53 protein-coding genes, 1 other RNA gene and 1 riboswitch (1 of these 55 running past the window's edge) are annotated in these 57671 nt (G+C 48.1%); of the genes, 41 read left to right on the forward strand and 13 right to left on the reverse strand.

All coding sequences use genetic code 11. From position 1 onward, the window contains the following. The first annotated feature begins 737 nt into the window (after positions 1-737). The 3 genes from AC5W2J_RS04130 to AC5W2J_RS04140 all read left to right on the forward strand — a co-directional run bounded on the left by AC5W2J_RS04130 (position 738) and on the right by AC5W2J_RS04140 (position 4069). Entirely contained in the window at positions 738-1823 is a 1086-nt protein-coding gene (locus AC5W2J_RS04130) for an alpha/beta hydrolase (protein WP_496058226.1), read from the forward strand. A gap of 15 nt (positions 1824-1838) precedes the next feature. Further along, positions 1839-2609: an alpha/beta fold hydrolase gene (locus tag AC5W2J_RS04135; RefSeq protein ID WP_496058227.1), complete on the forward strand. Its 771-nt coding sequence runs from the start codon at positions 1839-1841 to the stop codon at positions 2607-2609. A gap of 320 nt (positions 2610-2929) precedes the next feature. Beyond that, positions 2930-4069: a zinc-dependent alcohol dehydrogenase gene (locus AC5W2J_RS04140; RefSeq protein ID WP_496058228.1), complete on the forward strand. Its 1140-nt coding sequence runs from the start codon at positions 2930-2932 to the stop codon at positions 4067-4069. A 298-nt stretch (positions 4070-4367) separates the two neighbouring features. Here AC5W2J_RS04140 and AC5W2J_RS04145 read toward each other — a convergent pair whose 3' ends face one another. The 4 genes from AC5W2J_RS04145 to AC5W2J_RS04160 form a co-directional block, all read right to left on the reverse strand. Beyond that, positions 4368-4745: a DUF2512 family protein gene (locus AC5W2J_RS04145; protein ID WP_496058229.1), complete on the reverse strand. Its 378-nt coding sequence runs from the start codon at positions 4743-4745 to the stop codon at positions 4368-4370. A 124-nt stretch (positions 4746-4869) separates the two neighbouring features. Then, the gene (gene cypC / locus AC5W2J_RS04150) at positions 4870-6168 is read right to left on the reverse strand and encodes a CYP152 family fatty-acid peroxygenase CypC (protein ID WP_496058230.1); all 1299 of its coding nucleotides are present in this window, start codon (positions 6166-6168) and stop codon (positions 4870-4872) included. A gap of 219 nt (positions 6169-6387) precedes the next feature. Then, positions 6388-6846 (reverse strand): Hsp20 family protein, encoded by a 459-nt coding sequence (locus tag AC5W2J_RS04155; protein WP_496058231.1) that lies wholly within the window; start codon positions 6844-6846, stop codon positions 6388-6390. A gap of 224 nt (positions 6847-7070) precedes the next feature. Beyond that, positions 7071-8018 carry a bile acid:sodium symporter family protein gene (locus AC5W2J_RS04160; protein WP_496058232.1) on the reverse strand — a complete coding sequence of 316 codons (948 nt, stop codon included), beginning with the start codon at positions 8016-8018 and terminating at the stop codon, positions 7071-7073. 188 nt (positions 8019-8206) lie between these two features. Here AC5W2J_RS04160 and AC5W2J_RS04165 point away from each other — a divergent pair, with 188 nt between their 5' ends. The 3 genes from AC5W2J_RS04165 to AC5W2J_RS04175 all read left to right on the forward strand — a co-directional run bounded on the left by AC5W2J_RS04165 (position 8207) and on the right by AC5W2J_RS04175 (position 12970). Then, positions 8207-10345 carry a glycoside hydrolase family 3 protein gene (locus AC5W2J_RS04165; RefSeq protein WP_496058233.1) on the forward strand — a complete coding sequence of 713 codons (2139 nt, stop codon included), beginning with the start codon at positions 8207-8209 and terminating at the stop codon, positions 10343-10345. 39 nt (positions 10346-10384) lie between these two features. Further along, the gene (nagE, locus tag AC5W2J_RS04170; RefSeq protein WP_496058234.1) at positions 10385-11839 is read left to right on the forward strand and encodes an N-acetylglucosamine-specific PTS transporter subunit IIBC; all 1455 of its coding nucleotides are present in this window, start codon (positions 10385-10387) and stop codon (positions 11837-11839) included. 141 nt (positions 11840-11980) lie between these two features. After that, positions 11981-12970 carry a class F sortase gene (locus AC5W2J_RS04175; protein ID WP_496058235.1) on the forward strand — a complete coding sequence of 330 codons (990 nt, stop codon included), beginning with the start codon at positions 11981-11983 and terminating at the stop codon, positions 12968-12970. 52 nt (positions 12971-13022) lie between these two features. On the opposite strand, the gene AC5W2J_RS04180 is transcribed toward AC5W2J_RS04175, so the two are convergent. Then, positions 13023-13733: a GntR family transcriptional regulator gene (locus AC5W2J_RS04180; RefSeq protein WP_496058236.1), complete on the reverse strand. Its 711-nt coding sequence runs from the start codon at positions 13731-13733 to the stop codon at positions 13023-13025. 174 nt (positions 13734-13907) lie between these two features. Here AC5W2J_RS04180 and AC5W2J_RS04185 point away from each other — a divergent pair, with 174 nt between their 5' ends. Both AC5W2J_RS04185 and bglA read left to right on the forward strand, forming a co-directional pair. Continuing rightward, on the forward strand, positions 13908-15815 hold the full coding sequence (locus AC5W2J_RS04185; RefSeq protein ID WP_496058237.1) for a beta-glucoside-specific PTS transporter subunit IIABC: 1908 nt from the start codon (positions 13908-13910) through the stop codon (positions 15813-15815). A gap of 13 nt (positions 15816-15828) precedes the next feature. Continuing rightward, positions 15829-17268 carry a 6-phospho-beta-glucosidase BglA gene (bglA, locus tag AC5W2J_RS04190; protein ID WP_496058238.1) on the forward strand — a complete coding sequence of 480 codons (1440 nt, stop codon included), beginning with the start codon at positions 15829-15831 and terminating at the stop codon, positions 17266-17268. 45 nt (positions 17269-17313) lie between these two features. Here bglA and mobV read toward each other — a convergent pair whose 3' ends face one another. Then, positions 17314-18528 carry a MobV family relaxase gene (gene mobV, locus AC5W2J_RS04195; protein ID WP_496058239.1) on the reverse strand — a complete coding sequence of 405 codons (1215 nt, stop codon included), beginning with the start codon at positions 18526-18528 and terminating at the stop codon, positions 17314-17316. Positions 18529-18779: 251 nt separating this feature from the next. Between mobV and AC5W2J_RS04200 the strand changes: the two genes are divergently transcribed. The 3 genes from AC5W2J_RS04200 to AC5W2J_RS04210 all read left to right on the forward strand — a co-directional run bounded on the left by AC5W2J_RS04200 (position 18780) and on the right by AC5W2J_RS04210 (position 20423). Continuing rightward, positions 18780-19532: a sugar phosphate isomerase/epimerase family protein gene (locus tag AC5W2J_RS04200; protein ID WP_496058240.1), complete on the forward strand. Its 753-nt coding sequence runs from the start codon at positions 18780-18782 to the stop codon at positions 19530-19532. Positions 19533-19552: 20 nt separating this feature from the next. Continuing rightward, the gene (locus AC5W2J_RS04205; protein ID WP_496058241.1) at positions 19553-20125 is read left to right on the forward strand and encodes a thioredoxin family protein; all 573 of its coding nucleotides are present in this window, start codon (positions 19553-19555) and stop codon (positions 20123-20125) included. 79 nt (positions 20126-20204) lie between these two features. Further along, the gene (locus tag AC5W2J_RS04210) at positions 20205-20423 is read left to right on the forward strand and encodes a WYL domain-containing protein (RefSeq protein WP_496058242.1); all 219 of its coding nucleotides are present in this window, start codon (positions 20205-20207) and stop codon (positions 20421-20423) included. A 23-nt stretch (positions 20424-20446) separates the two neighbouring features. On the opposite strand, the gene AC5W2J_RS04215 is transcribed toward AC5W2J_RS04210, so the two are convergent. From AC5W2J_RS04215 to AC5W2J_RS04225, 3 genes are all read right to left on the reverse strand, one after another. Beyond that, a complete protein-coding gene (locus tag AC5W2J_RS04215) occupies positions 20447-21316 on the reverse strand; it encodes an SDR family oxidoreductase (RefSeq protein ID WP_496058243.1) in 870 nt (289 codons plus the stop codon). A 113-nt stretch (positions 21317-21429) separates the two neighbouring features. Then, positions 21430-22950 (reverse strand): NCS2 family permease, encoded by a 1521-nt coding sequence (locus tag AC5W2J_RS04220; protein ID WP_496058927.1) that lies wholly within the window; start codon positions 22948-22950, stop codon positions 21430-21432. A 23-nt stretch (positions 22951-22973) separates the two neighbouring features. Beyond that, on the reverse strand, positions 22974-23564 hold the full coding sequence (locus AC5W2J_RS04225) for a xanthine phosphoribosyltransferase (protein WP_496058244.1): 591 nt from the start codon (positions 23562-23564) through the stop codon (positions 22974-22976). 93 nt (positions 23565-23657) lie between these two features. Continuing rightward, positions 23658-23759, reverse strand: a riboswitch (purine riboswitch). 144 nt (positions 23760-23903) lie between these two features. On the opposite strand from AC5W2J_RS04225, the gene AC5W2J_RS04230 reads away from it, so the two are divergent. From AC5W2J_RS04230 to AC5W2J_RS04255, 6 genes are all read left to right on the forward strand, one after another. Continuing rightward, entirely contained in the window at positions 23904-24326 is a 423-nt protein-coding gene (locus AC5W2J_RS04230) for a hypothetical protein (protein ID WP_496058245.1), read from the forward strand. A gap of 65 nt (positions 24327-24391) precedes the next feature. Further along, positions 24392-25198, forward strand: coding sequence for an ABC transporter ATP-binding protein (locus AC5W2J_RS04235; protein WP_496058246.1), 807 nt, complete (start codon positions 24392-24394; stop codon positions 25196-25198). Positions 25199-25296: 98 nt separating this feature from the next. Next, entirely contained in the window at positions 25297-26082 is a 786-nt protein-coding gene (locus tag AC5W2J_RS04240; protein ID WP_496058247.1) for a SurA N-terminal domain-containing protein, read from the forward strand. A gap of 138 nt (positions 26083-26220) precedes the next feature. Then, positions 26221-27108: a chemotaxis protein CheV gene (locus AC5W2J_RS04245; protein ID WP_496058248.1), complete on the forward strand. Its 888-nt coding sequence runs from the start codon at positions 26221-26223 to the stop codon at positions 27106-27108. Positions 27109-27150: 42 nt separating this feature from the next. Further along, positions 27151-29454: an EAL domain-containing protein gene (locus AC5W2J_RS04250; RefSeq protein ID WP_496058249.1), complete on the forward strand. Its 2304-nt coding sequence runs from the start codon at positions 27151-27153 to the stop codon at positions 29452-29454. A gap of 86 nt (positions 29455-29540) precedes the next feature. Beyond that, complete coding sequence (locus AC5W2J_RS04255; RefSeq protein ID WP_496058250.1) at positions 29541-30365, forward strand: MBL fold metallo-hydrolase; 825 nt, start codon at positions 29541-29543, stop codon at positions 30363-30365. 48 nt (positions 30366-30413) lie between these two features. On the opposite strand, the gene AC5W2J_RS04260 is transcribed toward AC5W2J_RS04255, so the two are convergent. Further along, positions 30414-30716 carry a rhodanese-like domain-containing protein gene (locus AC5W2J_RS04260; protein ID WP_496058251.1) on the reverse strand — a complete coding sequence of 101 codons (303 nt, stop codon included), beginning with the start codon at positions 30714-30716 and terminating at the stop codon, positions 30414-30416. Between the two features lie 17 nt (positions 30717-30733). After that, a complete protein-coding gene (locus AC5W2J_RS04265; RefSeq protein ID WP_496058252.1) occupies positions 30734-31117 on the reverse strand; it encodes a DUF302 domain-containing protein in 384 nt (127 codons plus the stop codon). 159 nt (positions 31118-31276) lie between these two features. On the opposite strand from AC5W2J_RS04265, the gene AC5W2J_RS04270 reads away from it, so the two are divergent. From AC5W2J_RS04270 to AC5W2J_RS04315, 10 genes are all read left to right on the forward strand, one after another. After that, a complete protein-coding gene (locus AC5W2J_RS04270) occupies positions 31277-32503 on the forward strand; it encodes an acyl-CoA dehydrogenase family protein (RefSeq protein ID WP_496058253.1) in 1227 nt (408 codons plus the stop codon). Next, positions 32500-33273 (forward strand): SDR family oxidoreductase, encoded by a 774-nt coding sequence (locus tag AC5W2J_RS04275; protein WP_496058254.1) that lies wholly within the window; start codon positions 32500-32502, stop codon positions 33271-33273. Before AC5W2J_RS04270 ends, AC5W2J_RS04275 begins: the two co-directional genes overlap by 4 nt. Before the next feature lie 13 nt (positions 33274-33286). Next, entirely contained in the window at positions 33287-34150 is an 864-nt protein-coding gene (locus AC5W2J_RS04280) for a 3-hydroxyacyl-CoA dehydrogenase family protein (RefSeq protein WP_496058928.1), read from the forward strand. A gap of 10 nt (positions 34151-34160) precedes the next feature. After that, positions 34161-35225 (forward strand): phosphotransferase family protein, encoded by a 1065-nt coding sequence (locus tag AC5W2J_RS04285; RefSeq protein WP_496058255.1) that lies wholly within the window; start codon positions 34161-34163, stop codon positions 35223-35225. Next, positions 35222-35950, forward strand: coding sequence for a 2-phosphosulfolactate phosphatase (locus tag AC5W2J_RS04290; RefSeq protein ID WP_496058256.1), 729 nt, complete (start codon positions 35222-35224; stop codon positions 35948-35950). Before AC5W2J_RS04285 ends, AC5W2J_RS04290 begins: the two co-directional genes overlap by 4 nt. An 11-nt stretch (positions 35951-35961) precedes the next feature. Beyond that, entirely contained in the window at positions 35962-37737 is a 1776-nt protein-coding gene (locus AC5W2J_RS04295) for an acyl-CoA dehydrogenase FadE (protein WP_496058257.1), read from the forward strand. A 13-nt stretch (positions 37738-37750) separates the two neighbouring features. Beyond that, positions 37751-38509 (forward strand): SDR family NAD(P)-dependent oxidoreductase, encoded by a 759-nt coding sequence (locus AC5W2J_RS04300; RefSeq protein ID WP_496058258.1) that lies wholly within the window; start codon positions 37751-37753, stop codon positions 38507-38509. Positions 38510-38528: 19 nt separating this feature from the next. Further along, complete coding sequence (locus tag AC5W2J_RS04305) at positions 38529-39503, forward strand: quinone oxidoreductase family protein (protein WP_496058259.1); 975 nt, start codon at positions 38529-38531, stop codon at positions 39501-39503. Between the two features lie 101 nt (positions 39504-39604). After that, positions 39605-40945, forward strand: a complete 1341-nt coding sequence (locus AC5W2J_RS04310; RefSeq protein WP_496058260.1) for a permease family protein — start codon at positions 39605-39607, stop codon at positions 40943-40945. 115 nt (positions 40946-41060) lie between these two features. Continuing rightward, positions 41061-41633: a TetR/AcrR family transcriptional regulator gene (locus AC5W2J_RS04315; protein ID WP_496058261.1), complete on the forward strand. Its 573-nt coding sequence runs from the start codon at positions 41061-41063 to the stop codon at positions 41631-41633. Positions 41634-41857: 224 nt separating this feature from the next. On the opposite strand, the gene AC5W2J_RS04320 is transcribed toward AC5W2J_RS04315, so the two are convergent. After that, positions 41858-42040, reverse strand: coding sequence for a hypothetical protein (locus tag AC5W2J_RS04320; RefSeq protein ID WP_496058262.1), 183 nt, complete (start codon positions 42038-42040; stop codon positions 41858-41860). A 137-nt stretch (positions 42041-42177) separates the two neighbouring features. Between AC5W2J_RS04320 and AC5W2J_RS04325 the strand changes: the two genes are divergently transcribed. The 12 genes from AC5W2J_RS04325 (at position 42178) to AC5W2J_RS04380 (ending at position 54723) form a co-directional block, all read left to right on the forward strand. Then, positions 42178-42270 (forward strand): hypothetical protein, encoded by a 93-nt coding sequence (locus tag AC5W2J_RS04325; RefSeq protein WP_496058263.1) that lies wholly within the window; start codon positions 42178-42180, stop codon positions 42268-42270. Positions 42271-42511: 241 nt separating this feature from the next. Then, positions 42512-44236, forward strand: a complete 1725-nt coding sequence (locus AC5W2J_RS04330) for an ABC transporter ATP-binding protein (RefSeq protein ID WP_496058264.1) — start codon at positions 42512-42514, stop codon at positions 44234-44236. Positions 44237-44654: 418 nt separating this feature from the next. Continuing rightward, positions 44655-45185 (forward strand): macro domain-containing protein, encoded by a 531-nt coding sequence (locus tag AC5W2J_RS04335; RefSeq protein WP_496058265.1) that lies wholly within the window; start codon positions 44655-44657, stop codon positions 45183-45185. Positions 45186-45788: 603 nt separating this feature from the next. Further along, on the forward strand, positions 45789-47036 hold the full coding sequence (locus AC5W2J_RS04340) for a YeeE/YedE family protein (protein ID WP_496058266.1): 1248 nt from the start codon (positions 45789-45791) through the stop codon (positions 47034-47036). 645 nt (positions 47037-47681) lie between these two features. Continuing rightward, positions 47682-49979 (forward strand): DEAD/DEAH box helicase, encoded by a 2298-nt coding sequence (locus AC5W2J_RS04345; RefSeq protein ID WP_496058267.1) that lies wholly within the window; start codon positions 47682-47684, stop codon positions 49977-49979. Then, positions 49969-51216, forward strand: a complete 1248-nt coding sequence (locus AC5W2J_RS04350) for a ribonuclease H-like domain-containing protein (RefSeq protein ID WP_496058268.1) — start codon at positions 49969-49971, stop codon at positions 51214-51216. Before AC5W2J_RS04345 ends, AC5W2J_RS04350 begins: the two co-directional genes overlap by 11 nt. A 1-nt stretch (position 51217) precedes the next feature. After that, positions 51218-51763 carry an SLOG family protein gene (locus AC5W2J_RS04355; RefSeq protein ID WP_496058269.1) on the forward strand — a complete coding sequence of 182 codons (546 nt, stop codon included), beginning with the start codon at positions 51218-51220 and terminating at the stop codon, positions 51761-51763. 96 nt (positions 51764-51859) lie between these two features. Continuing rightward, the gene (gene gpsB, locus AC5W2J_RS04360) at positions 51860-52195 is read left to right on the forward strand and encodes a cell division regulator GpsB (RefSeq protein ID WP_496058270.1); all 336 of its coding nucleotides are present in this window, start codon (positions 51860-51862) and stop codon (positions 52193-52195) included. A 9-nt stretch (positions 52196-52204) separates the two neighbouring features. Then, positions 52205-52612 carry an RNase H family protein gene (locus AC5W2J_RS04365; protein ID WP_496058271.1) on the forward strand — a complete coding sequence of 136 codons (408 nt, stop codon included), beginning with the start codon at positions 52205-52207 and terminating at the stop codon, positions 52610-52612. 57 nt (positions 52613-52669) lie between these two features. Beyond that, positions 52670-53051, forward strand: an RNA gene (rnpB, locus tag AC5W2J_RS04370) — RNase P RNA component class B. A 115-nt stretch (positions 53052-53166) separates the two neighbouring features. Then, on the forward strand, positions 53167-54309 hold the full coding sequence (locus AC5W2J_RS04375; protein ID WP_496058272.1) for a THUMP domain-containing class I SAM-dependent RNA methyltransferase: 1143 nt from the start codon (positions 53167-53169) through the stop codon (positions 54307-54309). A 105-nt stretch (positions 54310-54414) separates the two neighbouring features. Continuing rightward, a complete protein-coding gene (locus tag AC5W2J_RS04380; RefSeq protein ID WP_496058273.1) occupies positions 54415-54723 on the forward strand; it encodes a hypothetical protein in 309 nt (102 codons plus the stop codon). A gap of 32 nt (positions 54724-54755) precedes the next feature. Here the strand turns inward: AC5W2J_RS04380 and AC5W2J_RS04385 are convergent, their stop codons facing one another. Beyond that, the gene (locus AC5W2J_RS04385; RefSeq protein ID WP_496058274.1) at positions 54756-55058 is read right to left on the reverse strand and encodes an iron-sulfur cluster biosynthesis family protein; all 303 of its coding nucleotides are present in this window, start codon (positions 55056-55058) and stop codon (positions 54756-54758) included. Positions 55059-55184: 126 nt separating this feature from the next. On the opposite strand from AC5W2J_RS04385, the gene AC5W2J_RS04390 reads away from it, so the two are divergent. Together AC5W2J_RS04390 and AC5W2J_RS04395 are read left to right on the forward strand one after the other, a co-directional pair. Next, positions 55185-56702, forward strand: a complete 1518-nt coding sequence (locus tag AC5W2J_RS04390; RefSeq protein ID WP_496058275.1) for a carboxypeptidase M32 — start codon at positions 55185-55187, stop codon at positions 56700-56702. An 85-nt stretch (positions 56703-56787) separates the two neighbouring features. Then, a protein-coding gene (locus AC5W2J_RS04395) for an acetyl-CoA C-acetyltransferase (RefSeq protein WP_496058276.1) crosses the window boundary here: on the forward strand, positions 56788-57671 show its 5' portion. The gene runs 295 nt beyond the window's last position; 884 of the gene's 1179 nt are visible here — the first part of the coding sequence; the start codon lies at positions 56788-56790; the stop codon falls past the right edge of the window.

Here is a 57671-nt window from a genome sequence, read left to right on the forward strand (position 1 = left end):
AAACAGGTTTTCAAACAGCAGGTAGCCGTTTTCATCGTAAAACGCTTCGTCGGCTTTCGTGAGCGGGCCGTCGGAAAAGTCGGGATTTCTATACGCCACAGGGTCCTTGCGCTCCGTAATGGACGCCTCGGCCTGGTGGCGGGATGGGTATCTATCTGTTGTCATGGTTTGATGCACTCCTTCAAAATGTTTTTTCCTATAAAAATGGATTTTCGCGATGCCACAAAACCTGTTTCACATTGCAGGCCTAAGATCATACGAACCGGCCGGGATGTTGCCTCGTGTATAAAAGCAGTTTAAGCAGACCATATGAACTGCGCCTCCTCTGTGTACGAAAAAAGGCCGAAAAGAAGCAGGGCTTCTTTTCGGCTTATGGTCAACTTTATATTTGACTCACTGCTGCCGGCGGTTATAAGTATGTCGGAAGGGTGGGTGGATAATCATTCATTAGGACACGTGTACGTTATATATACACCTGCTCTTATATGGATACCTGCTTTTACATCAAAATAAACATAAATACAAGAAAAAGTAAAAATGAATACAAAATTGGTTAGAAAAATAATGGTAATCTTTATGTTACGAAAAAAAGAGAGAAGGGAAAGATAGTAACAGAAGTACAATTCCTTATGCAATAATAGAAGAATAAAAAGAAAGTACTATATAACTATGTTGACGTTACATAGTGCCGATACAACAGCCGGCAGAAAAATAAACAGAAAGAAGGAACGGAACGAATGAGAGGAAAGGAACGCGCCGCATTTACGCATGATCAAATGGTGGAAAGACTATCCAGTAACGGGACGTATATAAAAAAAGGCAGGATAAATACATTGCAAAAAGGTATTCCTTTCGAGGAACACACGCAGGGACTTGATCCACGGGTAAAGGAATTTCTGGAACAGACAAGCCCTGCCGAGCGCCGGCCGATGGAGATCAAAGACCTGGAGGAGATCCGCAGCCAGAAAGTAATAGATAATAAAGATTTGAGCGAGAGTATTAAGACAGAGACAGAATATTTGTACCTGGAAGACCGTACATTAAAATTAAAGGTGTATAACCGAACAAAAACCATCAAACCAGCTCTCCTTTACTACCACGGAGGCGGCTTTTTTGACCGGGATGAACAGGTAATTGATAATCTCTGCAAGATTTTAGCTGAAACTTCCAACACCGTAGTAATCTCCGTAGAGTACCGGCTTGCGCCTGAGCACCCTTATCAGAACGGGTTGTATGACTGTTTGGAAACACTTCGATATGTATACGATTTTTCAGAGAAATTTCAGATAAATCCGCAGCAGATCGGCCTGGTTGGTGACAGCGTAGGAGGTAATCTCGCCATAGGGGTTCATCAGTTAAGTCAAAAGGAAAGTTGGACTGTCCGCTTTATTGGCTTGTTCTGCCCGCTGGTTGATCTATCCGATGTTTCAAGAAATTCATGGGATATCAGCCACTATAATATGGCAAATGACGAAGAATTGATCCGTAAAGAACTAACAGCAATGAAAGAATCGCTGTATTTTATCCAGACGCTGTATCTGGAGAATTTGGAAGACGTTCTTATACCGCTTGTTTCGCCTTTATTAAAGGAAAATAAGGAAGGACTTCCTCCAATTTTTATGACAACGGCCGAATTCGACTTTCTCCGGCTGCAGGGTGAACAGTTTTCGTCCCAACTGATAGAAAACGGCGTGCCGGTCCGTCATATAGAATACAAGGGAATGGATCACGCGTTTGTAAGAAAGCTTGGGGTTTATCCCCAGTCGTATAACGCTATCATGGAACTCTCGACATATTTTAATGAAGTATTATCCAATCAATAAGCAAAGGATGATGATATGCCTTATTTCAAAACCAAAGATGCGAAGCTGTATTATGAAAAAAAGGGAACCGGTCCGATTTTACTGCTCCTACCGCCCCCCGGCCTGGGCGCGGTAGTATTTGAACAGCAGGCAGAACTGGAAACGGATTTCAGTGTTGTCACCTTTGACCCGAGAGGAAATGGAAAAAGCGAAAGCGGCGGACGCACAACATATACAATGGAAGACTGGGCGGAGGACACAGCAGCGCTGATCGATCATCTGGATGAAAAGGTTATTTTGTGCGGTTATTCACTTGGAGGCACACCCGCCCAGATTACAGCGGTGCAGAATCCTGAAAAAGTAAAGGCTCTTCTGCTTGTTAATACGTTTCCCGTCGTAAACACACTGCTTCTGGCTGTGAAATTCAAGCTGGGCATCTGGGGGGCCGGGGGCGGCCTGCTCAGTGTACTAGGGAAAGGATTGTCTTTTTCCCACACAAAAAAGAAAGCCCAGCAGAAAAGAATTTCAGCCAACATAAAAAACAGCGATGCTGCGATATTAAAACAAATGTATCAAAACGGAAGAACGTATGATGCCAGAGAGCAGCTGAAAAGCCTCACCTGTCCCGTGTTTGTTCTCTATGGAAGTGGAGATGTGCTGACCCGCAAGTATGTAAAAGATTTCCGGGAAAGGGTTCCTCTACTGTCTGTTATCTGTATTAAAGGAGGCAAGCATCAGCTGCCTACAAAACATGCCGCTGAAACAAACGGAGCTATCCGTCAAATAAAGACCCGCTTAAATAATTAATAAAATTATAATACGAAATATGTTTTGCAGACAGGGGAGATCGGGTAACTGAATACTACATTTCTATATACAGACAGGAATCTGCAGACCGATGGAGCTGATGGAAAGCCGAAAAAAGATAAAATATCTTTTTTCGGCTTTTTTACTATAAAAGTTTATAGAACGCAGGAGACCCTTTGAGAACGGTTTTGTTATTGACAGCGTTGTTTAAATATTTTTTTACTTAACAATTATGGCGCAGCTGAACAGTCTATGTACGGCGAAAAAAGAGCACAAGAGGATAAATGAATAAAATACGAAAGGGAAGAGAGGGGAATAAGATGAAAGCATTAACGAATCAAGGAAAAGGGAAAGTATTGGTAAAAGAAGTAGAGGCTCCTTCCATCGAAAAAAATACAGACATGATCGTGCGAATCACGTCAACAGCCATCTGCGGGTCGGATCTTCATATGTATCATGGCACCATTCCTTTGCAGAACGATTATATTATCGGCCACGAACCAATGGGGATTGTCGAAGAGGTGGGAGCAGAGGTTAAAAAAGTGAAAAAAGGCGACAGAGTCGTTGTGCCTTTCAATGTAAGCTGTGGAGAATGCTTTTTCTGCAGTCATCAAATGGAAAGCCAGTGTGATAATTCCAATCCTCATAACCTCGACAAAAATACCGGCGGATATTTAGGCTTTTCAAAGATGTTCGGCGACTATCCAGGCGGGCAGGCTGAATTTCTGCGAGTACCTTATGCAGACTTTTCCTCTTTTGTTGTGCCGGAAGACAGTGAATTAGAAGATGAAAGTGTATTATTTTTATCCGACGTTGTTCCTACCGCTTACTGGAGCGTGGAAAACAGCAACGTAAAAGTAGGAGACACGGTTATTGTACTTGGCTGCGGACCGATAGGACTGATGGTGCAGAAGTTTGCCTGGTATAAAGGAGCTTCCCGTGTGATCGCCGTCGACCATGTGGGCTATCGTCTCGAACACGCTAAAAAAACCAACAACGTAGAAGTATTCAATTTTAAAGAATATAAAGACATGAGCGGCCATCTGTATGAAATAACAAAAGGCGGCGCAGAAGTTGTTATTGACTGCGTAGGAATGGATGGGGATATGACGATTAAAGACCGGGTAAAAACATTAGGAGGCCAGGTGGGTACGATCGATCCTATTATTATGGCGTCGGATTGTGTAAAAAAATTCGGTACCATTCACCTTACCGGTGTTTATGGCTCTCCGGCCAATGCTTATCCCCTGCATTCTATATTCACCAGAAATGTCACGGTGAAAGCCGGCCAGGCGCCGGTAATTCATTATATGCCGGAGCTGTATCAAATGGTAAAGGATAACGTATTTGATCCTACAGATATTATTACGCATACGCTGCCGTTGGATGAAGCGGAACATGCCTATAACATATTTGATGAAAAGAAAGAGAACTGCATAAAAGTAGTATTGAAGCCATAAAGAAACCCGGGTACCCCGGGTTTCTTTTTCAGGCTGTTGAAAAAGACAAAATATAGGTGTTTTTATACAAAACCTTTACAGGGGTGCTTTCCGCAGGCCATGCCTCAGCTAAAGAGGGGAAAACGCCTCTTTATCTTCTCCTATGGCTGTTCTGCAGGAGTCACCCCTGTTTATTTTTCTTCTTTTTTTCACAAAAGACTTTTAAAGTATTCGAGATAATGTATGGATATATAAAACGGAACAGTTTCTCGACAAGCTGATAAAGAAACCCGGACACCCCGGGTTTCTTTTTTTTACTTTATTTACGGTCAATGGTTACTGCGTTATTGGCAGGTAGAACATGAGTAGCAAGATATAGATGAAAAAAATATTCAACGACCGACATTCCAACGGTAACGAGCAGGGCAGCCATTGCTATGGTAGAAACAGAACCGGAAAAAATTAATAAGCCAAAAAACACAACAGCAAAAGTGAGCACCCCATCAAGCAGCAGGGCGGTCATATTCCCCTTTTTAGGGAGAACAAACAGATCGCCAAGAGGGTAGGACACGGCGCCTAGAATAATAGCAAAACCAATCACATAGAAAAAAGACATGCTGTAAATAATCGTTAACACTAAAAACAGGACAAACAGCGTAGCGGCTCCTTTTAAGGCTAATGCTTTTACATGTTCCATTGTATCGCCTCCATTTTTTTATTAAAAAAGAAAAAGCCGAAACGAAAAGACATCTTGTCTAATGGTTTCGACTTATGGCAGGCCTTATATCCAGCCAATTACGTCACAGTGTTACACAATGAAATTAGTGGGTAAGGGAAGCGGAAAACGCGGCGGCTTTCGTTTTAGGTTGTTTCTTTACACCGGCTGCGACAAAGCCGCTTTGAGGAAAGGGCGGCATGCGGGTCATATCGTATGATAAATCCTGATCAGGTACATCATACGTAAGCTGGTTGGAGAAATAATCAAAGAACGCCTGCATTACGATAACGGTCAGCCACTCCCCGGCACAGCGATGACCTGTATGATGATCGCCGCCTCCCTGCGGAATAAAAGCAAAAGGACTGCCTTTCCAATTTTCAAACCGTTCCGGTAGAAAGTCGTCCGGATGTTCCCATAAGTCGGGATGGCGGTTTGTCCCATATATATCCAGAATAACGAGCATGTTCTTTTTGAAACGGTAGTCGTTCCAAATAAAGTTTTGCTTCACTTTTGCACCCATAGCAGGAGCGAATGGATAATACCGGCGGACCTCCTGGGAAAACATATGATTGTAATTGTTCTTGTTTTCTTTTACTTTCTGCTGTACCTCCGGATGTTCATAAAGGGCAAGCAGTCCAAACACAATAAAGTTAGCGGTGGCGACAAGCGGACGGAAACAATTGTTTAGTTCGACTGCCGCGGTGTGGGTTTTCAAATGTTTTCCGTCAGGCTCGCGGTGATGGGCAATAATGTAAGCCGGTGTATTGGGCGCCGGGGAGTATTTCCCGGAACGAATGTTTCGTATAATAGCCATGAGCCATTCTTCATTACGATCCCGGGCCTTTTTTCCTTTAGCCGCTCGTTTGACTGACCCATCGAATGAATCTATCATTTCCACCAGCTCTTCTGTCCGCTGCCGAACTTCTTGTTCATAAAGAGGAACGCCGGCCCATTCACAGCCGGCCTTTGTTAATATCTCCTGCACTTCTGAAAATAAGGTAACTCTGGTTTTGTGTTCCCACATACCCGCCTGGTCATCGAGAGTACGAAGCGCAATGTTTTTCATTTCCTCGACCCGGTCCGGTGTCATCATCGATAGAAACATTCTTTTTCGTTGTTTATGCATTTCGCCGTCCTGTTCGTGTACGCCGTTTTCTCCTAATAAGGACACCTTTAACGGCTTTGGCATAGCGCCTTTACGTTTAAATTTGTCGTTATCATAAAAAATTCTGGCTGCTTCCTCGCCTGCCATACAAACCACTTTCTGTCCCATAAGACGTGTTTCAAACAGGTCGGAATTAAGCTTCTTTCTGCGGGAAGGTAAGTAATGAAATCCTTCTTTAATCAGGTCGCGAGTATTGTCCAATCCTTTTTCTCTGGGAATGCTCTTATTTTTTTTCAATGCAGGACCCCTCTCCAAAATTGGTATACCATAAAAAAAGCCAGAATAAGACAAAGTCTTTGTTCTGGCTTTTGCACCGGCTCTGCTGTCCGGTGAGTGCTGACGTATAGGGTTCAATAAAATAGTCTTACTATTTGTTTTACCTTAATTCTTTAATAGTAAACGTCTGAACTTCGGTTTTATTCCTATTTTCAATCAGCAGCTGCTCTGATGTGTTATTTATTCCACTTTAATCCGTTTAAAAGTAAATTGGCTTTTGCTGTTTAATTTAGGAACCTGTATAGATAGAATGTTTTTTTGAAACCGTACATTGATTTTTTCTTCTTCTACCTGGCCAATATAAAAACTCCGCAGAAATGTGTCAAACGAGCGTTCTTTTCGGATATACTTTCGGTTTCCCTCTTTTAACGTCGGCATCGTCTTTTCGCCCCGCATGGTAATATAGCCATTTTCATACTCAATGCTGATATGGTCTTTATGAAAACCCGGCAGCTCTGCTTCCAGCACATACACCTGGCTGGCTTCCCAAATATCTATCTGTGGAAGGCCGTAGCTTGCCGTCCAGTCATCCTCCAGATTTTCCCTGAAAGGCTGGGCGCGGAAGACGCTCGGTATATCCGTAGAGGATACCCCTTCTTTTTGGCTCTCTTTTTTCGTTCTGGGTAGTAAATTAGTCATTTTCATCTCTCCTTTATTAATATAAAAATAAAAAAAGCCGAAAAGAAAGAGCGGGGCTCTTCACTTTTCGACTTATGTTTAGCTCTATAGTCTAAACCATTGCTGTCGGTTATTTAATTTTTGCGGTTCAGCTTTGTTTAAAAAAACGACTGTACTTTATAATCCCCTGATTAAAAAGAAATAAAACATTATTTTAAGTAAAATAATGGCAGAATAACAAAATCTCAGGAAATATGTTTAAACCGGCTGGAAACAGCAGAGCCGATCGATAAATTAAAAATCATATTAATAATAGGTGGGATGGCTCCTATATCACCGATAAATTCAAACGCAAGAATAGCGGCCAGCGCTGTGTTACAGAGCCCGACATGAAAGAGCACCGCTCTGGCGTCTGCTTCAGACAAGCGGAGTTTTTTGGCGGCGATGTAGGCGAGGGCCATTGGGGCTGTAACCTGAATAAAAACAATGATGGTGAGAAGCGGCATAACAGGCAGGTAGCTCCGTACCGCTTCTGCTCCTTCACCTGTAAGCAGATGAACAATCAGCAGAAGGGACAAAGAGGACCCGATCCGGGTTAATGGTTTGGAATAAGCGGCCGCCTCGGAAAATATCCGCTGGGTAAGCAGGCCAAGCAGAAGCGGGATCACGACGATAAACAGGAAAGATTGGAGCAGACTCCAAAAAGAAATCGATACCTGGCTTCCTTCAATGCCGACCATAGCAATGATAACGGCCAGCGGACTAATAGCGGTATCCAGAAGAGAAGAGATAACGACTAAAGAAGTGCTGCCTCCGGCTAAAAACGTATATAGAGCGGCCGCCGTGGCACTCGGAACAGTGCCTGAGAGGATAATGCCGGCGGCGATCTGCGGTTCGCTGGAGAAAAAAGCATAGGCAAGAATCATGGAAATGCCCGCGGTAAGCGACCATTTTAATAAAGCCGCAATTATTATTTCCCGCTTTTTGAACCGCATGGCCCGGAAGCTGCTGCTGTCCATCGATAAGCCGGTGAAGTAAATAACAATCCCCAGCAAAAGCCCGGGTATCCAGGAATAAGTAATAATGTAGTAAGGGGAAAAGTAGGTCAGGACAGCAGTAAGAACAATTAATATCGGCAGGTGAGCTGAAAGCAGTCTGGGAAGAGAAGCCATCGTAACGTCCTTTCTTTTCATTACAGCAGTATGTAAGCGATTTCTATTTTACCGGATAAAACTGGAAAAACAAAGGAGGAATCCTGTAAAAAGAAGCCGGAGGTATACAAAAAAACCTTTACAATTAAATTGGTATAGACTACTATATAAGCATGAACTGACATTTATTTTGATAAAATATGAGAGACTGAAATGGAGGAGGACTGCCTATGAAATATTCTGTGCAAATGGGACTGGCTGTATTATTAATAGGTCATTTATGGATGCCGGCATCCGTGCAGGCGGAAAAACCGACCCAGAAGGAGGGAGACTTATTTCTTCTGGAAAATGTTCCGTACTTAGAACAAGACTCCTTACAAGGTATCGAGGAAGATCATGCTTTAACGGTACTTCGATATACTTCGGGAGGCGGCTATGCAGAAGTAACAGACGGCATCAAGTGGCGCTCTTCCAATCCTTCCGTAGCAAAAGTGGATAAACAGGGCAGCCTTGCACTGAAAAAATCCGGAAAAACGGATCTTACTGTCTCAGACGGAACAAATACAGATTCTATTACTTTACATGTAGACAAAGAGGGAGCGTCTTTGGAACCCGCTGAAGGAAATGGCTACGCAATGATCGACAGAGCGCTGGAGGAAATGACGCTTGAAGAAAAGATAGGCCAGATGATGATGCCGGACTACCGGACATGGGACGGAGAAAATGTGACGGCAATAAATGACGAAATTAAAAAAGAAGTACAGGACCATCACCTGGGAGGCACGATTTTATTTTTTGAAAATGTGGAAACAACTGAACAGACGGTGGACCTGGTGCAGGATTATAAGGAAACAGCCGATAAGTTCGGCATGCTCGTAACGATTGATCAGGAAGGGGGCATCGTCACCCGTCTTCAGGAAGGAACCGACCTGCCCGGCAATATGGCGATAGGTGCTTCTGATTCAGACGAGCTGGCCAGACAGGCGGGAAGCGTCATTGGCGCAGAGTTGGAGGCACTTGGCATTAATATGAATCTGGCGCCTGTGATGGATGTGAATAATAACCCGGACAATCCGGTGATCGGTGTCCGCTCGTTCGGGGAAGATCCGGTTCGTGTAGGAGAGCTCGGTAATGCCTACACGGAGGGTCTGCAGGAGCATGGGACTGCAGCGATTGCAAAGCACTTTCCGGGCCATGGCGATACGAATGTAGACTCTCACATCGGCCTCCCGGAAGTGCCGCATGACCGGGACCGGCTGTTTGATGTGGAGCTTGTCCCTTTCCTGGCGGCTCAGGAAGAGGGAATGGATGCGATCATGACAGCCCACGTCACGTTTCCTAATATAGATGATACGCTCGTCTCCTCCCGGGAGGATGGCTCGGATATTGCCCTGCCGGCCACGTTGTCTGAAAAAGTACTGACCGGGCTGATGCGTGAGGACATGGGATTTGAAGGGGTAGTAATGACGGACGCGATGAACATGGAAGCAATCGATACCCATTTTGAACCGGTGGATGCTGCCGTCCGCACTATTAATGCGGGAACAGATATCGTGCTGATGCCGGTCGGTCTTCCGGACGTATATGACGGCGTTATCGAAGCCGTGGAAACAGGTGCCATTAAACAGGAACGAATCGATGAAGCGGTCAAAAGAATACTGCTTCTCAAAATGAACCGCGGCGTTTTTGCCCAGGAATCTCCTGCAGATCGCAGCGTGCTGAAGAAGCAGGCAAATGAGACCGTAGGGTCAGAGGATCATCAGCTTATAGAGAAGAACATAGCAGACCAGTCAATCACTGTAGTGAAAAACGATAGGGATGTGCTTCCGCTTGATGCAGACAACGAACAGGTGATAACGGTTATTGATTCTTCTTACGACGGCGCTGTAGACGAAGAAGTAGTTGCTAAAACACAGACAGGCTCGCCGCTTGCAGATGAAATCAACAGCCGTGCAGGAACAACCCACCATATAGCACTGGAGCCGGATCAGGACACGCTAAGCAGCGGGGATGCAGCAAAAATCGAGCAATCCGACGTGCTGATTATCGGTTCAATGACTGCCACTTCAGAAGACAGGGCAGACGATAATCCTAACATGATGCTGTTTAATCAGATCATCAGCACGTATGACATCCCGGTGGTTGGAGTGGGCGTCCGTAACCCATATGATCTATCCGCCTATGAGAAAGCAGATGCCTACGTGGCCCAGTACGGCTTCCAGGATGCAAGCTTTGCTGCGACGGGCCGGGTGCTGTTCGGGGAAGTGGCGCCGCAGGGAACGCTTCCGGTAAGCATACCGGCGGCAGACGGTACGGTGCTGTATCCAGCCGGCCATGGCCTTACGTTTAATACAGAAAAGCCGGAATAAGGCAGTACACTATTAAGTAAATAATAGGGGGTAGTATGTATGATGAAATATGTACAAAATATCGGGCGGTCGTTGATGCTGCCCGTTGCTGTACTTCCGGCAGCGGCTGTGCTCTCTGGCGTCGGCAACTGGATCATTGGTTTTGACGAAGGCAATGTGGCAGGCTTATTTTTATTAAACGCGGGTCTTTCAATTATTGATCATATTGCAATCTTGTTTGCCATTGGTGTCGCTATCGGCATGTCACGTGACAAAGACGGGGCAGCAGCCCTGAGCGGTCTAGTCGGCTTTCTTGTCGTCACACAGCTTTTGAATGTCGATTCAGTAGCAGGACTCACGGGTGTGCCTGTAGAAGAAGTGCCGCTGGCCTATGAAGCAACGGAAAATGTATTTATTGGGATTATTACCGGGTTGGTAGCGGCGGCTTTGTACAACCGCTACAGTCAAGTAAAGCTTCCTGATGCGCTCGCCTTTTTCAGCGGCAAGCGATTGGTGCCGATTGTGACAGCGGCGGCATCAGTAGTACTGGCAGCTATCTTTTTCTTCATTTGGCCGGTCGTGTACAACGGACTTGTTGTTTTTGGTACGACCTTAAGTGATATGGGCTCCGTTGGTGCGGGGCTGTATGGATTTTTTAACCGTCTTTTGATTCCCACCGGGCTTCACCATGCGCTTAATCAGGTTTTTTGGTTTGATCTTGCCGGCATTAATGACTTTGGTAACTATTGGAGCAGTGAAGGTGAGCCGGGTATTACCGGACGCTACATGGCCGGCTTTTATCCGATTATGATGTTTGGACTGCCGGCAGCCGCCCTTGCCATGTACCATACAGCTAAAACGACACAGCGCAAAACAGCCGCCTCCCTGCTTTTAGCGACAGGTTTTGCCTCTTTTTTCACAGGGGTAACCGAGCCGCTTGAATTTTCATTCATGTTTTTAGCGCCGCTGTTATATGTAGTGCATGCTGCGTTAACCGGGCTTTCCTTATTTATAGCAGCCAACTTTGAGTGGATCGCAGGCTTTGGCTTCAGCGCCGGCCTGGTCGATTACATGCTTGCCTTTGCCATGCCGCTTGCGAGCCAGCCGTATATGCTGCTCGTACAGGGACTCTTTTTCGCCATTGTGTATTACACTTTGTTCCGCTATCTGATTGTGAAATTGGATCTCTTAACGCCGGGACGGGAAGAAGACCCGGCCGTGGCACCTGCCGGCGGTATGACTGATTCACGTATCGACCAGGACGATGCCACCGCTGTTCAGGCCGCAGGAATTATTGAAGGCCTGGGAGGTGCGGCTAACATAGCAGCCATCGACAGCTGCGCAACGAGGCTCCGCCTGGAAGTAAATGATATGGACAAAGTCGATGAGGCACGAATTAAACAAACCGGCGTACCGGGAACGAATATTGTAGGCAAGCACAATATTCAGGTGATTGTCGGAACAAGCGTCCAGTTTGTTGAACAGGAAGTCCGAAAGCAGGTAAACAAAGAGTAGCATGTCAACCGGCCTCCCGAAGAGGCTGGTTTTTTTAATGAAATTTACGTATAAAGTGATCCATGGGCTTTTTTTTTCCGTTAGCTTAGTAACAAACAAAGCACATGCTTTAAATGGATAAAATAAGGTGGGGGTCAGCTTATGACACGCATGGAACAAAACAAGAAAGCACGAAAAAAAAGCAGTATTCTGATTCTGCTGGCGATGCTGCTATTTGCAGGAACTGCCGGGTATTCAGGATTTCAGGTGTTTGCGTCCGGCTCAGCAAATGAAGAAGCCGTCCCTGCAGATACGCCGCAGAGTCCAGAACCTGCCGGAGAAGATATGGGGGAATCCCTGGAAGCAGTAGAGGAAGAATTTGTTCTGCTGAATGAAGCAGAAGCCGAGATGGCTTTGAAAGAAGAAGCAGAACAATCCAGCCCGGCGGGTCTGTCGATTCCTTCCATTGATGTGGAGACCGAGCTGGAGCCGCAGGGCGTCCTTGATAACGGGCAGATGGGCGTGCCGTCTACCGAAGATGGTGTGGCCTGGTTCGAACCGGGAGCAAAACCCGGTGAAAAAGGCAATGCGGTAATGGCCGGACATGTCGACAGCAGAACCGGACCTGCCGTTTTTTATGACCTGGAGAAGCTGGAAGCAGGCGATGAGATTGAAGTGACAGATGAAGAGGGAGAAGTGCTGATGTTTGAAGTGACGCGCTCTGTCAGCTATGACAGAACCGAGGCGCCGATTGAAGAAATCTTCGGGCCGTCCACTACCCGCAGTTTGAACCTGATTACGTGTACCGGCACGTTTGACCAGGCCGAGGGAACGCACGATGAACGCCTGGTTATATATACGGAGCTTCAGGAGGAAGACGTCCAGAAAATAGAAAATGGCGATTCTCCCGAAGCACCGGACAATGTTGTCCTTTCCGGCAGTCAGCTGTCGTTTCATGCCGTGCGCGATGAGAACGTGGCCGGCTACCGGGTGTATGAAAAGAATGGAGAGGGAGAGAACCGGCATATAGAAAGCATCGCGGTTCATGAAAGAAAAAGCTTCAGTTCACCTGACCTGGCAGGAAGCCGGTATTACGTCACCACAGTAGACATATTCGGACAGGAGTCCGAGCCATCTGAAACAGCAGAATAGAAAACAAGCCCCTGCATGAGATCCGCTCAGTGCAGGGGTTTGTTTTGTCTTTTTATAGAAAGTAGTTATTTGCCTGGATAAAAAACTGGGACTGCTCGTAATTGTAGGTGATTTTTGAGAAGTCAAACGGCTGCCCGTTCGTCAAATGAAAAATCTGTTCCACGAACAGTCCGGGAGAAGCGGCGGGAAGAAGAAGCAGTTCTGCTTCTTCTTCGCTGATTTTACCGACATTAAAATACAAATCAGAAAAACCGATGTTTAATCCGAGCGCTTCACTTATATAGTTGAAAATTGATTCAGAAACAATCTCATTGTTTAAATAGGACACAACAGATTTATTATAGTAGGACTCCTCGATGCAGAGCGTCTGCCCGTTAATGTAGCGGACCCGCTTTACATAATACACGCTCTCGGCGGGATCGACTGCCAGATTACGGGCGGCCTCGGCTGTCGGCTGTCGGATATCAAGAGCAAGCACTTCCGATGTGATTTGAAAACCATCCAGCTCTTTTTTAAATCCCTGATTGGAAAGAAGGCCGATATAACCTCTGCGCTTATGCCTCCGTACAAAAATGCCGCTTCCGCGTACCTGATAGACAATTCCCTTTTTCTCGAGAAGATCCAGTGCCTTTGTTATCGTACTTTTGCTCACTTCAAACTGAGCCATAAACGCATCAAGTACGGGCAGTTTATCTCCCTGCTGTAAATCTTTCTCCTCTATTTCTTTTTCAATTTCTTCTGCGATCTGCTGGTATTTTAACATGGACATTCCTCATTATCGTCTAATTTAGCGTTTATCTGTGTTCCAATTCTACCATAATTATGCTGAAAACTGTTTAATTTAATTGTTAATACATTAAAAATTTATATGGTATTTATTTAATTGTTACGGTACAATATAAAATGTAAACGCATAACAATTGAAGGAGGATGGAATGTGGCGGAAAAAGTAAGAGATTATCCAAAGCTGGCGAAAGATATATTGGAAGCAGTAGGAGGGGAAGAAAACGTTCTCAGTGTGGCAAGATGTGCGACAAGGCTGCGAATTGTACTGAAGCGGTCCAAACCGGACGCCAAGCAGCTGGTATCTTCGATGCCCGGCGTTATTACGGTGGTGGAGAACAGCGGCCAGTTTCAGGTCGTGATCGGCCAGCACGTTGGAGAAGTACATGATGAATTTACCTCTCTTGTAAAGGTCGACGAATCAGATGAACCCCAGGCGAGCAAAGGAACGGTCGTCAACCGGGTTATTGCTACGATGTCAGCTGTATTTGCACCATTTATCTACATTCTGGCAGCGGCAGGTATTCTGCAGGGCATGCTGATACTCATTAATTTATTCTCGGACTCATTTGCCAATACCGGCACCTATCAAGTATTCAGCTTTATATCGTGGGCACCTTTTACGTTTCTGCCTATATTCATTGCCATTACAGCCTCCAAGCATTTTAAAACAAATATGTATATAGCGGTGGCCGCCTGCGCGGCGTTGGTCAGTCCGGACTGGGCAGCTATGGCCGCTGAAATATCAGAAGGAGCACAGACTACGTTTGTCGGACTGCCGCTTTCGGAAACCGTGTATACATCATCTGTACTTCCGCCATTATTTCTGGTGTGGATATTGTCTTATCTGGAACGGTTTTTAAATAAGCGGATGAACGAAGTAATTCGTCCACTGTTTGTTCCATTGTTATGCCTGATCGTTATGGTACCGTTGACGATCGTATTAATCGGGCCGATTACAACACTGGGTGCCAACGGGATTGCCAACGGCTACAACTTCCTTGCAGAGTATGCACCGGCACTGGCCGGCGCAATTATCGGCGCCTTCTGGCAGGTACTTGTTATCTTCGGGGTTCACTGGGGTATTACACCAATGGTACTGGCTAACTACGAGCTGTATGGACGGGATTCGTTCCAGGCTTACCAGACCATTGCCGTGATGGCACAGGTCGGCGCAGTCCTCGGTGTTATTATTAAAACAAGATCACAGGAAATTAAAAAAGTAGGAACGTCTGCAGGTATAACCGGTATATTCGGTATTACCGAGCCGGCGATTTACGGCATCACCCTGCGATTTAAAAAGCCATTTATTTATGGCTGCATCTCCGGCGCTGTCGGAGCAATCGCAGCAAGCTTCTTTAACCCCTATTATTTCGCTTATGCGGGGCTTCCCGGACCACTTACGATTGTAAACGGGATCGATCCGGAATATCCGATGTCAATTTGGGGTATTCTGCTGGGAGTCGGTATTGCCGTAATTCTTCCGATTATTTTGATTCAGCTGCTTGGTTTCGGCGAAGATACGGCTAAGCAGGCAGGAAACAATACGCTGATCAACGAGCAGGGCAGCAGTGCACAGGTAGCTGCGGCTGAAGATACTGTCAGTAATGAAGAAATCGTTCGTGCGCCATTCGCAGGAAACGTGATTCCGCTTTCTCAGGTACCCGATGAAGTATTCAGCTCCGGGGCAATGGGAAGTGGACTTGCTATCCGGCCGTCCGGGAATAAAGTATATGCTCCTTTTGACGGCACCATCGTAATGGCCGCTCCTACAAAACATGCTATCGGCCTGCGCTCTCAAGCAGGCGTGGAGCTCCTCATCCATGTAGGACTGGAGACAGTGAATCTGCAGGGCAGGCCGTTTACGCTGAAGATTGAAGACGGCAGTACCTTTAAAAAGGGAGACGTACTGCTTGAATTTGACAAACAGTCGATTGAATCGGAAGGTCTGGATACGATAACACCTATCATTGTTACCAATTCCGGCGATTATGAAGAGATTATTTTCAAAGACGCCTCAGATAGCACGCTCGATCAGGAATTATTCACGGTTATAAAATAAGGAGGACATTTACATGTCAACAATGCCAAAAGATTTTCTATGGGGCGGCGCGCTTGCCGCCCATCAATTTGAAGGAGGCTGGGACCAGAGCGGTAAAGGCCCGAGCGTTGTCGACGTAATGACAGCGGGAGCCCACGGGGTGGCGCGGGAAATCACAGCAACAGTGGAAGCGGATAAATTTTATCCCAATCATGAAGCGATTGATTTTTACAGTAACTATAAAGAAGACATTGCATTATTTGGAGAAATGGGACTGAAATGCCTCCGCACTTCAATTGGCTGGAGCCGGATTTTTCCAAACGGGGACGAAGAGGCACCGAACGAAGAAGGCCTGCAGTTTTACGATAATGTACTGGATGAATTAATCAAACACGGCATAGAGCCGGTGATTACACTGTCCCATTTTGAAATGCCGCTCCACCTGGCCCGGGAATACGGCGGATTCCGCAGCAGAAAAGTGGTCGATTTCTTTGTTCGGTTTGCGGAAGTATGCTTCAACCGTTACAAAGATAAAGTGAAATATTGGATGACATTTAATGAAATTAATAACAAAATGGACGTGGATAACCCGTTATTTTTATGGACGAACTCCGGCGTTATTGTAAAAGAAGACGAAAACGCTAAAGAAATTATGTATCAGACGGGGCATCATGAGCTGATAGCAAGCGCTCTTGCTGTAACAAAAGGTAAAGAAATAAATCCAGCTTTTGAAATTGGAGCCATGGTCTCCCATGTACCGATTTACCCATATTCCTCCAATCCGGAAGACGTGATGCTGGCAGAGGAGTCGATGAGACAGCGTTATTTCTTTCCGGATGTGCATATCCGCGGCAGCTATCCGAGGTACGCATTAAAAGAATTTGAGAGAGAAGGGTATGCCATTCCTTTCGAAGATGGAGACGAAGAGATTTTAAAAAATGGGACCGTCGACTATTTAGGCTTCAGCTATTATATGTCGACTACCGTTAAAAGCGGGGCACAGAACAGTACAAGGGGCAATATCGTAAACGGCGGCCTGGCAAACGGAGTGGAAAACCCGTATATCAAGTCGAGCGACTGGGGCTGGGCGATTGATCCAACCGGTCTGCGCTACACGCTTAACAGGCTGTATGACAGATACCAGATCCCATTGTTCATCGTTGAAAACGGCTTCGGTGCGGTCGATACTGTACAAGAAGATGGCACGATACATGACACGCAGCGGATTGAATATTTAAAGTCGCATATTGAAGCGCTCGAGAAAGCTGTTGAATACGACGGCGTCGAGCTGTTGGGATATACCCCATGGGGGATCATTGATATTGTGTCCTTTACGACCGGGGAAATGAAAAAACGCTACGGCATGATTCACGTAGATCGTGATAACCAAGGCAACGGATCGATGAAGCGTTCGAAAAAAGAGTCATTCGACTGGTACAAAAAAGTGATTGAAACAAACGGCGGGCAGTTGTAAATATAAAGAAGGAAGGCTTCCTATACGGAGAGCCTTCCTTCTTTTTTATGATTTTGGATAGTTCTGGTCATCAAGCGGAACGTCTTCCGGAAATAAACGCTGGAAATGGAGTTTTTCCTGGCGGGTCAGAGACTGTTTGCCCTGCTCGAAAAAGTCTCTGGCTCCTTCAAGCTCTTCAGCATCTTCGCTGTTGTAAAAATCAATAGGCACTTCTTTCGTTTTACTAGATAAGTGGGCGGAGGCTTTCGCATGACCAATCGCCCAGTCCAGGTGCTCGTAGGAGTCCGAGAACATCTCCTTAAAATGCAGCAGCGTGTCACGGAGCAGGTCGGATTCACTGGTTAACACTTTCCCGTAGGCAAGCGCCTGGTCTTTCGTTTGTTTGATTTCGCGCAGACGGATACGCGCTTCATTTAATTCAGACAGCGTCTGCTCGTATTTCTGCTTATAGGTGCCCGCATCCCGGCTTCGGGTGTAGGAATGAAGAGCGAGTGTATAAAGATGTTTGTAGTCATCCTTAGGTAATTCGATGACGGACTTTGTTTTAAATCTCTCGGAGAGCTGGATGGCACTTTTTTCTTTTACTGCTCCCGTCAATTTTTCAAACTCGCCAAGAAAATCTTCGCCTTCATTCAACCGGTGTTCCAGCCGGTTTACTTCTTCACGGAGAATCAATAGATCGCGTTCGTACGCTTCCAGGTGGAGCTCTTCAATCTTTGGATCCGGCCGATCCAACTCAAAATTATGCTGCTTTAAAAATGTATGAAATTCGGATTGCAGCATGTATAAATCTTTATTCTGCCCAAAAAAGTCTTTGGCGGAAAGCTGCCCGTTCTCCAGGAACGGAATAAAGCCAATATGCAGGTGAGGGGCACTTTCATCTTTATGTACGGCCGCATACATGATGTTTTCCAGGCCATGCCGTTCTTTAAAAAATAGTAAACTGGTATCAAAAAAGCGGGCTTCTTCTTCAGGAGACAGGTTTTCAAAAAAAGAGGCATCATTGATAACCGTCAGATGACACAGTTTAACAGCTTCTTTTCGAATCACCTTTTGGCCGGTGTAGCGCTGGTCGATAATTTTGTTAATAACTTTTTTGTAATCAAAAGGCTGGTCGTTGATCAAATCGTAATTAAGTACCGTGCGGCGGCGGTCAATACCATCACCGGGAAGTTTCTCTTTTTCACGTTGAATATGAGCCTGGATCTCTTTTAACTCGGACCCTTTTACTTTCTGCAGATGAAGCACCGGGTAACTCATGCTGAATCTTCTCCCTTCTGGCAGGAACGTTATGTATACCAATAATTGTAGCATATTTTGGAAGAAGAAGAGGAGTTGGGAAAGATGGGGGAAATTTTAAAAGCATAAAAGTCTGCTTTATGTAAGGCCTGAAGCAATGACAACTTAAATAATTTCACGTACCAAATTATTATATAAAATATAAACAATCGATTAAATACTCAAAAATGGTAAACTATATCCATCACACTACTAATGAAAGAGGGATTATAGTGACAAAAACAGCACTGCAGCTGTATACGCTGCGAAATGAATGCAAAGAAGACTTCGAAGGCACGCTGCATCAAGTTTCCCGAATGGGATATGAGGGAATTGAACTGGCAGGGGATACAGGTGGAATGTCTGCAGAGGTGCTTCATGTGTTTTTAAAACAAATCCAGCTGAAGACAGCTTCTCTGCATATACCACTCGAAGAACTGGAGAATAATATTTCCTACCATATTGAATTTGCCCATGCACTTGGCTGCCGGCACATCGTCTGCCCCTATCTGGAGCCGGAACGACGCCGGAGCATTCAGCAGTACAAAGAATTAGCAGCTACATTCAACCGCATCGGTGAAGCCTGCCGGGAAGAAAACATTACGTTTTCCTACCACAACCATGACTTTGAACTGCAGAAGCTGGAAGGAGAACAGCCGCTTGCGGTAATTCTCGAGCATACGGATCCGTCCCTCGTTATGATCGAACTGGATACATATTGGGTACAAAAAGCCAATGAAGATCCGCTTGAATGGATGGAACGCTGCAGGGAGCGGATGCCGCTCGTGCATCTAAAAGACATGACCCGGGACGATGAGGCATTTTTTGCAGAGCTTGGAACCGGGCGTATGGATATAGAAGCCATTGTGAAGAAAGCGGAACAAAACGGGGCGGACTGGCAGATTGTGGAACAGGATGAATCACGGCAGCAGCCTATCCAGAGCGTAAAAGAGAGTATGCAGTATTTACAGCATTTATCAGTTTAATACAACTAGGGGGATATAACATGCCTACAAAGCAGAACGTTGCAGATATGATTGGGAAAGGAATCACTGTTGATGCTTTTGTATCACAGATGAAACCGGAATATCAGGAAAAAATGAAGGAGTGGCAGGACGGATTTACCTGGGTGGATCATTCTCAGGAAGTATTAAGCTTCATACGCACCAGGTCAGACCTGCACTGTTCGATTATTGCCTCGGATTGGTGCGGTGACGTGCACCGGAATTTTCCGGTCATAACCGAAGTAATGAAGCAGGCGGCTATTCCCACTGAAGTGTTTATCCAGGAAGACCATCCTGCCTTTATAGATGCGTTCCGTACGCACGGAGGCGCATCGGTTCCTAAAGTTATTCTCTCCAACATGTCCGGAGACGTTCATTTCACATGGGGGCCAAGACCTGCTTTTATTCAGGAGCCGATGGCTGCCTTTAAGGCGATGCAGTTAACAGAATCAGATGCAGCCTTCCCGGCCGAACGAAAAAAGGCTTACGAAGGAGTGCAGGCACGGTACGGAGAAGATTTTGATTATCAAAAACTCGTTGTTTATGAAATAACCAATCTTTTATCGCAGACATAGGCAGCATGTCAAAGCTGTTCGCTTTACATCGAACGTTTGTTCTTATATAATTTAGTTATATAAGAAAGGAGCGGGGATGATGGAGGGAATGATTGAAAGAGCAATAGAGGAGCAGATGCCGCTTCAGCTCGTTTATGAGAGCAAAAGCGGCATTACGCAGCGGACAATAACAATATACAAAAATGAAACAGAACGCATCGTGGCTTACTGCCATACTAAAAAAGCGGTCCGGTCGTTTCGGAAACGCTGCATTCTGGCCATTCAACCAATAAAAAAGAGATACCCCGCTGTTATATAAACAGACAGGGTATCTCTTTTTGTTTAAGTGGTTACAAACCGCCCGCCATTAACATGAATGACCTGGCCGGTCATGTAGCTGGAGTCCTGGGAGCCAAGCATTACGAACGCCGGTGCCAGTTCCGCCGGCTGTCCCGGCCGTCCCATCGGTGTGTTCGTGCCGAAGCTCTCGACTTTATCTTCTCCGAATGTGGAAGGAATCAGCGGCGTCCAGATAGGTCCTGGAGCTACACCGTTCACGCGGATGCCTTTGGATGCAAGCGAGGTGGAAAGCGAACGAATCAGCGTGGTCACCGCACCATTTGTGGCAGAGTAGTCAATTAATCCGGCGGAGCCGTCATATGCTGTAACGGATGTCGTATTAATAATGGCCGCCCCTTCTTTTAAATGAGGCATCGCTGCCTGAATGAAATAAAACATCGAAAAGACATTGGTGCGAAACGTTTTTTCCAGTTGTTCTTTTGTAATGTCTTCAATTTTTTCCTGTGGGTGCTGTTCGGCGGCATTGTTTATTAATACATCCAGACGGCCGAATTCTTTAATCGTAGCTTCCACCGCTTGTTTGGCAAACGCATCATCCCCGCCATCGCCCGGCAGTAACAGACAACGACGTCCGTAGTTTTCTATTTCTTTTTTCGTCTGTTCTGCATCCTCATGCTCATCAAGGTAGACGATTGCAAGATCCGCCCCTTCTTTGGCGTAGGCAATAGCAGCTGCTTTTCCAATGCCGCTGTCCCCGCCGGTAATGAGCGCTATCTTGTCTTTTAGTTTATCGGCACCCTTATATTCCAGGTTATCATGTATCGGCTTCGGATCCATCTTTTCCACTTCACCGGGCTGTTTATGCTGCTGCTGAACGGGCTGGCCGTCCTGTTGTTTATCTTTAAATTCCATTTATTTCTGCCTCCTTGTTATTGGGTGAATATAATAAGCAGTACCCCTGCTGCTGCAGACTCAAACAGAAGTCAGCAAAAACCGGGTCCTTTTTTAAAAGGAACCCGGTTTTTTTATGACACTCGACGTTCTTGGTTATTCAATTGGTCTGTTTTCGTCTGGTGCCGCTGCTGCCAGGCGCAGAGGCCGAAGAAAGCAGCGACAACAAGATAGCCTGCGGTGAAATCAGGGGCTGCATTCCAGGCGAGTGCCGGCGCATGCATAAACCCGGCAAACGAAAACACTGCCGCTGTTAAAGTGAACAGGACGGCGCGCCGCCATTCCCGGTCAATTATCGAAACCGTTACTGCACCGAGCAGGATCGCGGTAAATAGGGCACCCTGTCCGAGAGGAACGATCCCTTCTGAAATATCAGCTACTACTTCCCCGGCCGGATTGTTAAAGCGGGTCATCGTATAGTTGGCCAGATACGGCAGCATAGCAAGCGCAACTGCCGGAAAGTATCGGCTGGAGGTGGTTGAAAAAGCGGCGGCTACCATCGACATACCGACAAAGACAAGCACCGGGGCGATAGCAGCAAGCGGAATCAGGGCAGACAGCGCTGCAATCATGCCGGTCACAGCGGCCGCCAGTATCACCACAGCGTTTAGAAGGCTGTAGCCGCGCCCGGCTCCCATTTCTTTAGAGCCTATCGTTGCTATGTAAACGGTCGTAGGAAACAATCCGCCAAACACGGCGCCGAGCATGGTACCGGTGCCATCAACAGCCTGGCATTCCCGGACATCGTACGAATCTCCAACTGCGGCCATCGCCTCTACGTTATTCATCGTTTCAATAGCGTTGTAGATCGTAATAGGCAGCAGTACACCAAGCAGTCCAACTGCTGCTCCAAATAGTAACGTCATTCCATCAAACGCGGCCAGGCTGGGCAGAATCGGATAAAAGCCCATATTGGAAAACCCTTCGGCTACTTCCCCCGGGCTTTGATGTCCGAGCGCAAAGGCCAGAATAGTACCAACGACCACAGCCAGAAGAGAAGCCGGCATCCGGAAAGGAAACACGACTTTTCCAACAAAGCCGACAAGGATAATCGCCAGGGCAACGAGCCCAACAACAGGAATAGCAAACGTATGAAACAACATTTCACCGGCAATAAATGAAAAAGCCACACCAGCCAGAGCTCCGAGAAGTGCCGGGCGGGGAAGGTGATCGCGGATCCAGTTGCCGGTTAAGCTGACGAGAGCTTCAATGAGGCCGCTTATAAAAGCGGCAGCTACGGCAATTTTCCAGGCTAGATCCGGATCATTGGTAATCGCCAGAGCCGGAGCAAGCACGCCGAATAAAAAGACAAACATCACCGGCGTGCTCACGCCGTAGGACAGGGCCGTCACATCGCTTCTGTTTTCTTTTTTAGCAAGTCGGGAAGCCATATAGGCGTAATATAAATTCCCCGCCATCACGGCAACTGCCGTCCCGGGAATTACTTTGCCAAACACGATCGAAGCGGGAAACCCCATACCAAGCATTGTTACGGTAATCACGACAAAGTTGGCGAGGTTGTTTTGAAACAAAGCAAAAAAGGCATCAAGATCCTGTCGCTTAAACCACGGATAATGAACCGTCTGGTCGTTCATGTGCTGCTTCACCTTCTCTTTTCTTATTTAATGGGGGCATGTGATTCCACAAAGGTTACGCGCCCGTTTTCAAGCGATTCCACCCGTGCCAGGGATTCAACCCGGTAGCCGCTGTTTACAAGCTGTTCGCGTCCCGGCTGAAAAGACTTTTCAATAACAATGCCGACACCGGCAACGACCGCTTCCGCTTTTTCGACGATATCGATTAAGCCTTTGGCCGCCTGGCCGTTGGCAAGGAAGTCATCCAAAATCAGTACCTGATCTCCCGGCTCGAGAAAATCTTTGGATACGACAATTTCGGATTCCTGCTGTTTGGTAAACGAGTACACGCTGCTGGCAAATACATGTTCATCCATCGTTAAAGACTTTCGTTTTCTCGCAAACACGAGCGGAACCCCGAGCTTAGTGGCTGCCATAAAGCTTGGCGCAATACCGGAGGACTCGATGGTTAATACTTTAGTAATGCCGTCTTCCTGAAAAAGCCGGGCGAACTCTTCTCCTACCTCAGCCATTAATACAGTATCGATTTGATGATTCAAAAACGTATCCACTTTGAGAACATGGTTGGACAGCACACTGCCGCGTTCGATAATTGCCTGTTTTAATTGTTCCATTATTCTGCTCCTTTTTTTAAGTTATCTGCTCGTTTATAAACAAAAAAAGCCTGCCTCCCGACGGATCGAGTGACAGGCGGACCGCATACAAAAAAATACCGTCGCTGCACTCGTAGTCAGGCCGTTTACGGCAGCCTGGTAGAAACGCGCGGACCATATTTCCGCAATTATACGAGAGATAAAAAAATATATATTTATACATAAGAGTCTATTATAGACGAAGACACCCGTCTTGAGAAGCCCGGCTTTTTAAATACCGGGATGCTCTCTTCGTTTAAAGAGAAGCAGGCAGGGGAATGCGGTATGCATCTGCATATAAAAGACAAAGGGGGTCATTTTTTGAATTATGAAGATTTCAAAACATTGATTGTGCATAATGGCAACAGCGAGAACTGGTTGTATGATGAATACCATCAAGTGTACACGCTGAAAGAAAACCTAAGTGTCTCGATTCACTTCTGTAAAGAACGCGGCACAGAAGAGGTAAGCAAAGACTGGTTCACAAAAACGGGAAGCAGCAAAGGACGTGAAGTGTTTTTTGACGTCCGCCTTGGAGCGTCTTTTATTGAACAGCTCCGTTTTTATGAGCTCGATAATGGAAACATCCTGATGCCGGAAGCAGATACGCTGGATACGGTCTCGGAATATCATTACAGCGTGGCCCGGGCGGTTAACAAACCGAATGCAAAACCAAATGATGATGTGATTGATGAGTATTTTGACCGGCTCGGCTGGAGAATCTACAAAACGTCAAACGAATAATCAAATGATCCGGCGGGGGCCGGATCATTTTTGGTATACTGAAAAGAAAAAGGGCGGAGATAACGATGCCAGAGGAATTATTTCATTTGCATAAGGTCAGTGTACGAACCGGCGGACAGACCAGGCTTGAAAATATTACATTCTCTTTGGAAGCGGGTATACATACCGGACTGCTCGGTTTAAACGGATCCGGAAAAACAACGATTCTTCAGCTGTTAACCGGCTATATCTGGCCCACGGAAGGAACCGTTCACAGCTGGATGGGCAAACACGGCCAGGTCCCGATGCAGCAGCTGCGCCGGGAAATCGGCTGGGTGAGCGATGCGCTGGATGACCGCTACCGGGCAAGAAGCAGCGATACGGCAATTGAAGTGGTGATCAGCGGCTATTTCGCGTCGATCGGCCTGTACGACGATCCTAAAGAAGAGGTAGTCGTTTATGCCCAGACATGCCTCGATCTTTTTCAAGTCGGCAGTTATGCCGATACACCATACAGCCGGTTGTCCCAGGGAGAAAAACGCCGTGTGATGCTGGCACGCGCCTGGGTGATTCAGCCAAGGCTTTTGATTCTCGATGAGCCGTGCACCGGCCTTGACGTAAAAGGAAGAGAAGAACTGCTCGAGCTGCTGCAGCGGGCGCTGAGTGAACCGAATGCCCCGACGCTTTTATACGTGACCCATCATATTGAAGAACTGCCGCCGGCGGTCATCAACATGGCGCTTTTAAAAGACGGAGAACTGCTCTGTCACGGTTCCAAAACAGACGTACTGTCCAATGCGCTCATCTCGGACGCTTTTGATGTTCAGGCATCTGTTACATGGGAAGAAGAGCGGCCCTGGCTTCGAATCAAAACTGGAAAACCGGTGCAGTAAATCCTTGAACACGCAGGTGAGAGCAGGCGTTCCGTTATCTTTCCACCCTGGAAGTATGTTACAATACGGAACAGTATAGATATGAAAGGAGCTTTTCTTTGAGTAAAAAATGGTTATTAACGGCCAGTATGGCAATTTCTCTTTCCGTGATTGCAGCATGCGGGGGAGAATCCGAAGAAGAAGCAGGATCGGATGAAGAACAAGAACAGCAGGAAAGTGCAGAATCGGAAGGCCAGGAAGCGGAACAGCCGCAGGAGCCGGAAGTAAACCTTGACGATGTTCCCGACGTAGTCGCTGAAGTGAACGGCGAAGAAATTACAAAAGATGAGTTTGAAACAGCGTATACAACGACATTATCCATGTTTTCCATGCAGGGAATGAACCTTGAGGAACAAGACGAAGACGGGGAAATGGAAGAGGAGCTGAAAGCTTCCACGGCAGAACAGCTTGTCGGACAGCGCCTGCTTGTGCAGGAGTCAGAAAACCGTGACTACGAAGCGGACACCGAAGAAGTAGATGAAATTTTAAACCAGCAGAAAGAGCAGTTTGAAAACGATGAAGACTATGAAGCTGCTTTGGAAGAACAGGGCTTCACAGAAGACGACTTCCGCGCACAGATTGAAGAATCCCTCCGGGTGGAACAGCTTATTGAAGAGGAATCCGAGGGTATTGAAGTGAGCGAAGACGAAATAGATGAACAAATGGTAGCCATGGAAGAACAGCAGGCCGCCATGGCCGAGCAGGCTGGTGAAGATGCTCCTGAAACACCTGCACCTGAACGAGAGCAGGTAGAAGAACAGGTACGGGCGGAAAAAGAAAACGAACGTGTCCAGGAGCTCGTAACAGAACTTCGCGACGACGCGGATGTTACGATCCACCTCTAAAACCGATACAAATTCCAAACAAACTGTCCGCAGCGGACAGTTTGTTTTTTTACAGAAAAATTTCTCTTGTACTATTGTAGAAATAGGATAAAATAAAACAAAAGTCCTATTTTTTTAGAATATCGAGGAGGAATTCGGATGAAAACCCGTGAAAAAGATGAAATTCTACTGGAAAGTGGAACAAATGAACTAGAAATCGTCATGTTTTCTATTGGTGAAGAAACATATGGTATTAATGTATTAAAAGTAAGGGAAATTATCCAGCCGCTGCCGGTCACAAAAACACCAAACGCCCATCCGCACGTAGAAGGCATTATCCGTTTGAGAAATGAAATCATGCCGGTCGTTGATACCGCCAAAGTACTTGGCTATACGCATGAAAGAGCGGGAACCGATAAGTATATTATCTGTGAGCTTAACCAAATGAAGGTCGCCTTTCACGTGGAGTCGGTTTCCCGTATCCATAGGATTTCCTGGCAGCAAATTGAAGAGCCGGAGCAGCTGATTCAGGGGACCCATTCCCATACGATCGGCGTTATTAAAAGAGAAGAAGGCATGACGCTGCTGCTTGATTATGAAAAGATGATCAGTGACATTAACCCGAAGGCGGGCATTCAGCCGGATACGATCGTCAGAGGCCTTCGTCCCGAACGAGCCGCCAAACGCGTACTGGTGGCGGAAGATTCGCCGATTCTGCAGCAGCTTATCTTGGACACGCTCGAGCGCGCCGGCTACGAACAGATCGCCAAAAGCACGAACGGGGAAAATGCCTGGAGACAGCTGGCTGAAGGAGAAAAAGTGCCGGATATTGTGATATCTGATATTGAAATGCCTAAAATGGACGGCCATCACTTAACCAAAAAAATCAAAGAACTGGAAAAAACCAAAAATATACCAGTCATTCTCTTTTCTTCCCTCATTACAGAGGATCTTTACCATAAAGGCGTAAAAGTAGGTGCAGATGAACAGGTAAGTAAGCCGGAAATCCAGACGCTGATTCAAAAAATGGACAACCTTTTATTTTAAATAAAGAGTGCTCCTTTGTTTCAGGGGAGGGTGGCGAGAGAGATGAGCATAAAGAAAAAATTAGTATGGATTGTCGCCGGCAGCGGGTTTTTATTATTCTCCCTGCTGGTAGGCATCTTTTATCCGATGCTGCTGCAGCAGTTCCGTTCGATTGAAGAACAGGGAGCGGAGGAAAACATTGACCGTCTGGCCGAGCTGCTTGCAAACGAACAGGAACAGCTGTTAAATTTTAACCGCGACTGGGCGTCCTGGGATGATACATATGCTTTTGTGGAGAGCAGAGGCCGGGATGAGGGGTATATAACGAGTAACCTGGGCGGAGAATCACTTGATAATGGCAAGTTATCTTTTATAATGATAATCGATGAAAAAAAAGACGTCTTATTCAGCCAGAGTCAACAGGAGCCGGGTGCCCCGGAAGAAGGACTCGAAGCACTTTCCATTAACGAGGCCAATGTAATGGAAACATTCAGCCGGCTCATGATGGGAGAAGCAAAGCTTTACCAATATGATACAGAAACATACATGATCTCCGCTCTCCCTATTCAAGCTACCAGCACCAACTCCGGTTCCAATGGAACGCTGATTATGGGACGGGAAGTAAACAGCCGCTATATTGACTCAATGGCTGCGGCGATTCAGGCTCCGCTGCAGTTTCAATCCATTTCAAGCAGTGCGGCCACAGAACCTTACCGGAATGTTTCGGTGTCGGAGGAAGGCCTGCTGTCCAGCGAATACCGTCTGCCCTATGCCAACGCATCCAGTGCCGCAGCTTTTACGTTTGAACAGCCTCGAACGATTTACAATCAGGGCGCTCAAACGATCAATACGCTGCTGTTTTCGTATACCGGCGGCATGGTAATTCTAACGATGCTGCTGATTGTTCTGCTCAACGGCTCTATTTTAAAAAGAATAACGGCGCTGTCCGGCAATTTAAATGCCATTGAACAGAAAGGCATGTTTGAAGACAGTGTCGCTGTAAACGGCAGGGATGAAATCACGACCCTGCAAAACTCGGCCAACAGCCTGATTGATTCGCTTCGACTTTCTCACCGTCATATGCATGAATTGGCTTACCGTGACCCGGTGACCCATCTGTACAACCGCTCTTATTTATTAAAAGAACTGGATAAACAAATGAACCAAAATGAAAAATTTTCGCTTTTATTCATTGACCTGGATCATTTTAAAAAAGTAAACGATACATTCGGCCATAAAGCAGGCGATGAGGTATTAATAGAAACAAGCCGGCGCATGAAAAATCATACCCCGGAAGGCGCAGCCGTTATCCGTATGGGCGGGGATGAATTTGTTATTATCGTGCCTTCCTCTGCTGTATTCCCGTATGAACTGCTGCTTGAAGAACTGGAAAAACCTTTTTTAATTGGAGAACACCGTGTTTTTATTTCCGGCAGTATCGGCATCAGTGAATACCCGGAAGACGGCGCCTCTTACGAGCAGCTGCTGCAGTCGGCAGATATTGCTATGTACGAAGCGAAAAAACAGGGGAAAAACAGCTACCGGTATTATAAAGAAGTAGAAAATAAAGCGTATTACAAAGAATACGTGCTTCACGAAAATGATATCCGCCGCGCCTTTATAAACGAAGAATTTGTCGTTCATTATCAACCTATTATAAATGGAGCCGACCACACGATTAAGGGCATGGAAGCTTTAGTGCGGTGGGAGCATCCGGAACGGGGACTGCTGGCCCCGTGTAAATTCCTTCCTATGATTGAGGAGCTCCGCTTAATGGATGAACTGGGCATGTTGGTGCTCGAAACCGGCTTGAAGCAGATGGCTGTATGGAACAGTGATCGGGACATTCCCATTCTTTTGTCTGTCAATGTAGCTAAAACTCAGATGAAAAATAGGGTGTTCTTTTCACGGCTGGATGCCATTTTAGAAACCGTCGACCTTCAACGCACGCCGCTTCAGCTCGAAATTACAGAAGAAATGCTTAGTGACCATTTAAAAACGACGATGGATTTTTCCAACGAGCTCTGCAGGCGGGACATTAAACTGGCCCTGGACGATTTTGGAACAGGCACATCCAACCTTCTTTACTTAAAAGAAATCCCTATCAATACCCTTAAGCTGGACCGTGCGTTTGTTAAAAACCTGCCCTTTGCTCCTTTTGATGCTGCATTATTTGCTTCCGTGCATAAGCTATGCACGAAGCTGGGCATTGAACTGGTGGCAGAAGGCGCTGAAACAGAAGAACAGGTACACTACTTGTCTAAAACCTATCCCTCTACTATTCAGGGTTTCTGGTTCAGCCCGGCCCTTGCTCCGGATGAAGTAACCCTTTACCTTCAAAAAGAAACCTGCCGGAAGCTGCTATAGCAGACTGATGGGGAGAAGATGTTTAAAGTCAGCCTAAGAGGTAAATAGGATAAGTAACTATACTTTACAAGGAGGCTGCTTATCCGATGAAGAACAATTATATTCCAATTACCTCAGAAATATCCAATACAGGTCTTGCTGTGGCACCGGATGTTTATATGTACACCACACAGATTGCCAATCTGTATATGCTTGGTAATCCTTCCAAGCACAGCGATTGGATTATTGTAGATACCGGCATGCCGGGGACGCTTGAGCGCGTCAAGCATGCGATGAACCAGCGCTTTGGTTCCAATATCGGACCGAAAGCCATCATTTTAACGCACGCTCACTTTGATCATGTAGGAAACCTGCATCAGTTAATCAAAGGCTGGGAGGAAGATGTTCCTGTATATGCCCATACGCTGGAACTGCCTCATTTAACGGGACAGGAAGATTATCCAAAAGCAGATCCCGGGGCGGCCAGGGGACTCATCGCGAAGATGTCGCCTGCTTTCTCCCGGAAAGCCGTAGATATTAGTGAGCATGTTCATGCGCTTCCAGAAGACGGCTCCATTCCGTTTTTCCCGGAATGGACCTGGTATCACACCCCGGGTCATACAAAAGGCCATATTTCCCTGTTCAGGGAAAAAGACCGGATTCTCCTGGCCGGGGATGCGTTTGTTACCGTCAAGCAGGAGTCCTTACACAAGGTGATGGCCCAGGAACCCGAGCTGAACGGTCCGCCTAAATATTTAACGGAAAACTGGAGCGACGCAGAAGCCTCTGTGAAAAAGCTGGCCGGGCTTGAGCCGGAAAAAGCTCTGACTGGACACGGCCGGATGATGGAAGGCGAAGACCTGCGCCGCCGGCTTCATGATTTAGCTGATCATTTTGTTGAGAAGGCCGTACCGAAAAAAGAGAAAAAATAGCACAAAAAGGAACAGCTTTGTTTAATAAGCTGTTCCTTTTTTTGTCTTTTATTCGATAGGACCGTTCCATTCGAGCATGCCGCCCTGCATATTTTTCACGCGGTAGCCGCGTTCCTGCAGCCATCCGGCGGCGAGACCGCTGCGGTTGCCGGACCGGCATACCATCGTATACTCGGTGTCAGCCTCTAATTCGTCCAGCCGGGTCAACAATTCACCAAGGGGAATCAGGCGGGCACCCGGGATATACCCGGAAGCTGTTTCATTCGGTTCTCTGACATCGATGATGAAAGAATCGGCGGAAGCCTCTACTTCATTTGGGGTCATCTGTTTGATCGTCATATTTTCTGTCATTATTTTCTCTGCCTTTCTTATTTGGAATAATCGATACCTTGTGTCATGCGCTGTTCGACATCGGCGGCTATTTCTTTTAATTCTTTATCTTCTATAAATCCAATGAGTACGGTAGGCCGAGGCATGCCAATATGGGTAACCCCATTCTCTTCATACACGGTAATTTTGCACGGAAGAAAATTACCGGCTGCTTTATGGCGGTGCAGGACTTTTTCTGCTTCTTTAGGATTGCAAACTTCAAGAATACGGTAGGGTTCTGGAAATTCTATTCCTTTTTCGATCAGCTTAGCCTGCAGGTCAAAATCCCACAAGACGCCAAACCCTGCTCTCTGCAGGTGCTGTTCCAGCGAGGCAACAGCTTCCTGAACGGTTTTAGACGATTTAACGGTATAATGAAACATTCTGTATACCTCCTTCAAATGAGTTACTATTCATAATAATATACCCCGCGGAGTATATTGTCAAGCACGGCCATTATATAAAATAGTTTTTGTATCCGCTTACATAATTTGCTATACTATCAACATACCGACCGGTTAGTATAATGAAGGAGGAAGCAGATGGACTTTTCTTATTCGACGAAAGTACAACAGCTCCATGCGCAGCTGACTGCATTTATGGAGGAACATGTGTATCCTAATGAAGCGGTCTACGAACAGCAGTTAAATGAAATGGAAACCCGCTGGAGCGGGATTCCTCCCGTGATGGAAGAATTAAAAACAAAGGCCAAGCAGGCCGGTCTCTGGAATCTATTTCTGCCGGACCGTGAGCACGGCGCCGGTCTCACGAATGAGGAGTACGCCCCGCTCTGTGAAATCATGGGACGTTCTCTGCTGGCACCTGAAGTCTTTAACTGCGGTGCCCCGGATACCGGCAACATGGAAGTGCTCTCTAAATACGGAACCGAGGAACAAAAGCAGCAGTGGCTCGTTCCGCTGCTAAATGGTGATATCCGTTCCTGTTTTACGATGACCGAACCGGACACGGCCTCTTCAGACGCCGTTAATATTCAGGCACGCATTACAAAAACGGACGGGGGCTATGTACTGAACGGCACAAAATGGTGGTCCTCCGGTGCCGGTGATCCCCGTTGTGAAATAGCTATTTTCATGGGAAAAACGGATCCGGAAGCTCCGCGCTATGAACAACAGTCAATGATCCTCGTTCCGCTTGACACTCCCGGAATCACCATTGAACGCACCCTGTCCGTGTTTGGATACGATCATGCACCGCACGGGCATGCGGAAATTACATTTGAGAATGTTTATGTGCCGGAAGCCAATATGATCTGGGGCGAAGGGAAAGGATTTGCCATCGCCCAGGGAAGGCTCGGGCCGGGGCGCATTCATCACTGTATGAGATTGATCGGGGCAGCGGAGCGGGCGTTGGAATACATGTGCCGCCGCGTGCAGGAGCGCGAAGCGTTCGGGAAAAAATTGTCCGAGCAGGGCGTAGTGGCGGAATGGATAGCTGATTCCCGCATAGACATTGAACAGGCGCGCCTGCTGACCATGCGTGCGGCCTACATGATGGATACAGTCGGCAATAAAGAAGCCAAGGCTGACATTGCAATGATTAAAGTCGTCGCACCGTCCATGGCACTGCGTGTGATCGACCGTGCCATCCAGGCATTTGGAGGAGCGGGCGTCTCAGACGACTTTCCATTGGCCGCCCAGTGGGCGAATGCCAGAACGCTGCGCCTCGCTGACGGACCCGATGAGGTGCACCGGGCCCAGATTGCCCGCCTCGAATTGAAAAAACACCGGCTGAAGGAGGAAACCAAATGAATGTACTGGATTTATTTTCGCTGCAGGGAAAAACCGCGGTTGTGACCGGCGGAGGAAGAGGGCTTGGTTTACAGATGGCCGAAGGGCTGGCGGAGGCCGGAGCGAATATTGTGCTTTGTTCGCGCAAGCTTGAAGCCTGTGAAGAAACGGCAGCCCTGCTTGCAAAAAAGGGTGTGCAGACAGCAGCCTTTGCCTGTGATGTAACGAACCAGGAGCAGGTGGATCATGTGATCAGCGAAACAAAAAGCCGATTCGGCTCGATAGATATTCTCGTTAATAACAGCGGGGCCACCTGGGGGGCACCGGTGGCAGATATGCCGCTGGAAGCCTGGCAGAAAGTGATGAATGTCAATGTAACGGGTACCTTTTTAATGAGCCAGGCCGCCGGGCGTGTCATGATCGAGCAGCAGGCCGGTAAAATTATTAATATTGCGTCTGTGGCCGGCCTGAAAAGCTCCGCCCCCGACGTAATGGATACGATCGGCTATAACACAAGTAAAGGCGCCATTATTACGTTTACGAAAGATCTGGCTTCCAAATGGGGGCAGCACAACGTACATGTGAATGCCGTGGCCCCCGGATTTTTCCCAACCAAAATGTCCAAAGTCATCATGGAGCACGGGGGCGAAGCAATTCTTGACGATACCCCGCTCGGCCGTTTTGGCGGAGCGGATGAATTAAAAGGGGTCGTTTTGTTTCTTGCATCGAAAGCTTCTGATTATGTCACCGGCGACGTCGTCATCGTCGACGGCGGGTCGCACGTACGTTAACAAGAAAGGATGGATACGCATGAATGACATTAAAACGATTACTGTTGTTGGAGCAGGGCAGATGGGCCATCAGATTGCCATGCTCGGGGCGCTCGGAGGATACGAAACCATTCTCTGCGACATCGACAAAGACAATCTGAACAAAGCCGGACAAACGCTGGAAAAGCTGATGACCGGCTGGGTACAGAAACAAAAGATTACCGAACAGGAAAAAGAGGAAGCGTTTGGACGGCTGTCGTTCACCGAAGACCTGCAGCAGGCCGCAGGTCAAGCGGATTTTATTATTGAAGCGGTTGTGGAAAAGCTCGACATCAAGCAGCAGGTTTTCAGCCAATTAGATGAATGGGCACCCATTCATACGGTGCTGGCGACGAACAGCTCAACTATTGTCAACAGCCTGCTTTCCACCAATCGGCCGGACCGTGTCGTGAACATGCACTTTTTCTATCCGCCGCTCGTTATGGACTGCGTGGAAGTCGTCATGAGTGATGAGACTTCCGAAGAAACCGCGCAGGCGGCCATGGCCGTGAGCCATCGGATGAACCGGACCGCGGTCCTGCTTCGAAAGGAAATTTCCGGCTTTGTGGCCAACCGTATTCTCGGTGCCCTCCAAAAAGAAGCGGTGCACCTCTATGAAGAAGGCATCGCCGATTACACAGAGATTGATACGATTGTCAAAAAAGCGCTGCGCCATCCAATCGGGCCGTTTGAGCTGATGGATTTGTCTGGAATCGATGTGGGGTATTTCGTCCAGCAGCAGCGCTATCAGGAAACCAAAGATCCCGAAGATAAACCGGCCGCCTGCGTGGAAGAGAAAGTAAAACAAGGGAATCTGGGACGAAAAACCGGGCAGGGCTGGTACACCTACACTTCTTAGGAGGCACGATATGACGACAATTCCCGTTCGATCAGGAGAAGAACTGCATCAGGACCGCCTGGAGGCTTTTCTGCGCTCCCGGATTCCGGATCTGCCGGATGGCACCATGCAGGTGACCCAGTTTGCTGAAGGGCATTCCAACTTAACCTATGCGTTGTCTGTCGGAAGCTGGGAAGCGGTGCTGCGCCGGCCGCCGCTCGGTCCCGTTGCGCCGAAAGCTCATAACATGGAGCGCGAATTCACGTTTTTAAAAGAAATCACTCCCTATTATGAAGCCGCACCGGTCCCCATCACTTACAGCGGGGACACCTCTATTGTCGGGGCGCCGTTTTTTATTATGGAACGAAAGCACGGGGTAGTGCTTGATACCCGCTTTCCCGACCATATCGAGCCGGAGCCGGCCTTATGCCGGACTATTTCCGCGCAGATGGTGGAACGGCTTGCCGAGCTTCACCGGATTGACTATAAACAAACCGGGCTCGTCGATATCACCCGCCCCGACGGCTTTTTAAAACGACAGGTGGAAGGGTGGATCTCCCGTTACCAGCGGGCCGCCACCGAAGATATTCCAGCGGCAGAGCAGCTGATGCAGTGGCTGCAGGACCACCTCCCGGCCTCAAAAGAAACGACCGTGATTCATTACGACTACAAATTAAACAACGCCATGTTTACGGAAGACCTAGAGGAAATGAAAGGATTGTTTGACTGGGAAATGGCAACGGTGGGCGATCCCCTGGCTGATCTTGGCGTAGCGCTGAGTTACTGGATTGAGGCGTCGGATCCGGAAACGATGAAGCGGGCGCTTGGAGGTACGCCGGTTACCGTGCATCCCGGCTTTTATACCAGGGATGAATTTCTGCACCAGTACAGCTTACAAAGCGGCAGAGATCCGGAAGGCATTGATTATTATTTTGTTTTTGCCTACTTTAAGCTGGCGGTCATTGCCCAGCAGATTTATTACCGCTATCAAAATGGGCAAACGTCGGATCCGCGGTTTGCTTCCTTCGGCCAAACGGTGCAGACCCTCATGAACGAAGCTGTACAAAAGCTAGCCGACAAAGGCGGCCGTTCGTGAATATTCATGTGCTGACGCGTAAAGAAGAGATAGAGGAAGCTCAGCTCGTCCGCGGTTCCAAGATAGCGGTCGCGGTCGATGTCCTGCTGGCGACCACGACGATTGCCGCCTGCCTCGAAAATGGAGCCATCCGGGTGATCCCGGCCGCCACGCAGAGAGAGGCTCTCGAGCACGCATCTTCTCTTCCGCCGGACTCGTATATTCTGGCCGGGGAAGAGCAGGCGCTTCCGATACAAGGATTTGTTTATCCGGGGCCGGTTCATCTGTCTGCGCAGGCCAAAGGAAAAACCGTTATTCTGGTTACGACGAACGGCACGGCGGCACTGCGCAGGCTCCAGAATGCAGAAGAAGTATACGCAGGGTCGCTCTTAAATGCCCACGCGCTTGCTTTGGTACTGGCCGCTAAATCGAAGCCGTCCACCTTGCTGATCACCGCGGCAGGCAATGCAGGAGAAATCAGCCTCGAGGACATGTACGGGGCCGGCTGCCTGATTGAAGCAGTGCTTGCCGGTAAAGCGTGCACGATGACGGATGCCGCCCGCACGGCGCTGAGTGTGTACCAGAATGGGCCGAGCGCCCGGAGCGTGCTGCAGTCATCCCACGTAGGAAAAAAGCTGCTTGACTATAACATGAACGAAGACCTGGACTATGCTGCAAACACTAACAGCAGTTCAGCTATCTGCCGGTATACAAACGACAGCATCACCAACCAATCTTTTTTATAAGGAGGAAACATATGCAGCACTCAACAATCAAACATCCGGGCGGCTCGTTTATGATAGGCGGGAATGCCCCGGAAAACGCGTTTGCTCCGGAACAAATGACCGAAGAACATCTGATGATTGCCAAAACGGCCGAGCGGTTTGTAGAAAACGACGTACGCCCGGAAATAGACCGGATTGAAAAGCAGGATTTTACGACAACAACCACGTTGTTAAAAAAAGCAGGAGACCTTGGCCTGCTTGGCCACAGCGTCCCCGAATCCCACGGTGGTCTTGGGATGGACAAAATAAGTAAAGCTATTGTTGGAGAGGCGGTGGGAGGCACATCGAGCTACGGGGTCGCGCATTCCAATCATACGTGTATCGCGACACTGCCGATTACCTACTACGGCACCGAAGACCAAAAGCAGCGCTACCTGCCGAAACTGGCTTCAGGCGAGTATTTGGGCGCCTACTGCCTGACCGAGCCTAATGCCGGATCGGATGCGCTCGCTTCGCAGACAACCGCCGTCTGGTCGGAAGCCAAACAAAGCTACCTGTTAAACGGAACCAAACTGTATATTACAAATGCCGCTTTTGCCGACACGTTCATCGTGTACGCCAAAGTAGATGGAGAGCACTTTACGTCATTTATAGTCGAAAAAACTTTTGCCGGGTTAACGCTTGGTCCTGAAGAAAAAAAGATGGGCATCAAAGGCTCGTCGACGAGAAGCGTCATTCTCGAAGATTGTATCGTTCCCCGCGAAAACCTGTTGGGAGACGTGGGACAGGGCCATCTGATTGCCTTAAATGTTCTCAACCTGGGGCGGTTTAATCTCGGATCTGCCTGCGTCGGAGGAGCCAAAGCGGCCTTTAAAAAGACGATGGGTTTTATTTTGGAGCGCCGGCAGTTTGGAAGCCGGATTGCAGATTTTACCGCTACAAAAGAAAAAACAGGCCGACTGGCAGCCAGGCTGTACGCGGCGGAGAGCATGCAGTACCGGACAGCCGGTCTTCTCGAAGAGGCGCTTGGAGACCTTTATACGGAAACGGAGCATAAAGCCATTAACCAGAAGCTGAGAGAATATGCCGTCGAGTGTGCTATCTGCAAAGTGTATGGATCGGAAACACTGGATCTGGTCGTGGATGAAGCGCTGCAGCTGCATGGAGGAGCAGGTTTCATTGAAGAGTACGGAATCGAACGGGCCTACCGCGATTCCCGTATCAACCGCATTTTTGAAGGAACCAATGAAATCAACCGGCTGCTCGTGCCGACGCCTCTATTCCGCCTGGCTGCCAAAGGAGAGATCGACCTCGGTGCCCTCGCACACGATGCCGCTACAAACCTCCAGAAACCGGAGCCTGCAGAAACCGGCGCGCTCGCACACGAACAGCGGGCGGTGGAAGCAATCAGAGAGATGCTTCTTGTCTGCGCGGGAATCTCACTGCGTACGTATGGAAAACAAATAAAAAACGAACAGGAAACGCTGATAAGCCTGGCAGAGCTTTCCATTCAGCTGTATGCCGCGGAGTCGGCGCTGCTGCGAACGATAACCGCACACAAAAAAGACGGGGAAGCCCCACATCAACGAAAGCAGGCACTGACGTCTGTCTGCCTGTACACAAGCCTCGAACAGGCCGAACGTACAGCACGCGCGCTTATCCTGGAAATCGGGGAAGAACAGGAAAAAACAGAGCTGACAGATGCGATTTATAAAGTCTGTGCATCGTATCAAAGGGCCCGGCCGATACGGGATAATTTGCGGTTTATCGCAGATGAGCAGTATACAGCCGGGCGTTATCAGGGATAAGGAGGAGATCGGTATGCGTTTTGAAGGCAAAACCGCCGTTATTACCGGCGGCGGCAGCGGCATAGGAAAAGAAACAGCCAGAAAGATGGCAGCAGAAGGAGCGTCCGTTATTCTCGTCGGCCGGAGCCTGGCCAAGCTGGAAGCGGCGGCGAAAGAGATTCCCGGCGCCAGTGTATTCGCAGCGGATGTAACGAATGCCGGCGAAGTACAGAGACTGGCGGCATTTATTGAAGAAGAAGGAGGCGGGCTCCATATTCTGGTCAATGGAGCGGGGGCTTCCAAACATTCCAGAATTATGGATACGACCGAGGAGGAGTGGAACGCGGTTCAGGATGTGAACCTAAAAAGCGTATTTCTCGTCTCAAAGGCACTTGGTGCCATTATGTCAGCGGAAGCCGAACGGGAAACGGAAAAAACCGGCCGGGCGGTCGTGACGATTGCGTCTTTATCCGGCCACAAAGCCGGCGCGTACATTCCGCATTACAGTGCAGCCAAAGCCGGCGCCATGCATTTCACGAAAGCGCTGGCCCTGGAGCTGGGCCCTTACGGAATCCGCGCCAATTCGATTTCACCCGGCTTTATCGACACTCCGTTAATTGAAGAAAATTTAAAAAATGAAAAATTCCAAAAGGCGATTCAGCACAACACGGTGCTGAAAAGACCAGGCAGCGCTGCAGAAATCGCCAATGTTGCCGCGTTTATTGCGTCTGATGAAGCATCATACATGACAGGTTCAGACGTGCTCGTGGACGGCGGCTGGATGATTAAATAAAAAAACAGGAGGCGCTTATATGAAAGCTATACAGTATAAAGCTTACGGGGGACCGGAAGTAGTTGAAGAGGTAGAAAAAGAACAGCCGGTTCCGGCATCGAAAGAAGTGCTCGTGCGGGTCCACTCCATTGGCATGAACTATGCTGATATTGCCCGCCGCCAGGGAGCATATGTCGTACCGACGCCGCTTCCTTTTTACCCGGGATCGGAAATTGCCGGCACGATCGAAGCCATAGGAGAAGAAGTCTCCCGCTTCCAACCGGGAGACCGGGTCGCGGCCCTGATTACGGACGGCGGCTATGCCGAATTTGCCGCCGTTAATGAACAGGCGATTATCCCGATTCCGGATTCGCTTGACTTTGATCAAGCCGCGGCTTTTCCCCTGCAGGGACTAAGCGCGTATCATGTACTAAAAACGATGGGCCGGCTCGAGCAGGGAGAAAGCGTTCTTGTGCATGCCGCTGCAGGAGGCGTCGGCGGTATTGCTGTACAACTGGCTAAACGATTTGGTGCCGGAAAGATCATTGCCACCGCCAGTACGCCGCAGAAACTGGCCTATGCTAAAGAGCTCGGGGCAGACGTGCTGATCAATTACACGGAAGACGGCTGGGAACAACAGGTGCTGGAAGCGACAGACGGCAGAGGCGTGGACGTGGCGATGGAAATGGCCGGCGGCGATATATTCAGCCGGACGCTGGACTGTCTCGCGCCATTTGGACGCCTCGTGGTTTTTGGTTCCGCAAGCGGGGAACCGAGCCGCCTTCATGCCGGCCGGTTAATGGGAGCCAATCAGTCGGTGATTGGATTCTTTCTTCCACAGATTATGAAACGGCGGGATTTGATGCAGCGCAGCCTGGAGGAACTGTTCACTTTTCTGCAGGAAGGAGACTTGAAACTGCCGATTGGGGAAGTATTTCCGCTTGACCAGGCCGCGCGGGCCCAATCTCTTATGCAGGACCGGCAGACTACCGGAAAAATTATACTGAGAACATAAAGCGTATGGCTGTCAGCCGGCCGGCGGACCAACCGGGAAATCAACCAGAGGATTCATACACATTCGAACCTTCCATCTGAATTGTAAGAGAGGATGAGAGAATGCCCAAAAAAAGAAAATACGGATACGAACAGCCCGGCTTGAACTGGGGTCCTTTTACTACGAGAATCCCAGGTGTACATGTAGGAATTTCCCTTCCTATTCTCATTCAGGGAGCCATTATTGCCACCGCTACCGGCGGCTCGCTTGCCCCGCTGATGATGCAGTTTTTTGACGTCAGCTTTGAAGTAGCCTGGACAACGATGTCCATTCAATTATTCTGGGTATGGAGCCATACGATGTTATTTGGCGAACCCCATGCGCCGGGATGGATTACGCCCGCCCTGCCGCTGGTCATTATCTTTTTAGGGGGATTTACGCCCGGCCAGGAGGCCGTTCTTGCCATGATGGCGGTTATGATCGTCCTCTCCTTTTTGTTTTTATTTTTCGGCGTAACCGGCCTCGGGGATAAATTTAATCGTTTAGTCCCCAATACCTTAAAAGCAGGGGTTATTATGGGGGCGGCCATTGCTGCCTTTATGTCGGAATTTGAACGGGTGCAGTCGCTGCCTTTCACGTTAATCAGCGCCTGGATAGTCGTTCTGCTTATTTTATATTCGATTCCATTTCAGAAAATCAAGTACAAGCGTATAAAAGGACTGCTGGCGGCCAATGTGCTGCTGGTTGGCTTTATTACAGCAGGCATCGTTGGAAGCCTGGCTGGAGAGATTCAATTTGTGATGGAATGGGGATTTTTTGTTCCGCAGTTTGGAGATATGTTTGCCCTGTTAACTCCTTACGGTGTCGGGCTTCCAAGCTGGGGCATGCTGCTTAGCGCTGTGCCCATTGCTTTAAGTATCTATATTCTGGTATTTGGAGATTTATTAGTAGCAGATGGATTAATTAAATCAGCCGCTTCCTCCAGAAAAGATGAGAAAATCCGGGTGAATTACACGCGTACCCACTATGCGCTGGTTTTCCGGAATATCGGCTATTTATTTACAGCTGGAGCGTTTATCCCGTTACACGGCCCGATTTGGACCGGCGTCCAGGTGTATGTGATTGAACGCTACAAACAGGGCCGGGATGTCATGGACTCCATTTTTACCGGCAATATTAACTTTTACCTGCTTGCCCTGCCCGTTGGATTTTTAATGCCTGTGATCAGTTTAATTCTTCCTTTATTAGAAGTTGCCCTGTCGCTTACGCTTTTATTGACAGGATTTGCCTGTGCCTATTTGGCGATGTCGCTCATTCAGACCAACACGGAACGCGGGATCACCCTGTTTATCGGCGTTTTAACAGCCCTGCAGGGACCGGCCTGGGGAATTGGTGCAGGAGTTATTTTGTATATCGTGCTTCTGGGAAGCAGAAAAAGCATTGATAGTATCAAAGAAGAGTAGCGCGGTTGAAAGGTGAAAAATAAGGTATATTTCGCTGCACACGCACGAAGGATTCTCTTCCCCGGATTCTTCGTGGTATCTTATACACATACCTTTACGAATGCGGGGACAACTCATGAGAAAAAAAATCAAACAGCAGGCCATTGCTTTGTTTCAGAAAAAAGGATTTTCCGATACGTCGATTTCCGATATCGTCGAATCGTTACACGTGACGAAAGGAACCTTTTATTATTATTTTACGAGCAAAGAATCGCTGTTAATGGAAATTCATCTGGACTATATTGAAAACCTTCTGGCCGAACAGCAGGCGCTGTATGAAAAAACACCCCAGTCCGCCTGTGAGAAACTAACAGCCACTGTCATTCTGCTGCTCACAAAAATTAAAGAGGACGGGGCGAGTGCCCGCATATTTTACCGGGAAATGAGGCACCTGCAGGAAACCGGGTATTCGCTGATCGCCGGCAAACGAAATCAATTCCGCCAGCAGATCGAGCAGGTGATTGCAGAAGGGATCAAAAACAATGAATTCCGGCAGGAGCTTCATCCTGCGCTGACCGCTTTGGCACTCCTCGGCATTACCAACTGGAGTTACCAGTGGTTTGATCCGGCCGGTGAACTAAGCGACCGGGAAGCAGCCGATTATTTTGTAGATATGCTGCTGCACGGCATATTGGCAGGAACCCCCTAAACCAGGGGGTTTTTAATTTATGTTATATACATAAAATAACAATATTACGAATAATCAATTAAAATAGTTCAATTACTACGAATTAATTTAATGAATTATGGGGAATTTTCATATTGTTCCGATATTGTAAATAAAATGAAATATACCCACTGTCATTCTCTGTTATGATTGCTATGGCTTCATAAATGGCCATCGATCATAAGGAAGATACATCATGACAGTTTTCAACGTAAATCAAGTAAATACTTAGTATCATCTGCCATCCTTACTGCTTTGGCATTCAGCCCGACAGTAAGTGAAAAAGCTTCTGATTTTGCAGATCCGGGTACAACCAATGCCACAGCAGTACAAAACGAGGCCGCGGCTGAAACAGCGGAACCGGCGCAGACAACTACGTATTTAATCAAAACGGCATCGATATATCGCGTACCTACGCTCAGATGTGGGAAAATGACGGCACGTTTAAAAGCAGCCCGTCTGTCGGCGATGTGATTTCCTTTGAAGGCACGTATGCCACAGCAGCGTCTACATCGGCGATGGTCAAATGATTCATTCTGGAAGCTCCGACGTGGAAACAGTCAATGTGAATGACAGCTACTGGCAGAATTATTACCTCGGCGTCAAATCATTTCAATAAGGTTACCATTAAGCTGTCCGCTTCGGCGGGCAGCTTTTTTGCGCAGCCATATGTCGATCTCCCGGTTTGATGAAAAAGAACTTGTTGTTTTCATGCATACTATATATAATTAATTGAAAACGATTATCATTATCATGAATTTTGGTCGGAACCACGTCTTATTATCTGGATACATACGAGGATTACCTGACTGTAGAGAAAATGACCGGTGCCCCAATGGAATAAACAGGAGGTTTATTAAATGATTCGTCGCTTTGCCCAATACTATAAGCCTTACAAAAAATTATTTTTCTTTACCCTCGTCTGCGGCGTGCTGGCGGCTTTATTGGAACTTGCTTTTCCGCTTGCCGTCAACCGTATTATTGATGACCTGCTTCCAAACGAAAACTGGAACTGGATTATCTGGGGCAGCGCCGCATTGTTCGTCATGTATGTGCTGAACGGCGGCTTTCATTATGTGATTGCCTACTGGGGCCACATGCTGGGCATTAATATTGAAACAGACATGAGGCGTGAGCTGTTTGAGCGTCTGCAGCAGCAGCCCCTGTCCTACTACGATGAAACAAAAACAGGGCACCTGATTTCACGCCTGACCAACGATTTGATGGATATCGGCGAGGTTGCCCACCACGGACCGGAAGAATTTATTGTCGCGTTTATGACGCTTATCGGTGCGTTTACGATTATGCTTACGATCGACTGGCGGCTGGCGGTCATGACGTTTATTCTCGTACCGGTGTTTATTGCATTAACCTACGTGTTGGGCAAACAGATGGCATACGCCATGTCGTCTATGTTCAAAAACATTGGAAATTTCAACGCGAGAGTGGAAAACAACATTACCGGTATCCGCGTTGTCAAAGCGTTTGCCAATGAAAAATTTGAAATCGATCGTTTTGCGGAAGACAACGGGCGTTTTCGTGCTTCCAAGCTGGATTCTTACAAAATCATGGCCCTTCACGTCACATCAAGCCAGATTATGATGAAATTCCTGCTGTTGTTTGTGTTGATGGCCGGTACCTGGTCGATTATGAACAACCGGATTACGAATGGAGAATTTGTGGCTTTTGTCCTCCTGACCAACGTCATGATTAAACCGATCCAGCAGCTAAATGCCGTCATGGAAATGTACCCGAAAGGAATCGCCGGTTTCAGACGCTACCTGGATTTACTGGATGCGACCGAAACAAATGCTGAAGCTTCCGAAGGGCAAACGCCGGTCCAGGTAAACGGCGACATCCGCTATGAAAATGTCTCATTTTCCTATGACAGCCAAACGCCGGTGCTTCGTAACATCAATGCGTCTATTCCTGCCGGAACCACGGCAGCGTTTATCGGTCCATCCGGTTCGGGGAAAACAACGATAAGCAACCTGCTGCCCCGCTTTTATGAACTAACCGGGGGACGTATTACAATAGACGGCATCGATATTAAAGATATAAATATGGTGTCGCTGCGCAGCCACATCGGTATTGTTCAGCAGGATGTATTTTTGTTTGACGGCACCATCCGCGACAATATTGCATACGGAAAGCTGCACGCATCGGAAACAGAAATCCTGGGAGCCGTTGAAAAAGCGCAGCTCAGAGACGTAGTCGCGGCTCTCCCGGACGGCCTGGATACAAAAATAGGCGAGCGCGGGGTAAAACTATCCGGCGGGCAGAAACAGCGTCTGTCAATTGCACGCATGTTTTTGAAAAATCCGGCTATCCTTATCCTAGATGAAGCCACTTCTGCATTGGATACCGAAACAGAGGCACTGATTCAAACCGCCCTCGAAGAGCTTTCCGAGGGACGAACGACTATTATTATTGCACACCGACTGGCGACTATTAAGCAGGCGGACGCTATTTTTGTTATGACCAAAAAGGGCATTGTCGAGCGGGGTTCCCATGCCGAATTATTGGCGGAAAATGGACTCTACACACGCTTATACCAATCCCAGTTTCCATTTGAATACGCGTAATAAAAAAAGAAGCCCTTCACAGCTTCTTTTTTTTGACATTATTTTTCAGAATAATTAAAATTTATTTTTAAAAACGCTTGACTGTATTATAACAATAAACTATACTTCTAATTAACCTATAACAAACAAATCGAGGAGGTTTCTCTTATGAGAAAAGAAATGGGAAAAGACAACGAAAGCAGGTACACACCGAATCAGGAGGAACAGTCCATTATGCAGATGATTAACGATTACCACGGCCACCGCTGATACTTTATATATCCAGAACTTGTCCATCACCGGGCAGGTTTTTTTGTGTTTTATAACAGAAATATAAAAAAGGAATCAGCTTTCTTTTGTAAAAGAGGGGCTGTACGCTGATTAAAAATCACTAGAACGGGAAATGTTTTATAAAAACACGAAAGAAAGCAGGGATCGCATGCAAAAGCAGAGGAACGGGGTTCTTCTCGAAGTCGTCCAAGCAGATATTGCGTCTCAGACAGATATGGAAGCCGTCGTCAATGCAGCTAATGCCGAACTTCAAATGGGGGGTGGAGTAGCCGGAGCTCTTCACAGGGCAGCGGGACCAAAGCTGGCCGCAGCCGGGAAAAAATACGCCCCTATCAGGCCCGGAGAAGCGGTGATTACAGAGGCCTTCAATCTTCCCAACCACTATGTTATTCACTGCCTGGGACCTGTCTATGGAAAAGATAAACCCGAAGAGGAAATGTTGACCGGCTGTTACACAGAGGCTTTAAAAAGGGCGGAAGAGAATACGATTACAAGTGTGGCTTTCCCGTCCTTATCAACAGGAGCGTTCGGGTACCCTTTGGAGGAAGCAGCCCCTGCAGCTTTGCATGCTGTACTGGAGATGATTCCCTCTCTTCAGCATGTGAAGCATATTCGCTTTGTATTATTCAGCAAGACAGATGCCTCTGTTTATGAACGTTTACTCAAAACAATCGTTTAAAACAAACAGCAGCCTTTCTAGTCATGTAACAGGCATTTCTTTGATAGTCTTGTTCCACTGCATTACAATTTAACTCCAGAACCTCAATAACAAATAGAGGTTTTCTTATTGTAAGAAATGCAGTATGTCAGCAAAACCTTAAGTAAAAGCTGCCCATTGGTTTACTCCACTATTTAATGGTGAGAGGCTTTTTATCAGTGCCTATTAATTGGAGAGTTTACTTTGTTGTTTAAAAATCCTGTTTTAAACGCGATCATGATAATACTTGTTATTCTTGGAGCTTTATCCTACATAAATGTGCTTTTTCATTTTTTTCAAGGCAATTCTCTAAGTTCAAATCAAACGTTCGTCTTGATTGGGTGTACTATTGCTGTAATCTATTTTCTGTTCGCCTGGATTCTTAACAAAAAATCGCCTGATTAAATGAGAGGAATACAAAGGAGGGGGCTTGTGAATCCTTTTTATCCCCTACAACCATTCGTATTGTTAATGAGTTAAAAATAAATCTCCTGAATGAAATCCTGATTCTTGACATTGTTCGTCATTCGCCCTAAGATATACAAGTAATTCTGACTTATAAGATAGGATTAAGGGGTGAAGTGAATGTCTACTATTGTACAGCCGGTATCGGAACAAAAATCGGCTGAAAAGAAATCTTCTACATTAAATAAGCCGCAAAACGGCTTGATTATAGGAGGCCTGCTTGTTTCGGCCGTCCTTTTGGTGTTTCTGCTTCTGACACAGGATATCGTACAGCCGCTGCTGCTTGTGATTGGGCTGCTGCTGGGCTATACGCTGTTTCATGCCAGATTTGGGTTCACTTCGGCTTTTCGGAGGCTGGCGAGTGTTGGAAACGGCCAGTCACTTCGGGCCCACATGCTGATGCTCGCGGTAGCGGTTACGCTGTTTGCACCGATTCTGGCAACAAGCTTTTCCTTTTTTGGAGGAACACCAGCCGGGTACGTATCACCGGTCGGTGTCAGCCTTATCGTTGGCGCTTTTATCTTCGGTATCGGCATGCAGCTTGGAGGGGGATGTGCATCCGGCACGCTTTATGCGGTCGGGGGCGGACGTTCCGTGATGTTCATCACGCTGCTGTTTTTTATCATCGGTTCGACGATCGGTGCCGCTCATTTTGATTTCTGGATGGAAGACATGCCTGCGGCGGAACCATTCTCGCTGGCTACGTCCACGGGACTCGGTTACAGTGGAGCCTGGCTCGTCTCATTAGGGATATTTGCTGTTATCGCCGCGGTTACCCTCATTATTGAGAAAAAGCGCCGCCCGCCGAAAATGGCAGCAGTGCCGTCCGAAAAAGGATGGCGCCGGATCTTCCGCGGCTCGTGGCCGCTGTTCGCCGCGGCGATTATTTTAGCCGTGCTTAATGCAGTAACGCTCGCGACACGGGATCAGCCATGGGGCGTAACGTCTGCTTTCACCCTCTGGGGATCGAAAGCCGCGTATGCAATGGGATTTGACGTAGAGAGCTGGAGCTACTGGGCCGGTGACCTGACGGCTCTTCACGGTTCTATTTTCGCCGATTCCACAACCATTTTGAACTTTGGCGTTATTCTGGGAGCGTTTCTTGCTTCCGCGGCCGGCGGCCTGTTTTCCTTCACGAAAATAAAAGCCGGCAACGCTGCCGCCTCTGTTATCGGCGGCCTGCTGATGGGATATGGCGCCCGCCTCGCTTTTGGCTGCAACATCGGCGCGTATTTCGGCGGGATAGCGTCTTTCAGCGCCCACGGTTATATCTGGGGCGTGATGGCGCTGGCCGGCACGTTTTTAGCGCTGTTTCTCCGGCCGTTGTTCGGATTGTCAGTCCCCAAACCAAAAGATACCTTCTGCTGAGGCAGAAACAGCAGCATCAAAAACCCTTCCTTTATACAAAAGGAAGGGTTTTTCAGCTTGTCGAGAAACTGTTCCTTTTTGTATATCCATACATTATCTCGAATACTTTAAAAGTCTTTTGTGAAAAAAAAGAAGAAAAATAAACAGGGGTGACTCCTGCAGAACAGCCATAGGAGAAGATAAAGAGGTGTTTTCCCCTCTTTAGCTGAGGCATGGCCTGCGGAAAGCACCCCTGTAAAGGTTTTTTATAAAAATACCTATATTTTGTCTTTTTCTGTTCACACCGGTATTTTAAGAAAAAATTGCATTTTTTAAAATAAATAAGTGAAAACACTTGACTGTATTATAACAACAATATATACTCAGTACTATAATATAACAAAAACAAGGAGGCTTTCCACATGAAAAACGAAACGAAAAAAGAAGGCGAAAACCGTTTTATCCCAACGAATGAGGAACAGTCCGTGCTTCAAATGATTAACGAGTACCACGGCCGCCGCTAATCAAATAAATACAAAAAGCCGGAGTTCCTGGGAACTCCGGCTTTTTTTGTGCTGTATTATGACAGTTCAAAACCGACCGGCTGCGCAGAATGGAAAAACAAACGTATATTCGCTACAATAGGAATACAGAGGTGAACGAGATATGAAAAAACAAACATTATCCGAGCTGATTTCTCTTATTAAAGAAGAAGGAAGCGATCAAATAGAACATTGGCATACGGTGGAAGAAACGGCGGCTAAGACAGCCGCTTTTCCGGTGAGCCTTGATACCCGTATCCGGGAAACGCTGACCAGGAGGGGGGTCGAATCTCTATACACGCACCAGGCTTCCGCCTTTGAAAAAGCCTACGCCCAGAAGCAGAGCTTTGTGGCCGTGACCCCAACGGCTTCTGGAAAAACGCTCTGCTATAACCTTCCCGTGCTGCAGTCTATTTTAGATGACAAAGAAAGCCGCGCGCTGTATTTGTTTCCCACCAAAGCGCTGGCCCAGGATCAGATGCATGAAATTAATGCCTTTATTGATGAGCTGGGGGAGCCGATCAAAAGCTTTACGTACGATGGGGACACGTCTCCGACGATTCGGCAGGCGATCCGGAAAGCCGGCCACGTCGTAATGACCAATCCCGATATGCTGCATTCGGCCATTCTGCCTCATCATACGAAGTGGGTGGCATTGTTTGAAAACCTTAAGTATATCGTTGTCGACGAGCTTCATACGTACCGGGGAGTGTTTGGCAGCCATGTAGCCAATGTCCTGCGCCGCCTGAAACGGATTGCTGCCTACTATGGCAGTGACCCCGTTTTTATCAGCACGTCCGCGACGATCGCCAACCCGAAGGAATTGGCCGAAACCCTCACGGGCAAAGAAACGGCGCTGATCAATAACAACGGCGCACCGACCGGCAGAAAACATTTTGTGTTTTACAATCCGCCGATTGTCAATGAATCGATGAATATCCGCAAAGGGGCGACGTCTGAAGTAAACCGCTGGGCGTCCCGTTTTTTAAAGGAAAACATCCAGACGATTATTTTTGCAAGGAGCCGGACGCGGGTAGAGGTTATTCTCAGTCAGCTGCAGACACTCGTCCGTAAAGAGCTGGGCATGAAAAGCATTCAGGGGTACCGCGGCGGCTACCTCCCCAATGAACGCCGGGCGATTGAGCGGGGCCTCCGTACCGGGGACGTGATGGGCGTTGTCAGTACAAACGCGCTGGAGCTTGGCATCGATATCGGCCAGCTCCAGGTGTGCATTATGACAGGCTATCCCGGCAGTATTGCCAGCGCCTGGCAGCAGGCGGGACGGGCGGGACGCAGGCAGGAAGAATCGTTGATACTGCTTGTCGCAAGCTCCGCGCCGCTCGATCAATACATGATGCAGCATCCGGAATACTTATTTGAACAGAATCCGGAAACCGCACGGATTCATCCGGAAAATTTAATTATTTTAGTTGATCATTTAAAATGTGCCGCCTTTGAGCTTCCATTTAAAGAAGGGGACACATTTGACGGCCTCGATATTACCGATGTGCTGGAATACCTGGCGGAAGAACAGGTGCTGCACCACCGCGTGAACAAATGGTACTGGATGAGCGATTCGTTTCCGGCCCACGGCATCAGCCTCCGTTCGGCGTCCCAGGAAAATGTCGTTATCATCGACCAGACGATTCCTTCCCAGTCCAAAGTGATCGGGGAAATGGACCGTTTCAGCGCAATGACGCTGCTGCATGACGAGGCAGTCTACCTCCATCAGGGCATTCAGTACCAGGTCGAGAAGCTCGACTGGGAGGAGAAGAAGGCGTTTGTCGAAGAAGTGCGCGTGGACTATTACACGGACGCCAACCTTGCAGTGGAACTGAAAGTACTCGAAGAAGACGAATCAGCTGTTTTTGATTTTTATGAAGCGGCCTACGGCGATGTGATGGTCCACGCCAAAGCCACGATCTTCAAAAAAATTAAGCTCGGCAGCTTTGAAAACATCGGTTCAGGTCCGATTTACCTTCCTGAAGAAGAGCTGCATACAAACGCCTGCTGGCTGAGCTTTCCGGATCACGTACTGGAACAGTTTGGAAAAGACCCTCTCGAGCAGGCACTGACGGGACTGGCCCAGATTATCCGCCACGTTGCGCCGGTCCATGTGATGTGTGACCAGAGCGATCTTCACGTCGTGCCACAGATGAAAGCCACCCACTCAGAAAAGCCAACGATTTTTATTTACGACCGGTATCCGGGCGGGACGGGGCTTGCTTCCAGCTTGTACAAACAGCTTCCCCGCCTCATTAAAGAGTGCCGCCAGCTCATCCAGGGGTGCCCGTGCACATCAGGCTGCCCTTCCTGTGTCGGACTCGATACCGGCATGGAAGAGACCAAATGGCTGACGCTGCGCTTTATAGCGGAGCTGGAAAAAGCCGAAAAGCAGGAGGTGCCGGCCGATGAAACATAAGCTGCAGCGCATGAAAAATCACCTGTCGCTGCCGGACAAGCAGAAAAAAGCGGAAAATCCTCAGCCGGACCGGCCGGTTGCCGGAATTCCTTACCAAAAAGAGTGGGAAGCGGTGCAGGGGTTTCCGCTGTATTTTGAAGACCGCCATATTATGAAGCGGGAAATTGTTTATCCGCTTGACTACCAGCACGGCAAACACCGCCTCGAGGATATCTTTTCCGTTTTTGCACGATGGGCCGCGACCGAAGAAGTGCACCCGCTTCATCCGGAAGGACGGCGCCCGGAAGACCTGCTTTTTTTTGATACCGAAACAACCGGACTGAGCGGCGGCACCGGCAACATGATTTTTCTTTTAGGCGACGCCCGCTTTAAAGAGAATCACGTGACCGTAACGCAGTATTTTCTGCCGGGACCGGAAGCGGAAGTCGCGTTTTACCATCATTTTCTCACCGACGTGCCTTCCATGAAGCACCTGGTCACCTATAACGGAAAATCATTTGACTGGCCGCAGCTCCGCACACGCCATACGCTTTTGCGCCGGGAGGTGCCAAACCTGCCGCAGTTCGGCCATTTTGACCTGCTTCATGCCTCCAGGAGGTTGTTTAAATACTCGCTGGAGTCATGCAGGCTCTCGATTGTGGAACACGACGTGCTTCAATTTGAACGGGTGGACGATACGCCGGGGTACATGGCTCCGATGCTTTATTTTGACTTTCTAAACGACCCGAACCCCGGGTTTATAGAAGGCATCCTTCAGCACAACGAATGGGACGTGCTGTCACTTATTACGCTCTATATTGAACTGTCGCAGCGCGTGCTCGAAGAAGCACCCTCGGGCCGGGAGTCGTACGAAATCGGACGCTGGTTCGAACAGCAGGGTGAAACGAAAAAAGCGCTCTGGTGCTACCGCAAAAGCGGGGCAGAGGAGCTGATGGGTGAAGAGTGGCAGGAAAAATGCCTGCTGGCGCATGCCGATCTGCTCAGAAAAGAAAAGCGGCTGGAAGAGGCCGAAGAAAAATGGCTGCTCGTCTGGAGCGCTCAGCAGCGCCTCGCCCCCGCAGCGGCGGTGGAGCTTGCCAAATACTACGAGCATCAGGTGAAAAACCGCCGGCAGGCGCTGGAGCTCGTGCAGCAGGCTGCCGCGCTGCCGGCAGACCAGCTGTCCGATAAACAGAAATCAGATCTGGCCAAACGGGCCGGCCGGCTGGAACACAAGCTCAGCCAAGGAGGACCATAACATGAAAACCGTTGCCGTAACGGGATACAAACCGCACGAACTCGGCATTTTTAAACCAGATGCCAAAGAAATCAAATTTATAAAAAAAGCACTGGAGCGCCGCATTCTCGCGCTGCTTGACAACGGCCTGGAATGGGTCATTATTTCCGGCCAGCCCGGGGTCGAGCTGTGGGCGGGCGAAGTAGTGGTCCAGATGAAAGAAGAATGGGAGGACTTGAAGCTTGCTGTGCTGCCGCCTTTTCTGGAACAGGAGAAAATCTGGCCGGAACCGGCCCAGCTTGCTTACGCGGAACTGTTGAAACAGGCGGACTTTGTGAAGCCCATTTCAAATGCTAAATATACAAACCCAAGCCAGCTCCGTGCTAAAAATGATTTTATTATCGGCCACACGGAAGGGCTGCTGCTGCTGTATGATGAGGACATGACGGGAACGCCGAAATTTTACCTGGGACCTGCCGAAACGAGACAGGAACACGACGGCTATGAAATCATCTGGGTTACCCCGCAGGACATTCAGGATGTGGTGGAAGAAGAGCAGTGGCTCTAAACCAGTGCATGAAAAATCAAGATCAGGGGTATAGGCACACGTATGATATGATACAATCATTTTGATACAGAATATTACGACATGAGGTGAGCTTGAATGGAAAATACCAGACTAAGCGCAAAAGAGATTTTAGACAAAGACTTTAAAAGCAGTGTAAAAGGATACAATAAAGACGAAGTGGACCAGTTTTTGGATCTTGTGATTCAGGATTATGAAACGTTTGAAAACCGCATCCGTGACCTGGAACAGTCCAGCAACGGCTCCAGTGCTTCCACCGCGCCGATTACATCATCAAGAGAATCCAGACGCGATCACACCGACGACAATGAAAGCACGGCTGCCGGCAGCACCAATTACGATATTCTCCGCCGCCTGTCCAACCTGGAAAAAGAAGTATTCGGCAAAAAGCTCTACGACGAAAATTCCCGTTAATCGGAACGGATGAATACTATTTATATTGATGGAGCAAGTGCCGGCAGCCCGGGGTATTCGGGTGCCGGCATTCATATTAAGCCGGGCGGCGGCGGTGCGGAGAGCCGGGCTGTGCCGCTTGGCGTGCGGACCAACCACGAAGCGGAATTTATGGCGCTGCGCCTGGCTCTTCTTTATTGTGTAGAGCACGGCTGGGAGTCTGCGGTCATCTGTACCGATTCGAAGGTGGTGGATGATGCCGTGGCTAAACGCTACGTAAAAAATCCGGTGTTTGCTTTCCACCTGCAGGAAAGCCTGCTCATTTTGGAAGAGCACCCTTTGTATTTTATTAAGTGGATTCCTTCCTCGAAAAATAAAGCAGCAGACCAGCTATCCAAACAGGCCGTGCAGAAAGAGAAAAGAAAGCACGATGCATAGTTGCGTAAATGCACAAGAACGGATATAATTGCACATGGTCTTAGATCATGCTGAAAGCATTCTAGGCAATCGCTGTACTCTTCGATGAGTGCAGAGGAAAGTCCATGCTCGCACAGCCTGGGATGGCTGTAGTGTTCGTGCCTGACGAATGCATAAGTCAGGGCATCTCTTTTTAAGGGATGACGGCGGAGAAGTAACCTACGTCGCAAGATATGGTTACGGTATCCTTAATGTGCCACAGTGACGTAGTTTTTCCGGAAACGGAAAAAGTGGAACGGGGTAAACCCCTCGAGCGAGAAACCCAAAATAAGGTAGGGGCGCCTTTCGGAAGGAACCAAACGGAAAGAAAGGGCAGATTCGTCTGCAGATAGATGATTGCCGCCGGAGTGCGAGGTTAAGAGCCGTTTTAGCACGAAGGAACAGAACATGGCTTACATGAATGCTTTCAGCATATAAAAACCCCTGTTTTCAGGGGTTTTTTCTATGTATATAATAGATACTATACAGAACATCTGGTTTGAAAAAGCAGCCGTGCAGGCTACAGGAGAGATAATATGGAACAGAACGTAACGATTATTGCAACATCCACGATGGGGCTTGAAGCAATCGTGGCTAAAGAAGTAAAGGATCTCGGCTACACAAATACCCAAATTGAAAACGGCAAGGTCATTATCGAGGCCCCGCTTTCGGCCGTTCCCCGCCTGAACATGTGGCTGCGTACCTCCGACCGGATTAAACTGCAGCTCGGCTCGTTTCAGGCGCGCACGTTTGATGATTTATTCGAAAAAACGAAAGCCCTGCCCTGGGAAGACATTCTTCCGGAAAATGCGGCTTTTCCTGTGACCGGACGCTCGGTTAAATCAACGTTGTACAGCGTCCCCGACTGCCAGGCGATTGTAAAAAAGGCGATCGTGGAGCGGTTGAAGCAGACGTATAAAAAAGAGTGGTTTTTTGAAGACGGCTTTTTATTCAAAGTGGAAGTGGCTATTTTAAAAGACGAAGTCTCGCTTACGCTCGATACTACAGGTGTCGGCCTTCATAAGCGCGGATACCGGTCGCTGCACAGCGCCGCTCCGTTAAAAGAAACGCTTGCCGCTGCGATGATTAAGCTCAGCCACTGGAACCCGGATTACCCGCTCGTTGACCCTTTCTGCGGATCCGGCACGATTCCGATTGAAGCCGCCCTCATCGGCCGGAATATTGCCCCTGGCATCAACCGCTTTTTTGACTCGGAAGACTGGGGCATTCTAAAAAAAGAATGGTGGGACCAGGCCCGCGAGGAAGCGGACGATAAAGCGAACTACGACCTGCCGCTTGATATTACCGGCAGTGACATTGACCACCGGATGGTGGAGCTTGCTATAGAAAACACCGAAGAAGCCGGACTGCAGGACGCGATTACCTACAAGCAGATGCAGGCGGTCGACTTTACGACAAATAAAGAGTACGGCTCGATTATTACAAACCCCCCTTACGGCGAACGCGTCGGGGAAAAAGAAGAAGTTAAAGAGCTGTACCGGAACCTCGGCAAGATCTGGAAGCCGCTCTCCACATGGTCGGTTTATATTATTACGTCTGATGAAAAGTTTGAAAATACGTACGGCGCGAAAGCCACTAAAAAGCGCAAGCTTTACAATGGCAACATCCGCACCGATTATTACCAGTACTGGGGAGAGCGTCCGCCGCGCCGCAGTTAATACCAAAACGTCCTTTTTCTCCGTTCCCGGAAAAAAAGGACGTTTTGTTTCGCGCCGGCAGCGATAGGGAATATCTGTTACTAGCCAGCAAAGGAGGGGCAGAAGATGGAACAGCCGAAGCTTTGGAACCTATCGATTGAAAAAGACGGACAGTGGCACAGCGTTGGAAACGTCCATGAAGCGAACGTATCTGATGAACAAAACGAGGTCATCCAGCTGCGGGAGGAAGACGCGGCTGCACTGGCCGGGGAAACAGGCAGAATCCGCCTCGACCGCCAGCGCCTGAGCCGTCCGGACCGCCCGGAAGGTATCGAAGAATTAACGATTCATGATTGGACATTGAAAGGGACGACCGTGATTGTCGAAAACACGGCGCGCGATATTACCCATTCTTTTTCCTCCATTGAAGGATAAAAAAAGCCGGCCGCCATGGCCGGCTTTCTTATTTATTCCGGATGGGCGGTATCTTCCATGCGGGGATTTGAAAAGTTCAGGTAATCGATCGTTTCGTCATAGGTAATATCCATGCCGTCGATATACCATTGATCCTGAGGGTTTACAAAAAACTGAATGCCGCTTTTCTCAAGGATATAGGCAGTATTTTCCGGATTTTCCCTGCTCACACCGATGGAAAATCCGCCGGAGCCGACGCCGCCGACACGGACAAACAATCTCAGGTGGTCGCCTGCCTGCATGCCCATTTCCTTTTGATAATGCAGAGCCGCGGCTTCGCTGATGGATAAATTCATAGTATCCCGCCTTTCCTTCTTCTTTATATCATGAATAGAAAATTCTTTCAAAATTCCTGCAGGATTGTTTATACTTAAAGAGAAAGTATTTCCAGTAACGAAATATCTATAATGGAGGACGTAACGATGACGACACTTAATCAAGACCTGGAACAGGCATTCCGGAGCCATTTAAAGAAGATCAGCGCCTATGAACAGGCAATTGGTCTGTTAAACTGGGACTCCCGCACGGGGGCACCGAAAAAAGGAATCGATGAACGGGCGGATGTGGCAGGGATGATGGCCACCGAGCTGTTTAAAATTAAAACGTCTGATGAAACAGCAAAATATTTACATGCGGTGCTCGGCCACCAGGGGACCGATGTATCGGATACATCCAAAAAAGCCGCTGCGGAATTGAAAAAAGAATACGACCGCATGACAAAAATACCCGAAGCAGAGTTTCAAGAATACAGCATTCTGACTGCCAAGTCGGAAAGCGTATGGGAAGAGGCGAAAGAGGCCGATGACTTTGCGATGTTTGAACCGTACCTGGAGAAAATTGTAGATTTCAGCCGCCGGTTCGCCGACCACTGGGGCTATGACTCCCACCCGTATAATGCGCTGCTTGAAGACTATGAGCCGGGCATGACAGTCGATAAACTGGATGCAATTTTCGCGAAAGTGCGGGAAGGGTTAATTCCACTCGTCGAAGGGGTCACCTCCTCCGACCAAAAGCCAAAGACGGATTTTCTGTTTTCCATGTTTCCGAAAGACAAGCAGCGGGCTTTCAGCCTGGATGTATTAAAGCAGATGACGTATGACTTTGAAGCGGGCCGCCTGGATGAGACGGTGCATCCTTTTGCGATCGGGTTAAATCCAAACGATGTCCGGGTTACAACGAAGTATGATGAAGCGGACTTTCGGACGGCGGTCTTCGGTACAATCCACGAGGGCGGGCATGCGCTGTACGAACAGAATATTGCCGACGAACTGGCCGGAACGATTTTAAGCGATGGCGCCTCGATGGGCATTCATGAATCCCAGTCGCTGTTCTGGGAGAATTTTGTCGGCCGGCACCCGAAATTCTGGGAGAAAAACTACGAGCTGCTGCAGTCTTATGCACCGGACCAATTTACAGGAGTGTCCCTGCAGGAATTTTACCGGGCAATCAATGAAGCAAAGCCCTCCCTGATCCGGATTGAAGCGGACGAGCTCACATACTGCCTGCATATCATTCTCCGTTATGAAATGGAAAAGCAGCTGATCGAAGGCAGCCTGAAAGTAAAAGACCTTCCCCGCGTATGGAATGAAAAAATGCAGGAGTATCTGGGCGTCACGCCACCATCGAACGACAAAGGCGTCCTTCAGGATGTACACTGGGCGTTTGGCGCTTTCGGCTACTTTCCGTCCTATGCGCTCGGCTATATTTATGCCGCCCAGTTAAAAGCCGCAATGGACAAGGACCTGCCGGCATTTGATGAACTGGTGGAGCAGGGGGACCTGGAGCCGATCCGCGAGTGGATGACGGCAAACATTCATCAATATGGGCGCAGCAAAACGCCGATTGAACTAATCAAAGACGCCACCGGCGAAGAAATTAATCCCGATTATTTACTGAGCTATTTATCGGACAAGTACAAAGACCTCTATCAGTTTAGCTGAGTTGGCATATAAATTGCATACTACAAAGGAAAAGAGAAGAGAAGACAGCTTCTCTTTTTCTATATTCTAAAAGGAGTCGATAAGAATGAAAGAAGCCGTTATTGTAAGCGCAGCCAGAACACCGATTGGTAGTTTTGGAGGGGCATTTCAACATGTATCTGCTGTAGACCTGGGAAAAGTCGCTGTAAAAGAAGCAGTCAAACGGGCCGGTTTATCTCCGGACGATATTGAAGAAACCGTATTAGGGAATGTGCTGTCAGCCGGGCTCGGCCAGAATGTGGCCCGCCAGATTGCCGTACATGCCGGTCTTCCGCATACGGTACCGGCAATGACGATTAATAAAGTGTGCGGGTCGGGTCTAAGAAGTGTGAGCATGGCTGCCCAGTTTATCAAAGCAGGCGACACTGACGTGGTTCTTGCCGGCGGCGCCGAATCGATGAGCAACGCCCCTTATGTCATGCCATTGGCCCGATGGGGCACACGGATGGGCAGCACGGAGCTCGTGGATACGATGCTTCAGGACGGACTGATGGACTCGTTTGAACCGATTCACATGGGTATTACCGCTGAAAATATTGCGGAGCGCTGGTCGTTCAGCAGAAAAGAGCAGGATGAATTTGCTCTGCGCAGCCAGCAGCGGGCCGCCGCCGCGATTGAAAACGGCTATTTTGATGAAGAAATTGTTCCGGTGGATGTGCCGCAGCGAAAGAAAGATCCGATTACCGTGTCAGTGGATGAACATCCTAAAAAAGACATGACGATGGAAAAACTCGAACGACTGCGTCCGGCGTTTAAAAAAGACGGTACCGTGACTGCAGGAAATGCTTCGGGCTTAAATGACGGTGCGGCCGCTCTTGTCGTCATGTCGAAGGACAAAGCAGAAGCACTTGGCCTCACCCCATTAGCAACAATTGTCTCCTACGGCAACGCAGCGCTTGACCCTGCTATTATGGGATACGGTCCGGTTCC

The sequence above is a fragment of the Sinobaca sp. SA16-1 genome, assembly GCF_059510515.1.

Coding starts and splice junctions, on each gene's coding strand:
- AC5W2J_RS04130 (WP_496058226.1), top strand. CDS start 738: ATGAGAGGAAAGGAACGCGCCGCATTTACGCATGATCAAATGGTGGAA.
- AC5W2J_RS04135 (WP_496058227.1), top strand. CDS start 1,839: ATGCCTTATTTCAAAACCAAAGATGCGAAGCTGTATTATGAAAAAAAG.
- AC5W2J_RS04140 (WP_496058228.1), top strand. CDS start 2,930: ATGAAAGCATTAACGAATCAAGGAAAAGGGAAAGTATTGGTAAAAGAA.
- AC5W2J_RS04145 (WP_496058229.1), bottom strand. CDS start 4,745: ATGGAACATGTAAAAGCATTAGCCTTAAAAGGAGCCGCTACGCTGTTT.
- AC5W2J_RS04155 (WP_496058231.1), bottom strand. CDS start 6,846: ATGACTAATTTACTACCCAGAACGAAAAAAGAGAGCCAAAAAGAAGGG.
- AC5W2J_RS04160 (WP_496058232.1), bottom strand. CDS start 8,018: ATGAAAAGAAAGGACGTTACGATGGCTTCTCTTCCCAGACTGCTTTCA.
- AC5W2J_RS04165 (WP_496058233.1), top strand. CDS start 8,207: ATGAAATATTCTGTGCAAATGGGACTGGCTGTATTATTAATAGGTCAT.
- nagE (WP_496058234.1), top strand. CDS start 10,385: ATGATGAAATATGTACAAAATATCGGGCGGTCGTTGATGCTGCCCGTT.
- AC5W2J_RS04175 (WP_496058235.1), top strand. CDS start 11,981: ATGACACGCATGGAACAAAACAAGAAAGCACGAAAAAAAAGCAGTATT.
- AC5W2J_RS04180 (WP_496058236.1), bottom strand. CDS start 13,733: ATGTTAAAATACCAGCAGATCGCAGAAGAAATTGAAAAAGAAATAGAG.
- bglA (WP_496058238.1), top strand. CDS start 15,829: ATGTCAACAATGCCAAAAGATTTTCTATGGGGCGGCGCGCTTGCCGCC.
- mobV (WP_496058239.1), bottom strand. CDS start 18,528: ATGAGTTACCCGGTGCTTCATCTGCAGAAAGTAAAAGGGTCCGAGTTA.
- AC5W2J_RS04205 (WP_496058241.1), top strand. CDS start 19,553: ATGCCTACAAAGCAGAACGTTGCAGATATGATTGGGAAAGGAATCACT.
- AC5W2J_RS04210 (WP_496058242.1), top strand. CDS start 20,205: ATGGAGGGAATGATTGAAAGAGCAATAGAGGAGCAGATGCCGCTTCAG.
- AC5W2J_RS04215 (WP_496058243.1), bottom strand. CDS start 21,316: ATGGAATTTAAAGATAAACAACAGGACGGCCAGCCCGTTCAGCAGCAG.
- AC5W2J_RS04220 (WP_496058927.1), bottom strand. CDS start 22,950: ATGAACGACCAGACGGTTCATTATCCGTGGTTTAAGCGACAGGATCTT.
- AC5W2J_RS04225 (WP_496058244.1), bottom strand. CDS start 23,564: ATGGAACAATTAAAACAGGCAATTATCGAACGCGGCAGTGTGCTGTCC.
- AC5W2J_RS04235 (WP_496058246.1), top strand. CDS start 24,392: ATGCCAGAGGAATTATTTCATTTGCATAAGGTCAGTGTACGAACCGGC.
- AC5W2J_RS04245 (WP_496058248.1), top strand. CDS start 26,221: ATGAAAACCCGTGAAAAAGATGAAATTCTACTGGAAAGTGGAACAAAT.
- AC5W2J_RS04250 (WP_496058249.1), top strand. CDS start 27,151: ATGAGCATAAAGAAAAAATTAGTATGGATTGTCGCCGGCAGCGGGTTT.
- AC5W2J_RS04255 (WP_496058250.1), top strand. CDS start 29,541: ATGAAGAACAATTATATTCCAATTACCTCAGAAATATCCAATACAGGT.
- AC5W2J_RS04260 (WP_496058251.1), bottom strand. CDS start 30,716: ATGACAGAAAATATGACGATCAAACAGATGACCCCAAATGAAGTAGAG.
- AC5W2J_RS04265 (WP_496058252.1), bottom strand. CDS start 31,117: ATGTTTCATTATACCGTTAAATCGTCTAAAACCGTTCAGGAAGCTGTT.
- AC5W2J_RS04270 (WP_496058253.1), top strand. CDS start 31,277: ATGGACTTTTCTTATTCGACGAAAGTACAACAGCTCCATGCGCAGCTG.
- AC5W2J_RS04275 (WP_496058254.1), top strand. CDS start 32,500: ATGAATGTACTGGATTTATTTTCGCTGCAGGGAAAAACCGCGGTTGTG.
- AC5W2J_RS04285 (WP_496058255.1), top strand. CDS start 34,161: ATGACGACAATTCCCGTTCGATCAGGAGAAGAACTGCATCAGGACCGC.
- AC5W2J_RS04295 (WP_496058257.1), top strand. CDS start 35,962: ATGCAGCACTCAACAATCAAACATCCGGGCGGCTCGTTTATGATAGGC.
- AC5W2J_RS04300 (WP_496058258.1), top strand. CDS start 37,751: ATGCGTTTTGAAGGCAAAACCGCCGTTATTACCGGCGGCGGCAGCGGC.
- AC5W2J_RS04305 (WP_496058259.1), top strand. CDS start 38,529: ATGAAAGCTATACAGTATAAAGCTTACGGGGGACCGGAAGTAGTTGAA.
- AC5W2J_RS04310 (WP_496058260.1), top strand. CDS start 39,605: ATGCCCAAAAAAAGAAAATACGGATACGAACAGCCCGGCTTGAACTGG.
- AC5W2J_RS04315 (WP_496058261.1), top strand. CDS start 41,061: ATGAGAAAAAAAATCAAACAGCAGGCCATTGCTTTGTTTCAGAAAAAA.
- AC5W2J_RS04325 (WP_496058263.1), top strand. CDS start 42,178: ATGATTCATTCTGGAAGCTCCGACGTGGAAACAGTCAATGTGAATGAC.
- AC5W2J_RS04330 (WP_496058264.1), top strand. CDS start 42,512: ATGATTCGTCGCTTTGCCCAATACTATAAGCCTTACAAAAAATTATTT.
- AC5W2J_RS04335 (WP_496058265.1), top strand. CDS start 44,655: ATGCAAAAGCAGAGGAACGGGGTTCTTCTCGAAGTCGTCCAAGCAGAT.
- AC5W2J_RS04340 (WP_496058266.1), top strand. CDS start 45,789: ATGTCTACTATTGTACAGCCGGTATCGGAACAAAAATCGGCTGAAAAG.
- AC5W2J_RS04345 (WP_496058267.1), top strand. CDS start 47,682: ATGAAAAAACAAACATTATCCGAGCTGATTTCTCTTATTAAAGAAGAA.
- AC5W2J_RS04350 (WP_496058268.1), top strand. CDS start 49,969: ATGAAACATAAGCTGCAGCGCATGAAAAATCACCTGTCGCTGCCGGAC.
- AC5W2J_RS04355 (WP_496058269.1), top strand. CDS start 51,218: ATGAAAACCGTTGCCGTAACGGGATACAAACCGCACGAACTCGGCATT.
- gpsB (WP_496058270.1), top strand. CDS start 51,860: ATGGAAAATACCAGACTAAGCGCAAAAGAGATTTTAGACAAAGACTTT.
- AC5W2J_RS04365 (WP_496058271.1), top strand. CDS start 52,205: ATGAATACTATTTATATTGATGGAGCAAGTGCCGGCAGCCCGGGGTAT.
- AC5W2J_RS04375 (WP_496058272.1), top strand. CDS start 53,167: ATGGAACAGAACGTAACGATTATTGCAACATCCACGATGGGGCTTGAA.
- AC5W2J_RS04380 (WP_496058273.1), top strand. CDS start 54,415: ATGGAACAGCCGAAGCTTTGGAACCTATCGATTGAAAAAGACGGACAG.
- AC5W2J_RS04385 (WP_496058274.1), bottom strand. CDS start 55,058: ATGAATTTATCCATCAGCGAAGCCGCGGCTCTGCATTATCAAAAGGAA.
- AC5W2J_RS04390 (WP_496058275.1), top strand. CDS start 55,185: ATGACGACACTTAATCAAGACCTGGAACAGGCATTCCGGAGCCATTTA.